The organism is Enterobacter sp. Bisph1 (assembly GCF_000814905.1).
Classification (GTDB): domain Bacteria; phylum Pseudomonadota; class Gammaproteobacteria; order Enterobacterales; family Enterobacteriaceae; genus Kosakonia.
This window is the reverse complement of sequence record NZ_JXAG01000032.1, coordinates 1-57,188: the sequence shown is the minus strand read 5'-3', so window position 1 is coordinate 57,188 and position 57,188 is coordinate 1. Positions and strand designations below refer to the sequence as shown.

Annotated in this window: 54 protein-coding genes; 32 read left to right on the top strand and 22 right to left on the bottom strand. The window is 54.0% G+C overall.

Annotation, left to right across the window (positions count from 1 at the left end; genetic code table 11):
* Positions 1-87 precede the first annotated feature (87 nt).
* Positions 88-618 carry a cytochrome b561 gene (gene cybB / locus RW65_RS07055; RefSeq protein WP_156123978.1) on the top strand — a complete coding sequence of 177 codons (531 nt, stop codon included), beginning with the start codon at positions 88-90 and terminating at the stop codon, positions 616-618.
* 192 nt (positions 619-810) lie between these two features.
* Positions 811-2,136 (top strand): MFS transporter, encoded by a 1,326-nt coding sequence (locus RW65_RS07050; protein ID WP_502685545.1) that lies wholly within the window; start codon positions 811-813, stop codon positions 2,134-2,136.
* A gap of 113 nt (positions 2,137-2,249) precedes the next feature.
* Here RW65_RS07050 and RW65_RS22585 read toward each other — a convergent pair whose 3' ends face one another.
* A complete protein-coding gene (locus tag RW65_RS22585) occupies positions 2,250-2,600 on the bottom strand; it encodes a hypothetical protein (RefSeq protein ID WP_072037714.1) in 351 nt (116 codons plus the stop codon).
* Positions 2,601-3,070: 470 nt separating this feature from the next.
* Positions 3,071-3,976 carry a LysR family transcriptional regulator gene (locus RW65_RS07045; protein WP_039055993.1) on the bottom strand — a complete coding sequence of 302 codons (906 nt, stop codon included), beginning with the start codon at positions 3,974-3,976 and terminating at the stop codon, positions 3,071-3,073.
* Between the two features lie 240 nt (positions 3,977-4,216).
* Here RW65_RS07045 and RW65_RS07040 point away from each other — a divergent pair, with 240 nt between their 5' ends.
* Positions 4,217-4,510 carry a DUF1330 domain-containing protein gene (locus tag RW65_RS07040; RefSeq protein ID WP_039055992.1) on the top strand — a complete coding sequence of 98 codons (294 nt, stop codon included), beginning with the start codon at positions 4,217-4,219 and terminating at the stop codon, positions 4,508-4,510.
* A gap of 262 nt (positions 4,511-4,772) precedes the next feature.
* On the opposite strand, the gene RW65_RS07035 is transcribed toward RW65_RS07040, so the two are convergent.
* From RW65_RS07035 to RW65_RS07025, 3 genes are all read right to left on the bottom strand, one after another.
* Positions 4,773-5,228, bottom strand: coding sequence for a MarR family winged helix-turn-helix transcriptional regulator (locus RW65_RS07035; RefSeq protein ID WP_052250283.1), 456 nt, complete (start codon positions 5,226-5,228; stop codon positions 4,773-4,775).
* The gene (locus RW65_RS07030; protein ID WP_039055990.1) at positions 5,229-5,660 is read right to left on the bottom strand and encodes an SRPBCC family protein; all 432 of its coding nucleotides are present in this window, start codon (positions 5,658-5,660) and stop codon (positions 5,229-5,231) included.
* Between the two features lie 204 nt (positions 5,661-5,864).
* Positions 5,865-6,434: a DUF4142 domain-containing protein gene (locus tag RW65_RS07025; protein ID WP_039055989.1), complete on the bottom strand. Its 570-nt coding sequence runs from the start codon at positions 6,432-6,434 to the stop codon at positions 5,865-5,867.
* Between the two features lie 580 nt (positions 6,435-7,014).
* Between RW65_RS07025 and RW65_RS07020 the strand changes: the two genes are divergently transcribed.
* The gene (locus RW65_RS07020) at positions 7,015-7,260 is read left to right on the top strand and encodes a hypothetical protein (protein WP_039055988.1); all 246 of its coding nucleotides are present in this window, start codon (positions 7,015-7,017) and stop codon (positions 7,258-7,260) included.
* 214 nt (positions 7,261-7,474) lie between these two features.
* Here RW65_RS07020 and RW65_RS07015 read toward each other — a convergent pair whose 3' ends face one another.
* Complete coding sequence (locus tag RW65_RS07015) at positions 7,475-7,933, bottom strand: DUF1311 domain-containing protein (RefSeq protein ID WP_052250282.1); 459 nt, start codon at positions 7,931-7,933, stop codon at positions 7,475-7,477.
* Positions 7,934-8,194: 261 nt separating this feature from the next.
* On the opposite strand from RW65_RS07015, the gene RW65_RS07010 reads away from it, so the two are divergent.
* From RW65_RS07010 to RW65_RS07000, 3 genes are all read left to right on the top strand, one after another.
* Positions 8,195-8,470 carry a metal/formaldehyde-sensitive transcriptional repressor gene (locus RW65_RS07010; RefSeq protein WP_039055987.1) on the top strand — a complete coding sequence of 92 codons (276 nt, stop codon included), beginning with the start codon at positions 8,195-8,197 and terminating at the stop codon, positions 8,468-8,470.
* A gap of 31 nt (positions 8,471-8,501) precedes the next feature.
* On the top strand, positions 8,502-9,620 hold the full coding sequence (locus RW65_RS07005) for an S-(hydroxymethyl)glutathione dehydrogenase/class III alcohol dehydrogenase (RefSeq protein WP_039055986.1): 1,119 nt from the start codon (positions 8,502-8,504) through the stop codon (positions 9,618-9,620).
* Between the two features lie 154 nt (positions 9,621-9,774).
* Positions 9,775-11,466: a methyl-accepting chemotaxis protein gene (locus RW65_RS07000; RefSeq protein WP_039055985.1), complete on the top strand. Its 1,692-nt coding sequence runs from the start codon at positions 9,775-9,777 to the stop codon at positions 11,464-11,466.
* 102 nt (positions 11,467-11,568) lie between these two features.
* Here the strand turns inward: RW65_RS07000 and RW65_RS06995 are convergent, their stop codons facing one another.
* Both RW65_RS06995 and RW65_RS06990 read right to left on the bottom strand, forming a co-directional pair.
* Positions 11,569-12,339, bottom strand: coding sequence for an N-acetylmuramoyl-L-alanine amidase (locus tag RW65_RS06995; RefSeq protein ID WP_039055984.1), 771 nt, complete (start codon positions 12,337-12,339; stop codon positions 11,569-11,571).
* 220 nt (positions 12,340-12,559) lie between these two features.
* Positions 12,560-13,243: a DUF2076 domain-containing protein gene (locus RW65_RS06990; RefSeq protein WP_039055983.1), complete on the bottom strand. Its 684-nt coding sequence runs from the start codon at positions 13,241-13,243 to the stop codon at positions 12,560-12,562.
* Between the two features lie 214 nt (positions 13,244-13,457).
* On the opposite strand from RW65_RS06990, the gene RW65_RS06985 reads away from it, so the two are divergent.
* The 3 genes from RW65_RS06985 to arsC are packed head-to-tail and all read left to right on the top strand — an operon-like array spanning position 13,458 to position 15,550.
* The gene (locus RW65_RS06985; protein ID WP_039055982.1) at positions 13,458-13,778 is read left to right on the top strand and encodes a metalloregulator ArsR/SmtB family transcription factor; all 321 of its coding nucleotides are present in this window, start codon (positions 13,458-13,460) and stop codon (positions 13,776-13,778) included.
* A 42-nt stretch (positions 13,779-13,820) separates the two neighbouring features.
* Positions 13,821-15,110 carry an arsenic transporter gene (locus tag RW65_RS06980; RefSeq protein WP_039055981.1) on the top strand — a complete coding sequence of 430 codons (1,290 nt, stop codon included), beginning with the start codon at positions 13,821-13,823 and terminating at the stop codon, positions 15,108-15,110.
* Positions 15,111-15,121: 11 nt separating this feature from the next.
* Positions 15,122-15,550 (top strand): glutaredoxin-dependent arsenate reductase, encoded by a 429-nt coding sequence (gene arsC / locus RW65_RS06975; RefSeq protein ID WP_039055980.1) that lies wholly within the window; start codon positions 15,122-15,124, stop codon positions 15,548-15,550.
* Positions 15,551-15,686: 136 nt separating this feature from the next.
* On the opposite strand, the gene RW65_RS06970 is transcribed toward arsC, so the two are convergent.
* Positions 15,687-17,984, bottom strand: a complete 2,298-nt coding sequence (locus RW65_RS06970; RefSeq protein ID WP_039055979.1) for an FdhF/YdeP family oxidoreductase — start codon at positions 17,982-17,984, stop codon at positions 15,687-15,689.
* A gap of 133 nt (positions 17,985-18,117) precedes the next feature.
* Positions 18,118-19,041 (bottom strand): LysR substrate-binding domain-containing protein, encoded by a 924-nt coding sequence (locus tag RW65_RS06965; RefSeq protein ID WP_039055978.1) that lies wholly within the window; start codon positions 19,039-19,041, stop codon positions 18,118-18,120.
* A gap of 300 nt (positions 19,042-19,341) precedes the next feature.
* Here RW65_RS06965 and hglS point away from each other — a divergent pair, with 300 nt between their 5' ends.
* The 5 genes from hglS to rimL all read left to right on the top strand — a co-directional run bounded on the left by hglS (position 19,342) and on the right by rimL (position 25,873).
* Complete coding sequence (hglS, locus tag RW65_RS06960) at positions 19,342-20,685, top strand: 2-oxoadipate dioxygenase/decarboxylase HglS (protein ID WP_039055977.1); 1,344 nt, start codon at positions 19,342-19,344, stop codon at positions 20,683-20,685.
* Between the two features lie 42 nt (positions 20,686-20,727).
* Positions 20,728-22,236, top strand: a complete 1,509-nt coding sequence (locus RW65_RS06955; RefSeq protein WP_039055976.1) for a carboxylesterase/lipase family protein — start codon at positions 20,728-20,730, stop codon at positions 22,234-22,236.
* Positions 22,237-22,495: 259 nt separating this feature from the next.
* Positions 22,496-24,151: a glucan biosynthesis protein D gene (locus RW65_RS06950; RefSeq protein ID WP_039055975.1), complete on the top strand. Its 1,656-nt coding sequence runs from the start codon at positions 22,496-22,498 to the stop codon at positions 24,149-24,151.
* A 267-nt stretch (positions 24,152-24,418) separates the two neighbouring features.
* A complete protein-coding gene (locus tag RW65_RS06945; RefSeq protein ID WP_039055974.1) occupies positions 24,419-25,165 on the top strand; it encodes a hypothetical protein in 747 nt (248 codons plus the stop codon).
* A gap of 165 nt (positions 25,166-25,330) precedes the next feature.
* On the top strand, positions 25,331-25,873 hold the full coding sequence (gene rimL / locus RW65_RS06940) for a 50S ribosomal protein L7/L12-serine acetyltransferase (RefSeq protein ID WP_039055973.1): 543 nt from the start codon (positions 25,331-25,333) through the stop codon (positions 25,871-25,873).
* On the opposite strand, the gene ydcK is transcribed toward rimL, so the two are convergent.
* Complete coding sequence (gene ydcK / locus RW65_RS06935) at positions 25,868-26,848, bottom strand: YdcK family protein (RefSeq protein WP_039056098.1); 981 nt, start codon at positions 26,846-26,848, stop codon at positions 25,868-25,870. The genes rimL and ydcK overlap by 6 nt on opposite strands.
* 124 nt (positions 26,849-26,972) lie before the next feature.
* Between ydcK and tehB the strand changes: the two genes are divergently transcribed.
* Entirely contained in the window at positions 26,973-27,569 is a 597-nt protein-coding gene (gene tehB / locus RW65_RS06930) for a tellurite resistance methyltransferase TehB (protein WP_039055972.1), read from the top strand.
* Positions 27,570-27,611: 42 nt separating this feature from the next.
* Here tehB and pepT read toward each other — a convergent pair whose 3' ends face one another.
* Entirely contained in the window at positions 27,612-28,841 is a 1,230-nt protein-coding gene (gene pepT / locus RW65_RS06925) for a peptidase T (protein WP_039055971.1), read from the bottom strand.
* Positions 28,842-28,947: 106 nt separating this feature from the next.
* Between pepT and RW65_RS06920 the strand changes: the two genes are divergently transcribed.
* On the top strand, positions 28,948-30,543 hold the full coding sequence (locus RW65_RS06920) for an ABC transporter substrate-binding protein (protein ID WP_039055970.1): 1,596 nt from the start codon (positions 28,948-28,950) through the stop codon (positions 30,541-30,543).
* Positions 30,544-30,605: 62 nt separating this feature from the next.
* Here RW65_RS06920 and RW65_RS06915 read toward each other — a convergent pair whose 3' ends face one another.
* Positions 30,606-31,511 carry a DMT family transporter gene (locus RW65_RS06915; RefSeq protein ID WP_039055969.1) on the bottom strand — a complete coding sequence of 302 codons (906 nt, stop codon included), beginning with the start codon at positions 31,509-31,511 and terminating at the stop codon, positions 30,606-30,608.
* A gap of 171 nt (positions 31,512-31,682) precedes the next feature.
* On the opposite strand from RW65_RS06915, the gene RW65_RS06910 reads away from it, so the two are divergent.
* Positions 31,683-32,552 carry a helix-turn-helix domain-containing protein gene (locus RW65_RS06910; protein WP_039055968.1) on the top strand — a complete coding sequence of 290 codons (870 nt, stop codon included), beginning with the start codon at positions 31,683-31,685 and terminating at the stop codon, positions 32,550-32,552.
* On the opposite strand, the gene RW65_RS06905 is transcribed toward RW65_RS06910, so the two are convergent.
* Entirely contained in the window at positions 32,535-33,719 is a 1,185-nt protein-coding gene (locus RW65_RS06905) for a benzoate/H(+) symporter BenE family transporter (RefSeq protein ID WP_039055967.1), read from the bottom strand. The genes RW65_RS06910 and RW65_RS06905 overlap by 18 nt on opposite strands.
* Positions 33,720-33,877: 158 nt before the next feature.
* On the opposite strand from RW65_RS06905, the gene RW65_RS06900 reads away from it, so the two are divergent.
* Both RW65_RS06900 and RW65_RS06895 read left to right on the top strand, forming a co-directional pair.
* Entirely contained in the window at positions 33,878-34,459 is a 582-nt protein-coding gene (locus tag RW65_RS06900) for a helix-turn-helix domain-containing protein (RefSeq protein ID WP_039055966.1), read from the top strand.
* 266 nt (positions 34,460-34,725) lie between these two features.
* Entirely contained in the window at positions 34,726-36,684 is a 1,959-nt protein-coding gene (locus RW65_RS06895; protein ID WP_039055965.1) for a peptidase U32 family protein, read from the top strand.
* 221 nt (positions 36,685-36,905) lie between these two features.
* Here the strand turns inward: RW65_RS06895 and RW65_RS06890 are convergent, their stop codons facing one another.
* Complete coding sequence (locus RW65_RS06890; protein ID WP_039055964.1) at positions 36,906-37,856, bottom strand: LysR family transcriptional regulator; 951 nt, start codon at positions 37,854-37,856, stop codon at positions 36,906-36,908.
* 95 nt (positions 37,857-37,951) lie between these two features.
* Here RW65_RS06890 and RW65_RS06885 point away from each other — a divergent pair, with 95 nt between their 5' ends.
* A complete protein-coding gene (locus RW65_RS06885; RefSeq protein ID WP_039055963.1) occupies positions 37,952-38,632 on the top strand; it encodes a nitroreductase in 681 nt (226 codons plus the stop codon).
* A 70-nt stretch (positions 38,633-38,702) separates the two neighbouring features.
* On the opposite strand, the gene RW65_RS21680 is transcribed toward RW65_RS06885, so the two are convergent.
* The 3 genes from RW65_RS21680 to RW65_RS06875 are packed head-to-tail and all read right to left on the bottom strand — an operon-like array spanning position 38,703 to position 41,241.
* Positions 38,703-38,831, bottom strand: a complete 129-nt coding sequence (locus RW65_RS21680) for a DUF2474 domain-containing protein (RefSeq protein ID WP_072037713.1) — start codon at positions 38,829-38,831, stop codon at positions 38,703-38,705.
* Entirely contained in the window at positions 38,831-39,841 is a 1,011-nt protein-coding gene (cydB, locus tag RW65_RS06880) for a cytochrome d ubiquinol oxidase subunit II (protein ID WP_039055962.1), read from the bottom strand. Before cydB ends, RW65_RS21680 begins: the two co-directional genes overlap by 1 nt.
* On the bottom strand, positions 39,841-41,241 hold the full coding sequence (locus RW65_RS06875; RefSeq protein ID WP_039055961.1) for a cytochrome ubiquinol oxidase subunit I: 1,401 nt from the start codon (positions 41,239-41,241) through the stop codon (positions 39,841-39,843). The genes cydB and RW65_RS06875 overlap by 1 nt, the downstream gene beginning before the upstream one ends.
* Before the next feature lie 249 nt (positions 41,242-41,490).
* Here RW65_RS06875 and RW65_RS06870 point away from each other — a divergent pair, with 249 nt between their 5' ends.
* From RW65_RS06870 to RW65_RS06840, 7 genes are all read left to right on the top strand, one after another.
* Positions 41,491-42,897 (top strand): aminotransferase-like domain-containing protein, encoded by a 1,407-nt coding sequence (locus RW65_RS06870; RefSeq protein ID WP_039055960.1) that lies wholly within the window; start codon positions 41,491-41,493, stop codon positions 42,895-42,897.
* A gap of 346 nt (positions 42,898-43,243) precedes the next feature.
* Positions 43,244-44,386 carry a putative ABC transporter substrate-binding protein YdcS gene (ydcS, locus tag RW65_RS06865; protein WP_039055959.1) on the top strand — a complete coding sequence of 381 codons (1,143 nt, stop codon included), beginning with the start codon at positions 43,244-43,246 and terminating at the stop codon, positions 44,384-44,386.
* Between the two features lie 17 nt (positions 44,387-44,403).
* Positions 44,404-45,417 carry an ABC transporter ATP-binding protein gene (locus tag RW65_RS06860; protein WP_039055958.1) on the top strand — a complete coding sequence of 338 codons (1,014 nt, stop codon included), beginning with the start codon at positions 44,404-44,406 and terminating at the stop codon, positions 45,415-45,417.
* Entirely contained in the window at positions 45,414-46,340 is a 927-nt protein-coding gene (locus tag RW65_RS06855) for an ABC transporter permease (RefSeq protein WP_039055956.1), read from the top strand. Before RW65_RS06860 ends, RW65_RS06855 begins: the two co-directional genes overlap by 4 nt.
* Positions 46,330-47,121 (top strand): ABC transporter permease, encoded by a 792-nt coding sequence (locus tag RW65_RS06850; protein WP_039055955.1) that lies wholly within the window; start codon positions 46,330-46,332, stop codon positions 47,119-47,121. The genes RW65_RS06855 and RW65_RS06850 overlap by 11 nt, the downstream gene beginning before the upstream one ends.
* A gap of 21 nt (positions 47,122-47,142) precedes the next feature.
* Entirely contained in the window at positions 47,143-48,567 is a 1,425-nt protein-coding gene (patD, locus tag RW65_RS06845) for an aminobutyraldehyde dehydrogenase (protein ID WP_039055954.1), read from the top strand.
* 277 nt (positions 48,568-48,844) lie between these two features.
* Positions 48,845-49,066, top strand: coding sequence for a hypothetical protein (locus tag RW65_RS06840; protein ID WP_039055953.1), 222 nt, complete (start codon positions 48,845-48,847; stop codon positions 49,064-49,066).
* Between the two features lie 55 nt (positions 49,067-49,121).
* On the opposite strand, the gene RW65_RS06835 is transcribed toward RW65_RS06840, so the two are convergent.
* On the bottom strand, positions 49,122-49,559 hold the full coding sequence (locus RW65_RS06835; protein WP_039055952.1) for an ECs1072 family phage-associated protein: 438 nt from the start codon (positions 49,557-49,559) through the stop codon (positions 49,122-49,124).
* A gap of 230 nt (positions 49,560-49,789) precedes the next feature.
* On the opposite strand from RW65_RS06835, the gene RW65_RS06830 reads away from it, so the two are divergent.
* The 4 genes from RW65_RS06830 to RW65_RS06825 all read left to right on the top strand — a co-directional run bounded on the left by RW65_RS06830 (position 49,790) and on the right by RW65_RS06825 (position 51,522).
* Entirely contained in the window at positions 49,790-50,080 is a 291-nt protein-coding gene (locus RW65_RS06830) for a hypothetical protein (protein ID WP_039055951.1), read from the top strand.
* 172 nt (positions 50,081-50,252) lie between these two features.
* Positions 50,253-50,426: a GhoT/OrtT family toxin gene (locus RW65_RS21675; protein ID WP_072037712.1), complete on the top strand. Its 174-nt coding sequence runs from the start codon at positions 50,253-50,255 to the stop codon at positions 50,424-50,426.
* A gap of 96 nt (positions 50,427-50,522) precedes the next feature.
* Positions 50,523-50,696: a GhoT/OrtT family toxin gene (locus RW65_RS21670; protein ID WP_072037711.1), complete on the top strand. Its 174-nt coding sequence runs from the start codon at positions 50,523-50,525 to the stop codon at positions 50,694-50,696.
* Between the two features lie 64 nt (positions 50,697-50,760).
* Complete coding sequence (locus RW65_RS06825; RefSeq protein ID WP_039055950.1) at positions 50,761-51,522, top strand: alpha/beta fold hydrolase; 762 nt, start codon at positions 50,761-50,763, stop codon at positions 51,520-51,522.
* Between the two features lie 52 nt (positions 51,523-51,574).
* On the opposite strand, the gene RW65_RS06820 is transcribed toward RW65_RS06825, so the two are convergent.
* The 3 genes from RW65_RS06820 to RW65_RS06810 all read right to left on the bottom strand — a co-directional run.
* Positions 51,575-53,749 (bottom strand): virulence factor SrfC family protein, encoded by a 2,175-nt coding sequence (locus RW65_RS06820; protein ID WP_039055949.1) that lies wholly within the window; start codon positions 53,747-53,749, stop codon positions 51,575-51,577.
* Complete coding sequence (locus RW65_RS06815) at positions 53,746-56,727, bottom strand: virulence factor SrfB (protein WP_039055948.1); 2,982 nt, start codon at positions 56,725-56,727, stop codon at positions 53,746-53,748. Before RW65_RS06815 ends, RW65_RS06820 begins: the two co-directional genes overlap by 4 nt.
* 4 nt (positions 56,728-56,731) lie before the next feature.
* A partial coding sequence (locus tag RW65_RS06810) for an SrfA family protein (protein ID WP_039055947.1) occupies positions 56,732-57,188 on the bottom strand: 457 nt, incomplete at its 5' end.

Here is a 57,188-nt window from a genome sequence, read left to right as displayed (position 1 = left end):
TCGCTGAATAGTTAATTAGAAAAGTTAATGAATTTTTAATAAAAGACAGTTATGTTGATTTCCGGTTCGTTCGTTGTGGGCTCTCTTATGCAAAGCAAATATTCCCCTTTACAAATCGCCATTCACTGGCTGGTGTTTCTGCTGGTCGTGGGCGCCTATTGCGCCATGGAGCTACGCGGTTTCTTCCCGCGCAGCTATCGTCCTTATTTCAATATCGTCCATGTTTCTTGTGGCATTTTGGTTCTGGTGCTGATGGTGACGCGCTTACTGGTGCGTCTGAAAAGCCCAACGCCTGCGATCGTGCCCAAGCCTTCGACGATGCTGACCGGGCTTGCGCACCTGGGGCATTTGGTTATTTACCTGCTGTTTATTGCCTTACCGATTCTGGGCCTGCTGATGATGTATAACCGTGGCGGACCGTGGATTGCGTTCGGTATAGTGATGCCGTATGCGCCTGAAGCGAATTTCGATTTGGTCGATACGCTTAAGGAGTACCATGAGCTGCTGGCGAATAGCGGTTATTTTGTCATTGGGCTTCATGCGGCGGCGGCGCTGGCGCATCACTATTATTTTAAAGACAACACGCTGTTGCGCATGATGCCGAAAAAACGTCATTAAAAAAGCGTGTCGACCGGCCCCGCTTAGTGCGGGGCTTTTTCTTTTCTGCAGGTCTAAAATGTGATCCTGCTTGTTTTTCCGTGGCGAAAAGCAGGGCAGCAATCACATTTTCCGCTAACAGTGCTGTGCGTAATTCGTACAAGCGCGGTAGATAGTATATCTATTATAGAAACACTATCGAGTGGAGGGGATATGACACAGCCAGTACAGGACGCTTTTGATCGCATGGCATCACAAGAACAGACCGCTGGATCGCGTAAATTACGCAAAGTGCTGCTCGCCACCGGTATTGGCCACTTTGTCGAGTGGTTCGACTTTGGCCTGTATGGCACGCTGGCCGCCATTATCGGCCTGCAATTTTTCCATGCCGGCGATCCCAGCGTGGCGTTGCTCTCCTCTTTCGCCGTTTTCGGCGCGGGCTTTATTATGCGCCCGCTCGGCGGGCTGTTTTTCGGCTCGATGGGCGATCGAAAAGGGCGGCAAAAAGTGCTGGCGACGGTGATCCTGCTCACCTCCGGTGCGACGTTTGTGATGGGGCTATTACCCACTTATCACCAGATTGGGATCACCGCAACGGTGCTGCTGGTGATTACGCGCTTGATTCAGGGCTTCGCCGCCGGGGGCGAAAGTTCGGGCGCGACAACCTACCTTGCGGAATACGCGCCGACGGAACGCCGCGGCTATTTTACCTGTTGGATCGATAACTTTGGTTTTATGGCCTTCGTGGTCGGTTCCGGGCTGGTATTTCTGCTGACCGCAACCCTTGGCGAAAGCACCATGAGCGACTGGGGCTGGCGCATCCCGTTTTTGATTGCCGGGCCGCTGGGCTGGGTCGGACTGTACTTACGAAGGCACCTGGAAGATTCGCCAGAATTTATTGAGGCTATGAAGAACGGGCAAACCGAAGCCGCGCCGCTGCGCAAAGCGGTAACTACCGCCTGGCGCGCGCTACTATTCTGCGTCGGTTTTGTGGTGATCAAAGCGGTAGGGCACTGGACGCTACAAACGTTTATGCCGAGCTACCTCGCGACGGAGCTGCATTTTTCTAAACTCAACGCTTACGCTATTACCACTCTCGGTCTCTTTTCCGTGGCCCTGCTGGTGCCGTTTATGGGCTACCTTTCAGATAAATATGGCCGTAAACCATTAATGCTGGCGGGTTGCGCCGGTTTTATCCTGCTCAGTTATCCGGCAATGATGGTGATGGCCCACGGTAATGTGCTTTCGGCGGTGCTGGCAATGGTAATGCTGGGCGCGTTTATCGCCGCCTTTGACGGTGCATGTACCGCCGCAATGGCAGAGCTTTTCCCCACCAGCATACGGTATGGCGGCTTGTCCATCGCCTATAACTTCGCCGTCGCCTTCTTTGGCGGTATCACACCGTGGTTTTCCGCATGGCTTATCACCAACACTGGCGATAAATTTTCGCCGGCCTTTTATATCATGGGCGCGGCGCTGATAACTTTCCTTACCGTATTACGTGCGCGAGAAACCGCAGGCCAACCTTTAAAACGCTAATATTAAGCCCGGTGAGTATACTCACCGGGCTAGTATGGTGGAGGCCAGGTATTATTGGCGACAAATTTACAGATTTGAATTTAATTTTATAGAGAATTTAACATTTCAGACCGTTACTTTAACGATGGAAACATTTTTATTCCATACGGGCAAAGTTCAAATAAACACTCATTCTGCCTTTCACAAGTTCTTAATGATATATTTTCATTGCCCGGACAATGGCAGCTATTTTTCAAAGTCCGCCAGATAGAAGGGATAAAAGGCATAGTGTGTATCACACGTAAATCCTGCACCTTTCCATCAATAAAAATAAGCGAGCCTTCGATTTCTAAGTGATTGTTTGTTCTTAGGAAATAGTTTCCACGATACCATACAATCACAGAAAACTGGTCGGAATTTCTGGCGACGGCAAACGCGGTTCCGGTAGTGGGAGAAAGTAACATATCAGTAATATCCCAGCGCATAAATTCTCCTCTCTGATAGCTCATTTTTCACCGGGAAAAAATCTTAACAAATATTTCAGGCAGAATCTAAGTTAAATTTTTATTTTATTGGCGGGTAAGCTACGTGTGAGGGATTAATAATTTTTGGCGCATCGTTTTCCATTAAACAAAAAGGCTTAAATTTCAAACATCTTTTTTTGAGGCTCCAGGATGTTTCTTGAGGAATACATAATGTATTCTGCCTGCAAAATAAGCACTCAGCCGTTTGTATTATTCATAAACGGGTATTCATACTTTGGTTTAGAGTGAACCCTCTGTTGACTTAAGCAGCAGAGGGACGTTTTCATTTTCTCTCAAATTATTCATGTGCTGAATATGATTAACAGCAACCATTTTTTCGCATCGCCTTTTATCGCAAATTCACCTTTCATCAGCGCCAGCAATGCGGCTATCAGCCCGCTGCTGTTCAGCCGCGGGCTTGCTGCCTGACGTCAGTCAAAATAAGGTTTTAACGTCTCTTCAGTCCAGTGCATAAAGGCTCGGACACGCTGCGACAAATTACGCCGATGCGCGACAACAAAAAAAGCACTAAGTGGCCTGGGGCGCAAATGGGGCAGGACTTCAACCAAAGAGCCGCGTTTGATATGGGGTAAAAGCGAGGAATAGCCGCCCTGGATTAAACCTAAACCCGCCAGCGCGGCCTCATGATAAGCCGATACGCTGTTGACGCTCATCGTTCCGGGTAGCATCAGCGACGCGTAGCCATCGCCAGTGGGATACTCCCAGCCGTCAGGTTTCGACGCAAAATTGCGCATATAGTGCACCATCCGATGTCCCTGGCGTTGCAGATCATCAAGGGTCTGTGGAACACCGAATCGTTCCAGATAACGCGGGCTTGCCGCATTGATCATGCGCAGATGCCCCAGTGGCCGGGCAATCAGCGTTTCATCAATCACCGGACCGAGGCGAATAACGCAGTCAAATCCTTCCCGTACCAGATCGACACGGCGGTCAGAACTTGAAAGCTCGAGTTCCAGTTCAGGGTGGGCTTCCAGCAACTGGGGCAGAGCAGGGATCACCACGCTTTGTGCCACGACCGTCGGCATATCAACACGTATTCGCCCCCGCAGCGACATACCCTCATGAGAGAACATTGACTTTAGTTCTTCGGCTTCAGACAAGAGATCGCGGGCGCGCGTATAGAAAGCCCGCCCATCTTCCGTCAATTGGACACTCCGCGTTGTGCGGTGCAAAAGCGTAGCGCCAACCTCAAGTTCAAGTTCGCGCACTACCATGGATGCGCGTCCTTTCTGAATCCCCAGACTTTCGGCCGCCTGCGTAAAACTCTTCATTTCCGCGACGCGGGCAAAAATGCTCAGCGCCTCAAGATTTTTCATTGTTCACCTTTTGGGTAACAGTGCGATTTTTTTTACCTTATTTATACCAATACTAATAGTTAATAGACTGCTTTCACACCGCTGTCTCGCATAACGCCTTTTGAAGGCGACGGGATGGATCACCAGGCATCAGCTTAAAACCCGCTCAAGCACGGAATGAAACTGGCAGCTTAAGTTTCTTCTCTGGCCTGGCGGCGCCATTAGCTGAAATGCGCCATCGCTTAGGAAGGATAAAAAGAAATGAATAAAGGTTATTTAATCGCCCATGTCACCGTAACAGACCCCGTTGCGTACGCGGAATATGCCAAAGCCGCCGGAGAGGCAATGAAAATTTTCAACCCGAAGATCGTTGCCTGGTCCGGGCAGTACGAAAATCTGGAGGGAGAGGCGCACGAAAGGCATGTTGTGCTGGAGTTCGATTCTTTTGAGGAAGCTAAACGTTTTTATACCAGCCCCGAATATCAGGCAGCGAGATCCTTGCGTGCAGGTGCCGCAACCGGGACGTTTGTATTGCTTGAAGGGGCGGCGGTTTAGCACTTATCGCTTTATAGCCACTGTGCGCTTGTCGGCGATATGCTTGCGCTGCTGACCGCTGATTGGGTATCTGAAGGGGAACCGTAGGTTTTTACAGCCAATGAAAAGATCGGGCTTCGCATAACCCATGACAATATACGCGCCGCCGGGTGTATAAGAACATTCGCTCGAACGTCCGGTAAGGGAATGAGCAGGAAAATGCCCGTTCCCATTTTTCATAAGCCTGATGCTTTAGCAGATACCTGTTTACTAACTGTCGGGGCTATTTGAGAAGTTTTTGAAATAAAGTCATCAAGGCTTGTCCATTATCGCCAAGCGGCATAAAAAATTTGTTATCGGTTGCTTCGACAACCTGCACGGCTATTTTAGCCAGCGCCTGACCCGCTTTTGTTACCTTAATTACTTTGGAACGCGTGTCTTTTGGATGGGGAATACGCGCGAGATAACCTTCTTTTTCAAGTACACGCACGACTTGAGAAATGGTCATGGTATCGCTTCCGGTTAGCTGGGATAACCGTATTTGGGTCAGCGCCTCCTTGCCTGCAAACCAACTGGCTACCGCCAGCACGACAAACTGCGTATGTGTCAGGCCTAAGTGTTGCAGGGCGTTTCGTTGTTCGCGTTGCCAGTTGTTTGATACTCGCCACAGTAAGTAGCCCGGGCTATCGTCCGGCCCTTCGAAGGCGCTGGGCAAAGGCTTATTGCTTGCAGATGTCATTTACATTGAACCTGTTTCGCCAAGGTATTTCGCCAGTCCCGCCATCACTTCCGGGAAGTCTGCGCTTATTCCCTCGCCATAGGCCTGCGCATCAGGACCTTGCGTAGTGATAACATACATCACCTGGCACCGATCCGAACCTGATGCTTCAATACGATGTTCAACCTTGATCAGCGTTTCATCCACCCAGGTCTCATCAATGAAATGTTTTTCCTCACAAACATCCGTAAGCCGACTACGAACAACATCACCTTCAGGCAACACCATCGTGAACCATGTTCCCGTTTGAAAGGGCCCCTCGATAGCGATCGACTTTACACCTGGGTTCCACCGTTTCCAGTTATCGGTATCGACAAATGCCTGCCATATAGCGTGCGGCGTACTGTTTATACTGAGGGTATAGGTTTTACTCCAGACGTTATCGTTGTTCATAAAATTTCCTCACACATCAAGTAAGTGAACATATAGTATGTGCACTTATAATATTGCCGCGCCGACTATGTCAACTTCCATTTTTGCTGCGGAGAATCGACTCTGCTGAGGCGGGTATATGAATGCGGGAATTTCTCGAAGGGCGCTTAGCGGTCGGCACATCTTCTAAACGTCACACAAGAGTGTGCCGACCGAACGAGTGGATTACTTACCTGCTTTCATTGACATCTGCTCGGCAGATTTCAGGTGCTCCTCAACAACCGGCGTATGCGCGTCGGCCAGCGTCTTCACATCCGCATCCTTGATCTTTTTGGCGTCACTTTGTAGCGTCGACAGCACCATTTTGTGGTCTTTGGTACCGGCGTTTTCCATATACATCTTGTCAAATTTGTCGCCGCTCTCCTTTTCCAGTTTGGCAGCCATGGCTTTGTGCTTGGCATCCGGCTCCGTCGGCAGTTTCACCCCTTTTTGCTCGGCAACGGCCTGTACTTTGCTCAACGCAGCGCCATGATCGTCAACCATCTTCTGGGCGTAGGCTTTGACTTCGCTGCTCTGCGCTTTCTCCAGCGCGAGCTTGCCTGCGGCGACTTCATTGATGTTGGCCTGCGCCATATCTTTCAACGCTTTTTCGTCCCCGGAGTTCAACTTGCCGCCCGCTGCAGCGCCACTCTGCGCGGCGCTCGTCGTTGTCTGCGCCTGCACGCCAACAGTGCTGAACATAGCGACTACCGCTGATACGGCGAGCAGTCCTTTCAGGGTTTTATTCTTTTGCATGTTGTTCTCCTGCTGGTGATGAATAGAGTTAGTGTAGGGTCATTAACCTTATGCAGCTTAGTAGGAAAATTACAGCTGCCATGGTCAGTATAGTGGATGAATGATTTGCTACCGGATTTACATTAGGGGCATTAATGGAATGCGGCAGGAAATGATGGAAGCGAAGCAGCAGACGATCTGACCCCGCTGAAAAAAGGGAAGGGTGCTGCGCCCGGTTGTGCAAACTTAGTCGATCATAATAAAAAAGTATTGAATATCGTCATTTTCCCCGGTCTTTATTAATGCTCATAAGTCAAGGATGTATATTTTACCGGTCAGTGAATTCAACTTCATAGCCAGGTGAAGCAGCAAGAATTGTCGCCAAAATATATAGCGATATTTTCACATTTATTACTGTTAGTGGAAGGCGAAATAGGGTCTGTTCTGGCGCTGAAATGTGCGCTTGATTACAAAAACGGTCTTTGCTTACGCCAGAACTGTTATTCTCATCGAAGTTCGTTAGCTATAGATTTGATTTTTATATTTTATGTCGGTATTTTTAATATCAAATACTTCAAGTTTAGTAATGCTGGATAATATAATGAGTGAATCGCTCGATCTGTGCTTTATGCCACCGTTGATCCTTCTGATAGTCAATGCCCATAACCAGAAAGGTAGCTCGCTCACCCGTGAAGAAGTGGAATCAATCCGGGACGCAGGTGTATGTATAGCACTTCCTGCTGGCAGCTCTCGCAGTATGGCCGAAAAAAGAGGATATGAAGATTTTTCCGCGGAAAATGTATGGGAAGACTATCTTGCCTATTTGGATAATGAAAATAATGAATAAGCGCTCCCGCAACCAAACCGAAATAGGGTCATTTCGCTGCCATCTGACGCATAATTTTACCGATTCGATTGATGATAGCAGGCTCGGTCGCTTACCGCTGCAATGAGTAGACATCAACGGAGTCAGCTTCTCAATACTGGCAGACCTTGCTTCTTGCGAAGATCGAATCTTCGGAAAACCAGGTCGCCAGTGTGGTTGATTATAAGGATTTCAGTTACTGTTGATCTGTATGAAGCATTTTTATCTCTTCGGGATGTCGTTTATTAAGATTGATTTTACATTGATAGATATAGGGCCAGTAATCATATGTATCTTCCCCGATCTGAGAACCGACACCTAAACATAAATTTTTGCGATACTGCTTCCATGAATCCTGAGATTGAATAAAAAATTTGCTAAAAACATCGCCAATGGTCAGTTCAGGGTTGGCGTTATTATATACCGGGCCGGTGTTATTTTCCTTTATTTGCTTAACTGTGTTGGTGATTAATTCATCCAGGTTTTTATTGCTTTTGTCACTTAAGGCATGCAGACACTCAGAAGCCTTTCCTCTGTCAGCGTTACTATTGAAACAACTCTCTATTTCAGGTCCCGCAATAATATCATCTCTGCCAGCACCATAAGCTGCAGGAATAATTACCATTATAATTGCGGCCAAAAATATTTTTCTCATTGTAAATACCTAATTCTGCGTCCAGAGGGTTCATAACGCATTAGTGATGAAGTAAGAAAAATCTGTGAGGAAATCTTACAACAGCATTAAAAAAGGGTTAAGAAATAATTCATTTCTTTAAGTGAAGGCTTACAAAATGATTCTGCCCAGCTACTCACTAAATGTGAACTTACCTCTGCTTGATTAACCCCAATAAATGTCACGTTTACAAGAGGCATGCAAACCAGATAGCATACCCCCCTATAGTATCCAGGAGGTTATATGCCCCATTCACCCGAAGATAAAAAACGCGTTCTGACGCGGGTAAGGCGCATCCGCGGCCAGGTTGAAGCCCTGGAACGGGCGCTGGAAAGCGGCGAACCCTGTATCGCAATATTGCAGCAGATCGCCGCCGTGCGCGGCGCGGCCAATGGCCTGATGGGCGAAATGGTTGAGATTCACCTCAAAGATGAGCTGGTTGCCGGAGATACCACAAGCGATCAACGTGCGGTACGCATGGCGGAAGTCGGCCATCTTTTACGCGCTTATCTAAAATAACATCAAGACATTCACAAAAAGGAAGCGACTTATGAAATCACGTGCAGCTGTGGCCCTTGGCCCGGGTCAACCGCTTAAAATTGTCGAAATCGACGTAGCGCCGCCGAAAAAAGGCGAAGTATTAGTACGCATCACCCATACCGGCGTCTGCCATACCGACGCATTCACCCTGTCGGGCGACGATCCGGAAGGCGTTTTCCCGGCAGTACTCGGTCATGAAGGCGGCGGCATCGTTGTAGAAGTGGGCGAGGGCGTTACCAGCCTGAAACCCGGCGATCACGTTATTCCGCTGTACACGGCGGAGTGCGGTGAGTGCAAGTTCTGTAAATCCGGTAAAACCAACCTTTGCCAGGCAGTTCGCGCTACGCAGGGCAAAGGGTTAATGCCGGACGGCACCACCCGTTTCTCCTATAACGGCGAGCCGATTTATCACTACATGGGTACCAGCACGTTTAGCGAGTACACCGTCTGTGCGGAAATCTCGCTGGCGAAAGTGAATGAGCAAGCGCCGCTGGATAAAGTGTGCCTGCTGGGCTGCGGCGTGACGACCGGCATCGGTGCGGTGCATAACACGGCGAAAGTGAAAGAGGGCGATACGGTTGCCATCTTCGGCCTCGGCGGCATTGGGCTGGCGGCGATTCAGGGCGCGGTACAGGCAAAAGCGGGCCGCATTCTGGCTATCGATACCAACCCGGATAAATTCGCACTGGCGAAAGAGATGGGCGCGACGGACTTTATCAACCCGAAGGATCACGACCGTCCGATTCAGGAAGTGATTGTTGAGATGACCGACGGCGGCGTGGACTTCAGTTTTGAGTGCATCGGCAATGTCAACGTAATGCGCGCGGCTCTTGAGTGCTGCCACAAAGGCTGGGGCGAAAGCGTGATCATCGGCGTAGCCGGTGCGGGTCAGGAGATCAGCACCCGTCCGTTCCAGTTGGTGACCGGCCGTGTGTGGCGCGGTTCTGCTTTTGGCGGCGTAAAAGGGCGCACCCAGTTGCCGGGCATGGTGGAAGACGCGATGGCGGGTAAAATTCGCCTCGACCCGTTTATTACCCACCGTATGCCGCTCGATCAGATCAATGACGCCTTTGACCTGATGCATCAGGGAAAATCCATCCGCACCGTTATCCATTTCGGCGATAAATAATCCTGCCTCACGCCAGCGGTGTCACCGCTGGCGTTATCAAAGGTCAAATCTGTGACCGCCAACTCGCTTTTCGCTATAAGAATAATCCAATTATTGCCGATGCCTATATATGATCCTTTTTGTACCTTTTAGACAAATATGAGAGTCGATAGCCATGGATAACAAAGCAGCAATGCGAACAACACAAGGCATTGGTTTTATGCACAACATTCGATTGGTTCCCCTGTTTTCTTCGATCCTTGGCGGCATTTTAGTGCTATTTGCATTAAGTTCCGGCCTTGCGGGCTATTTCCTGATGCAAGCGGATCGCGACCAGCAGGATGTAACCCAGGAAATCCAGGTACGTATGGGATTATCCAACAGTTCGAATAACTTACGCATCGCACGTATTAGCCTGATCCACGCAGGTGCGGCCAGCCGTATCGCTGAAATGGAAGATGTAAAAAACAACGTAACGGAAGCTGAAAAGCGTATCAAACAGTCGCAGGATGCTTTTCAGCAATATATGGACCGTCCGGTGAAAACCCCGGCGGACCTGGCGCTGGATGCCGATCTCACTACCCGTTTCAATGCTTATCTTGCAGGCATGCAACCGATGCTGAAATATGCCAAAAACGGTATGTTTGAAGCTATCATCAACCATGAAAGCGAACAGGCTCGCCAGTTCGACGCGGTGTATAACGAAGTATTATTAAAAGCCATTCAAATTCGTACCGATCGCGCGGAGCATCTGACCGAAGATGCACACAACCGGACGCAACTGGGGCTGATGTTTATGGCCGCCGCTTTTGCGCTGGCGCTGGCGCTAACGGTGATTACCTTTACCGTACTGCGTCGCGTAGTGATTAATCCGCTGCAACGTGCCGCTCAGCGTATCTCCCGTATCGCGACCGGCGATTTAACCCTCGCCGATGAGCCGACCGGGCGCAGTGAAATTGGTCGCCTGAGCCAGGATCTGCAAGCGATGCAACATTCACTGGTCACTACCGTGACCACCGTGCGTCAGGGCGCGGAAGAGATCTATCGCGGCACCAGCGAAATTTCTGCCGGCAACACCGATCTCTCGTCCCGTACTGAGCAGCAGGCTGCGGCCATTGAAGAAACCGCAGCCAGCATGGAACAGCTGACCGCCACCGTGAAACAGAACGCCGACAACGCGCATCATGCCAGCGGGCTGGCGCGCGATGCTTCTGGCAAAGCGACGAAAGGCGGGCAGATTGTTTCCGGCGTAGTGCAAACGATGGGCAATATCACCACCAGTTCGCACAAAATTTCCGAGATCACCGCAGTCATTAATAGCATCGCCTTCCAGACCAATATTCTGGCCCTTAACGCCGCAGTAGAAGCAGCGCGTGCCGGGGAGCAGGGTCGTGGTTTTGCGGTTGTGGCGAGTGAAGTGCGTACGCTGGCAAGCCGCAGTGCGCAGGCGGCGAAAGAGATTGAAGCGTTGATCAGCGAATCCGTCAGCCTTATCGAGCAAGGCTCCGGTGAAGTGGTCTCCGCCGGCGAAACCATGGGTGAGATCGTCACGGCCGTTAAGCGCGTTACCGACATTATGCTGGAGATCGCCGCCGCTTCTGACGAGCAGAGCAAAGGCATCACTCAGGTGAGCCAGGCGATTACGGAGATGGATAACGTGACGCAGCAGAACGCCTCGCTGGTAGAAGAGGCTTCGGCGGCAGCGACTTCGCTGGAAGAGCAGGCTGCACGCCTGACGGAAGCGGTGGGCGCGTTCCGCTTAACCGGTGCCGCACCGCAGCGCCAAAGCTCCACTACGCCCACAGCAAAACCGCTCAAACCGCAGCGTCCGGCGCTGGCGAACGGGGAAAACTGGGAAACGTTTTGAGGCAATAGAGCGGTAAAGTACCGTTAATGACGTAACCAATAAGCAAGTAGCAGGGGGATAAAATCGCTTTTATCCCCCTGTTGTATTTACATCCCATGATAGTTATTTCGCCGGGAAGTACTTATCTACCAGTGCGTAGATAATTGCCGCCGTTTCAGCATCCACAACGCCGTCATACTTCTGCTGGCGGAAATGGAGTTGAAATGCGCGGATCAGCGCTTGATAGCCGCTTTCCGTTTCAGCATTCGATGTGTCATAGCCATAGGTCTTTAACCGGGCCACAATATCCGCTTCAGCAGGCAGAGACTGGCAGAACTGCGCCAGATATTGCTGCATGGTCGCGTCATCATACCAGGCGCCGATGCCCGCGTCATAAAGCGCTTTCCAGGGAAACGCAGCGCCAGGATCGCTCTTTCTGCCCGGCGCAATATCGCTATGGGCGACAACATTGGTCGGCGTAATGTCCGGATAGCGCTGAAGAATATTGGCGGCCAGCTGTTTAATAGCGTCAATTTGTACCGGATTATAAGGCGGAAAGACGAACTCGCCGCCGCTATCCGATGCCAGATTCACGTTCTCAATACCAATCGCCGTATCGTTCAGGTTAGTCCGACCTGCCCATGAACTGACGCCGGCATGCCAGGACCGTTCATTCTCATCGACGAGATTGAAAATACGCATATCCGTAAAACCAGCGGCAATATAGCTCTCATCCGTAGGATCGGGCACAAGATAGTGCGCGCTTACCGAGGATCCGGTTAATGCGGCAACCGACTCCTTAAAATCAAGGGCGGTATAGTGCATCACCAGAAAACGGACGCGACGATTGAAACCTTTTACCGAGCGGTAACTATTAAAATCAATCTGATACATTGAAACTCCATTTCTTGCTCTGTGGGATAAAAAACCGAAACCAGCAAAACACTATCTTTCCGGCATCGGTGAGGAAGTCGTTCACGAAAGAACTTTTGTGACCAGCTTCCTGGTCCCGGGTAAAGATATACAGAGCGAGAATGATGAAAAAGCGCCGGGTGTTGTGTCAGGAGTGCATAAGAAATAACCCGGCGGTCAGTTCCACCGGGCAAATTGCTGCTTAGATAAAGCTGTCGTCGTCGTTGCTATAGTCGCCGTCATCAAGATCATCATTCTGATACGGGTCGTTAGCGAAAGGATCGTCGTTATTCTGGAAACGGGTATCGGAAACATTATTGAAATCCGTATTCTGAGCTGCGTCAAAGCCGCTGTTTTGCACAGGTGCCGCAGGCTCTTCAATAATATTAACAATCTCTTCCGGGCGCGAGTGATGGAACATGCTGGTCAACATATCGGCCAGTACCACGCCGCCCGCCACGCCCGCTGCGGTTTGCAGCGCGCCCGCCATAAAACCCCCGGCGCGTGATGCGCCAGCTGCGGCTTGCGCCGGGCGGGAGTAATCCTGTTGCGGCGGCGGTTGGCTGTTATTCCAGTTGCTTTCCGGCTGTGGGTTTTGCGGTTTTGCGCCGCCGAACAGACCGCCGAGGAAACTGCCGCCGCCCTGGGGTTTACTCTTCTGCGCCGCCAGTTCGCTTTCCAGTTGCTGAACTTTGCTTTGTAGCTGTTTGAGCGCCGCTTCCTGAATAAGGATCGATTGCGCCATATAGTAGGGCGACGCAGGCTGCTGTCGAACAAACTCGGCTATCTGACGCTCAGCCTCGGCATCGCGCTGGCTATTCTGCTGCTCGGTCTGTTTCAGGCGCTGGAAAAGGCCGTTGATAAGCTGCTGTTCTTCGTATTGCATGGCGATAACCTTCCGGTCATGGTGAGAGTTAACGCTAAGTTTATCAGCGCCGGCACAGGCTGTCCGCTGGGTGAAATGTTTGTTTAAGATTGGTTGCAGCTGGGCAAAAAAATCAACGCGCTGGCCCTTTTCTTAGCAAATCACCGGGCGTCGCTTTAAAAGCTTATACATATGGATTAGCATACCTGTTTTCCGCCAGGTTACAGGTATCCGCATGCTGCATCCCGTTCAGCTTTTCAAAATCCTTTCTGACGAAACCCGGCTTACCATCGTTATGTTGCTCAGGCAGGCTGGAGAGCTTTGCGTATGTGATATCTGCGCGGCGGCAGGAGAATCGCAGCCCAAGATTTCACGGCATATTGCCCTGTTACGTGAAAATGGTCTCGTGATTGACCGCCGTGAGGGAAAGTGGATCTACTATCGCTTATCGCCCCACATGCCTGCCTGGGCTGCGGCAACAATTGATACCTCATGGAACTGCCTGCGCGCAGAAGTTGGCGCCAAATTAAAATCCGCCCCTCAAGGTTTATGCTAACGCTTACACATATTCATTCATACGTATATAAGGAAGGCTACGATGTTACTGGCCGCAACGATTTTTGTTTTTACGCTGGTACTGGTTATCTGGCAGCCCAAAGGGTTGAGTATTGGCTGGAGCGCCACCCTCGGCGCTATTCTGGCGCTGGCCTGCGGGGTTATCCATCTAAGCGATATTCCGGTGGTATGGAATATCGTCTGGAATGCGACGGCGACCTTTATCGCGGTGATCATTATCAGCCTGTTGCTCGATGAGTCGGGATTTTTCGAATGGGCCGCGCTGCACGTCGCGCGTTGGGGCAACGGCCGCGGCCGCTTGCTGTTTACCTGGATTGTGCTGTTAGGCGCGGCGGTCGCTGCGCTGTTTGCCAATGATGGCGCGGCGCTGATTCTGACGCCCATCGTGATAGCCATGCTGCTGGCGCTTGGCTTTAGCCCCCGCGCGACGCTGGCTTTTGTTATGGCCGCGGGCTTTATCGCCGACACTGCCAGCCTGCCGCTGATTGTTTCCAATCTGGTGAATATCGTTTCGGCCGACTTTTTCCATCTCAGCTTTAGCGGCTATGCCGCGGTGATGGTGCCGGTGGATATCGCAGCAATCGCGGCGACATTACTGATGCTGCACCTCTTTTTTCGCAAAGAGATCCCGCCCACTTATGCGGTGGAGAAACTGGCCGCGCCCGCCAGTGCGATTAAAGATCCGGCGACATTCCGTACCGGCTGGGTGGTACTGCTGTTGTTGCTGACGGGCTTTTTTGTGCTGGAGCCGCTGGGCATTCCCGTTAGCGCCATTGCTGCCGTCGGCGCGTTGATCCTATTTACCGTGGCGAAAAAGGGTAAGGCGATAGATACCGGGAAAGTCTTGCGCGGTGCGCCGTGGCAAATCGTTATCTTTTCGCTGGGTATGTATCTGGTGGTATATGGCCTGAGAAATGCCGGATTAACGGATTATCTCTCCGGAGTTTTGAACCTGCTGGCGGATAAAGGTTTGTGGGCGACGACACTCGGCACAGGGTTTATCACTGCCTTTCTCTCCTCAATAATGAACAATATGCCGACGGTGCTAATTGGCGCGCTCTCCATTGATGGCAGCAACGCCACGGGCATGATTAAAGAGGCAATGATTTATGCCAATGTCATTGGCTGCGATTTGGGGCCGAAAATCACCCCTATTGGTAGCCTGGCAACGCTGCTTTGGCTGCATGTGCTGGCGCAGAAGAACATTACTATTGGCTGGGGCTATTACTTCCGTACCGGTATTGTGATGACCCTGCCGGTACTCTTTGTGACGCTGGCGGCGCTGGCACTGCGCCTCTCTTTTACTTCGTAGTGAGATAATTTATGAGCAACATTACCATTTATCACAATCCGGCCTGCGGCACCTCGCGCAATACGCTGGCGCTAATTCGCAACAGCGGGGCAGAGCCCACGGTTATCCACTATCTTGAAACGCCGCCGACGCGCGATGAATTGGTCTCTTTGCTTGGCGCAATGGGGATCACGGCGCGTGAACTGCTGCGCAAAAATGTTGAGCCTTATGAACAACTCGGGCTGGCAGAAGATAGCTTTAGCGAGCAACAGCTGATCGATTTTATGCTTGAACATCCGATTTTGATTAACCGCCCAATCGTGGTGACGCCGCTGGGCACGCGCCTGTGCCGCCCGTCGGAAGTAGTGCTGGAGATATTGCCCGATGCCCAGCAAGGGGCATTCAGCAAGGAAGATGGCGAGCAGGTGGTCGATCGGAACGGCGCGCGTGTTAAACCCTGATTGCGCCTCTTAACATGACAAAGGCCCGCAGATGCGGGCCTTTTGTCAAATACCCTATGCCCGCCAGTGACAGGCAAGGGTGCTGTGCCGATCCTATAAATAATCCTCAGGCGCCCGCACAGTGCGAGCGCCGTTTTCAGGCAATCCGCAAGGTCTGACGAGCGTGCGCCGCCGTGACGCTAACGGGGATAGATTTCGAGGTGGGCGTACCGGTGCCATCGCCAAAACGGGTCAGCGGTACCAGCGGGTTGGTTTCCGGGTAGTAGGCCGCCAGATTGCCGCGCGGAATGTCATACGCCACCAGGCGGAAATCTTCCACCCGTCGCTCGATACCGTCCGTTGAGCGGGTTTCAATATCGACGCGATCGCCATCCTTCAGGCCGAGGGCGTCGATATCATCCGGGTGCATAAACAGCACGTCCCGCTGGCCATAAACGCCGCGATAACGGTCATCGAGGCCGTAAATCGTGGTGTTGTACTGATCGTGGGAGCGCAGGGTTTGCAATACAAACGGCGCGTCCGTTTCCGGACAGACCGACTGCGGCAGCACAGCGGCACTGAATTCCGCCTTGCCGGACGGCGTAGCAAAACGCAGGTCGGCGGCGGCATTACCCAGCCAGAAACCACCCGGCTCTTCACAACGCGCGTTGAAGTTGTCAAAGCCTGGTATTGTCGCGGCGATATGCTCGCGGATCAGGTTGTAATCCCCGGCCAACGCCCGCCAGTCCAGCTTCTCCTTGCCAAGAGTGGCATCAGCGATACCGGCGACAATCGCCGTTTCTGAACGCTGCGTCGTTGCCAGCGGTTTGCCGATACCCTCAGAGGCATGCACCATACTAAAGGAGTCTTCTACCGTCACGAACTGGCGGCCGCTAGCCTGCACATCCTCTTCTGTGCGCCCCAGCGTCGGCAGAATTAATGACGCTTTACCCGGCATCAGATGGCTGCGGTTAAGTTTGGTACTGATATACACCGTCAGCCCACAGCGGCGCAGCGCTTCGCAGGTGCGCGGCGTATCGGGCGCAGCGGCGGCCAGGTTGCCGCCAAGGGCGATCAGTACTTTTACGTCGTCCCGCAGCATCGCCGAAATTGCTTCCACGGTATTGTGGCCGGGTTCGCGCGGCGGGTTGAAATTAAAATGACGGCCAAGACTGTCGAGCAGGGCGGTCGACGGTTTTTCGTCGATCCCCATAGTGCGATTGCCCTGCACATTGCTATGACCGCGAACGGGGCAAAGCCCGGCGCCGGGTTTACCTAAATGGCCGCCAAGCAGCTGCAGATTAGTGATTTCACGCACCGTATCCAGCGAGTGTTTATGTTGGGTAATGCCCATCGCCCAGGTGCAGATAACCCGTTTCGCCTGTTGCCAAACCACGGCGGCATCGCGCAGCTGCTGCTGGCTCAGGCCGGACTGTTGCTCAATGCTCTGCCAGGATGTGGCGTCGATTTGCGCAAACCATTGGTCAATCCCATTGGTATGTTCGGCAATAAAGGCATCGTCAAACAAGCTCTCTTCACCTTTTGCCAGACGCTGGCGCTGGGTTTCCAGCAGCGCTTTGGCAATGCCGCGCACCGCCGCCATATCGCCGCCGAGGCGTGGCTGATAATAGGATGAGCTGATTGCGCCCGCCTTTGAAGTGACCACTTCCAGCGGTTTTTGCGGATCGGCAAAACGCTCAAGGCCGCGCTCGCGCAGGGTATTAAAGGTGACAATTCGCGCACCGCGATCTGCGGCGTGACGCAGGCTATGCAGCATGCGCGGATGGTTTGTGCCGGGATTCTGCCCGAAGACAAAAATGGCGTCCGCTTGTTCAAAATCCGCCAGATGAATAGTGCCTTTTCCCACGCCAATGCTGCGTTTAAGCCCAGCACCGCTCGCTTCATGGCACATATTGGAACAGTCCGGGAAATTATTGGTCCCGACCATGCGGCCAAACAGTTGATAAAGGTAGGACGCTTCGTTGCTGGCGCGACCTGAGGTATACAGCTCCAGCTGATTGGGGTGATCCATCGCACGGATATGTTCACCGATCATTGCAAAGGCGTCAGCCCATGAAATCGGCTCATAGCGATCCGTTTGCGGGTTGTAACGCAGCGGTTCGGTTAAACGTCCCTGGTATTCAAGAAAATAGTCGCTCTGGCGAGTCAGGGCGCTCACGCTGTGTTGCGCAAAAAAAGCAGCGTCTATCTGGCGGCGCGTTGCCTCCCAGGTGACGGCTTTGGCACCGTTTTCGCAGAAACTAAAGGTACTTTTATTATCATCGCCCCATGCGCAGCCGGGGCAATCAAATCCCCGGGCTTTATTCATACGCAGCAGATTGCGCATGTTTTTTAAGGCGTTTTTGCTGTCAATAACGAAGCGCGTGGTCGCTTCAAGGGAACCCAAACCACCGGCAGCTGCGCGGTAGGGTTTGACTGCGGTTTTAAATTTCATCTCTTATTCCGGCTACGGATGGCTACTGCGTTAAGGTCGTTGCGTAACGGCCCTTAATCAACGGCCTTTTTTATCACATTTTTAACCAGTTGTTTACCTGTTGCGCAACCGGAAGAGAGTAAGCGAGCCGGGATCACCCCGGCATCGTTTTGCGGATCGCCGCGATAAGGGCATGAGCCGCGGGCGGCAGGGGATGATCAACGCGGGTGATAATGCCAATCGGATCGCCAATCCCCGAGGCAGGAATGGGTAGCGCCACCAGCGAACCGAGGCGCAAATCATCTTTCACCGCCCCAGACGGCACAAACCAGACATAGTCGTACTCGACGGTGAGCTGTCGCGATAGCGAGGCGGAAAGGGTTTCCAGACAACCTGAGGGCAACTTACAGCTCTGGCTGGCGAGCAGCTCCTCGGTATTTTGTCGCGGCACCGTCCCTTGGGGTAGCACCACCACCGGCCATTCCAGCACCCGGCTCAGGGTGACAGTGCTTTGCAATAGGGGATGGCCGGGGCGCACCACCAGTTTTAGCGACTCGAGAAACAGCAGTTCATAGCTCAACCCGCTCATCAAGTCCGGATCGGACATTCGCCCAATACCCAAATCGAGTTCACCAGACTTTAGCCCGGCGAGGATCATCGGGTTATTGGCGGTGGCGACCTGGATCGTAATATCCGGCTGCTGTTTGTGTAGTTGACCAATCACCGCCGGTAAAATCCCCAGCGCGGCGGTAGGCAGCGCGCCGATGCGGATCAGATCGTTTTTCTGTTCAGTAGTGTGATTAAGGGACTGTCCTGCAATATTGACCGCATCGAGCACGCGTACCGCATGGGTGAGAAACTGCTCGCCAACCAGCGTAAGCTGTGCGCCCATACGTCCACGATCGAACAGGCGCTTACCGGTGAGCTGTTCCAGCTCATTGAGGGTTTTCGACAGCGCAGGTTGACTTAAGTTAAGGGTTTCTGCCGCGCGCCCCAACGTCCCTTGTTGAGCGACGGCAACGAATGTGTGCAAATGGCGCAGTCGAATGCGCTGAGAGAACATACCGTGTTTTTCCATAAGATGATGTTAAAGGTGTACGCAATCGCCGGTAAGTTAAGTTGTTTAATATTGATAACCAGAAAGCAAAATATTATTAACATTTAATCTCTTTAAGTTACAAACCTCTTCTGCCCGCAATGTGACGTAACCAGCATGTTGATAGGGTTTTGCCAGGCGCTTATTCATAATCTTTCGTTATGTTCGTTACCCGGCGCGCGATGCGCGTTTTCAGCCACGATCACACTTTGTAAATTTCCTGGTACACACGTAAAAAGCCTTCTCTACACTCCAGAGAGAACACACTGGAGGGATTACACTATGGCGTACAGCATCACGGCTGATGAGATTCGGGAACAATTTTCACAGGCCATGTCGGCCATGTACCAGCAGGAAGTTCCGCAGTACGGCACGCTGCTGGAGCTGGTTGCAGACGTCAATCTGGCGGTGCTTGAAAACAACGCGCGGCTACACGAGCAACTGGCGAACGCCGATGAATTAGCGCGGCTTAACGTTGAGCGCCATGGCGCTATTCGGGTAGGGACCGCCGATGAGCTCTCCACCCTGCGGCGCATGTTCGCCATTATGGGGATGTTTCCGGTCAGCTATTACGATCTCTCACAGGCAGGCGTGCCGGTCCATTCTACCGCCTTTCGCCCGATTGACGATGGGGCGCTGGCCCGCAATCCGTTTCGTATTTTTACCTCGCTGCTGCGCCTGGAACTGATTGAGAACGAAGCCTTGCGCAACAAAGCCGCCGCGATTCTGGCGAAGCGAGACATTTTTACGCCAGCCTGCCGCCAGTTAATTGAGGTGCACGAGCTGAACGGGGGTTTTACCCCGCAGCAGGCCGATGCCTTTGTTGCCGAAGCGCTGGAAACCTTCCGCTGGCATGGTCACGCCACCGTCGATGAGCAAACCTATCAGGCGCTGCATAATGAGCATCGCCTGATTGCCGATGTGGTCTGTTTCCCCGGCTGCCATATCAACCACTTAACACCGCGTACGCTGGATATTGACCGGGTGCAGGCGTTAATGCCGGAATACGGCATTGAGCCGAAAATTCTCATTGAAGGGCCGCCGCGGCGCGAAGTGCCGATTTTGCTGCGCCAGACCAGCTTCAAAGCGCTGAATGAACCGGTATTGTTTAACGGCAAGCACAAGGGAATGCACACCGCGCGTTTTGGTGAGATTGAACAGCGCGGCGTGGCGTTAACGCCGAAAGGGCGTGCGCTTTATGATCAACTGCTGACCAGCGCCGGAACCGGCAAAGATAACCTGACACACCAGATGCATTTAATGGAGGTGTTTAAAGCCTTCCCCGACAGCGAGATGCTGTTGCGCAAGCAAGGTCTCGCGTGGTTCCGTTATCGCTTGACGCCCACCGGTGAAGCGCACCGCCAGGCGATTCGTCCCGGCGACGATCCGCAGCCGCTGATCGAGCGCGGCTGGGTGGTGGCGCAGCCGATCACCTATGAAGATTTCCTGCCCGTCAGCGCCGCCGGGATTTTTCAGTCTAACCTCGGCAATGAAACCCAGGCGCGCAGTCACGGCAACGCCAGCCAGCAGCAGTTCGAAGCCGCCCTCGGGTGTCCGGTGTTAGACGAGTTCACACTCTATGAGGAAGCCGAAGCCCGCAGCAAACGGCGTTGCGGTCTTTTGTGAAAAAGGTAATCATCCGCACATCTGTTTTTTCTGGATGATGTTATGGAAAATCCATCAACCGCGTTGGTGCATACCCGCCAGGGCAGCTTACTTGGCTGCAGTGAAGAGGGTTTTCATATCTGGCGCGGTATTCCCTTTGCCGCTCCGCCCACCGGAGAATTGCGCTGGCGCGCGCCGCAGCCGCCGCAGTCCTGGCAGGGCGTGCGCATGGCGGATTCTTTCTCCGCCGCCAGTTGGCAAAACAGCGAGTATTGTCAGCAGGTAGGCGGCGGCGATCCGGGCCAATTCTCTGAAGACTGTCTCTATTTAAATATCTGGTCACCGGCAACGCGGAAAAAACCGCTGCCGGTAATGGTCTGGCTGCACGGCGGCGGGTTTACCATTGGCTCCGGCGGGCTGGCACCCTATGACGGAAAAGCGTTGGCCGCCCGCGGCGTTGTGCTGGTCACCGTCAATTATCGCCTTGGGCATCTTGGCTTCTTCGCCCATCCGGCTCTTGAAGCACAGGCGGGCGAGCGCCTGTATAACTTCGGCCTGCTCGATCAAATCGCGGCGTTGCGCTGGGTACAGGAGAATATCGCCGCCTTTGGCGGCGATGCGGCAAACGTCACGCTGTTCGGTGAATCCGCCGGAGGACGCAGCGTTATGGCATTAATGGCCTCACCGCTGGCAACAGGGCTGTTCCACAAAGGCATTATCCAAAGTAGCTATACCTTACCGGATACCCCGCGCGCCACCGCACTGGCAAAAGGGAAGGCGGTCGCCGCCCATTTTGGTCTGCAAAATGCTACCGCCGATCAACTTCGTGCGCTGCCGGCCGACGCCTTTTGGTCACTGGACGGCGCGCTAAAAATCGCCCCGACACCGATCGCCGGGGATAGCGTATCACCGGAACCGATGCTCGACACTTTTTTTGCCGGGCGACAGCATTCAATGCCGGTGATTGTCGGTTCTAACAGCGACGAAGCCAGCGTAATGGCAGAATTTGGTGTCGATCTGGCCGGGCAAATTGAAAAGCTGCGCCGCGAGCAGCGGTTGGGCCTCGGGCTAATCCGGCTGCTCTATCCTGGGGTAAAGGGCGATGCGGAGCTTGGCCGTCAGGTCTGCCGCGATATGGCCTTTACCACCCTTGGGCTGGTCGTTATGCAGGCGCAACAGCGGGTGGGGCAACCCTGCTGGCGTTACTGGTTTGATTATGTGGCGGAAGCGGCGCACGACGTTTACGTCAACGGCGCGTGGCACGGTAATGAAGTACCTTATGTGTTTGATAATCTGCTGCTTGCCGAGCCGTCAAACCGCTATGTTAACGCGCGGGATCTCGCCTTTGCCGCCCACATTGCCGATTACTGGGTCGCCTTTGCTGCCCACGCCACACGCCATAGCGACGCGCTGCCCGGCCCGGTCAACTGGAAGGCCTGCGTTCGCGGCCGCGATCGGTTGTTACGTATCGGCTTGAATAAACATGCAGGATTTCGCATGGCGAACCGCTTTATGCGCGCCCGCCTAAGCCTCTTTCGCCGGGTGATGCACCAGCACGTGAAGCTGGATTAAAAGCTCACTTTTGTAGCCCCTGCGTTGCTTTTCGCACGCATGGCGGGGCAATGCTTATCCAACAAACAGACCTTTTCACCGCTTTCGGGCGGTGCTTATCAACAGAAAATATTTTACATTTCGTGCAGATAATCGCCGGCCAACAATTGGATTCTCAATGAATTTTGTCTAGAGTGATGCGTTCATTAAAAAACGTTTTTGCCGCTGTTTCGCGCATCGCGAAATGCCATTTGACGACCAGAAGGACGTGTTACCAGGCATGAACCGCAGACGATTTATTCAGGCATCCATGGCCCTTGCCGCAACTTACGGCACCACCGGCGTAGCATCGCTCTTTTCCCGTGCGGCGTTTGCTGCGGAAAACGACATCGCCGATGGCCAGAGCCGCAGTTTTGATTTCTCCGTGCTGCAGTCCATGGCGCACGACCTGGCACAACAGCCGTGGGGCGGCGCGCCGAAGGCGTTGCCCAACACGCTGGCGAATCTAACGCCGCAGGCTTACAACAGTATTCAGTATGACGCGCAGCACTCGCTGTGGAATTCCGTTGAAGGCCGCCAGCTTGACGTGCAGTTCTTCCACGTCGGCATGGGTTTTCGCCGCCGGGTACGCATGTTCTCCCTCGATCAGAACAGCCATCAGGCGCGTGAAATTCACTTTCGCCCGGAGCTGTTTAACTACCACGACGCAGGTGTCGATACCAAACAGCTGGAAGGGCAAAGCGATCTCGGTTTCGCAGGTTTCCGCGCTTTTCAAGCGCCGGAGCTTGCGCGCCGCGATATCGTCTCGTTCCTCGGCGCAAGCTATTTCCGCGCGGTGGACAGCACCTTCCAGTACGGTCTTTCCGCACGCGGCGTTGCAATTGACACCTTTACCGATACCCCGGAAGAGTTCCCGGACTTCACCGCTTTCTGGTTTGAAACAGCGAAAGCGTCCGATACCACCTTTACGGTGTATGCACTGCTCGATAGCCCGAGCCTTACCGGTGCCTATAAGTTCGTGATCCACTGCGAAGAGAGCCAGGTGATCATGGATGTCGACAACCGCCTCTACGCGCGTAAAGACATTAAACAGCTGGGTATTGCGCCGATGACCAGTATGTTCAGCTGCGGTAATAATGAGCGCCGCGTCTGCGATACGATCCACCCGCAAATTCATGACTCCGACCGCCTGGCAATGTGGCGGGGCAACGGCGAGTGGATCTGCCGCCCGCTGAACAACCCGCAAAAACTGCAGTTTAATGCCTTCCAGGATGAAAACCCGAAGGGCTTTGGTCTGTTGCAACTCGACCGCGATTTTGCTCACTATCAGGATGTGATGGGCTGGTATAACAAGCGCCCAAGCCTGTGGGTTGAACCACGCAACAAGTGGGGCAAAGGGGCGGTCAGCCTGATGGAGATCCCGACCACCGGGGAAACGCTGGATAACATTGTCTGCTTCTGGCAGCCGGAAAAACCGGTGAAAGCGGGGGATGATTTTGCCTTCCAGTATCGGCTTTACTGGAGCGCAATGCCGCCGGTGCGTTCACCGCTGGCACGCGTCTACGCGACCCGTACCGGTATGGGCGGTTTCCCGGAAGGCTGGGCACCGGGCGAACACTACCCGGAAAAATGGGCGCGCCGCTTCGCCATCGATTTTGTCGGCGGCGATCTGAAAGCCGCCGCGCCGAAAGGCATCGAGCCGGTGATTACCTTATCGAACGGCGAGGCAAAACAGGTTGAGATCCTCTATGTCGAGCCGTTTGACGGTTACCGTATCCTGTTCGACTGGTATCCGACTAACGATTCCACCGACCCCGTCGAGATGCGTATGTTCCTGCGCTGCAGAGGGGACGCCATCAGCGAAACCTGGCTCTACCAATATTTCCCACCCGCGGCGGATAAGCGTAACTATATCGATGACCGCGTAATGCGCTAATTTTTCGCCCCCGTATGGGGGCGAATGCTTTTCTGATCTGGCCGGCATTATTTAGCATCCCCCATAAATATAAAGTTGAGAAACTGATCAATCATTAGATTCATGCAGAATATTACCTACCCTAAAAATATATAATATAGGTAAATGAAACTACTGAATTTATGAAAAAATAGATGTTATCCACATAATTAAAAATGACTGTATTGCCTTTTTAGCATTAGAGAATGAAAAATAACATCTCATTTATAAAAGTCGTAGAGGAATATAATGGAAAGGAATGATTCGGCAATGCTAAGAGCCGATAGCATTTGCAGTTCTGACAGTTCACAAGAAGCAGTTGGCGAAATTAAATCTTCCCCCGGCCCAAATGCACCTTACCGAAGTGACAAGCTTCCAACGCTTACCGATGCAGAAAATAGTGCCATCTGTGATGTGGCGGATACTGTGTATAAATGGGTACGCCTCAATCGGGAAAAAATAGCTACTTCTATGGGGTATGGAGGATGGGAGGGGTGGTTGCAGATTGAGTTGTGCCATTTGTTTAGATCTAAAAAACCTTATGAATTCGACAGGGAACAGCGTTACAGCGATAATTCCCTAAAGAGAATGGATTTTATGTTATACCTGAATAATATCATTCTCGCCGTTGAAATAAAAACCGAATCCAATAAATCATCAGTAGCGGATTTCATCAGAAATATTAGTGAGGATTTTATAAAGTTTGATAAAAATGAAATTACGGTTCGCCATGATTTTATAGGCTGGAAATTGATTAAAATGGCGATAGTGATAGGAAGTCGGCAAACCTATTATGCATTAAAAAACAAATACCCCAGCAGAAAAAATAAACGTTACCGGACGAAATTTAACTTTATACAAAAAGAAAAGCTGGGGAGAAATTATTGTTTTGAACGATTTTTAAAAGTAAATGCAGAAGGAGATGATATCCCACTATATTGGGATCCGAACTTTTGCTATGGTGTATTCATTATCGATATCGCGGACATTCAATAAGCACTGGGCTCAGCTATGACGCGTCGATAATCATTTTACCGGCGAACCCGAATATCCCTTAACGGAGATTTTGTCTAAATCTTTACCAGTGTGTGTTATGTTAATGAACGCGTAATGCGCTAGTTTTTTGCCCCCATATGGGGGCAAATATTTTATGGAGCTGCAATGGACGATACCCTGATTTCAGTAGATGAGCGCCTGAAACTACATGCCATCACCGAGCATTATGTCGAAGAACTGCATCAGCTGATTGTGAAAAATCGCGCCTGGCTACAGCAGTTTCTTAACTGGCCGCAATATGTCTCGTCGGTAGAGGGCACGCGTAAAACCGCGCAGAGCAATGTCCTGCTGCACCAGCGCGGCTACGCCAAAATGTTTATGATTGTGCGGGATAAAGCTGTGATTGGGGTGCTGACCTTTAATGCCATTGAGCCGTCTAATAAAACGGCCTATGTCGGCTACTGGCTGGATGAGGATGTCCAGCGGCAGGGGATTTTATCGCAAGCGATGGCCGCGATGATCGACTTCTATGCCCGCCGGGGCGAAATCCGCCGCTTTGTTATCAAATGCCGCGTCGCCAATCTCGCCAGCAATCAGGTGGCCAGGCGTAACGGCTTTACCCTTGAAGGCTGTCTAAAGCAGGCGGAATTCCTCAATGGCAGCTATGACGACCAGAATATCTGGGCAAAGATCGTCGATTACTCATAACGAGCCCACCAGCGGTGTGCGGGTAATATGCTGCGCGCCGTTGATCACTTTAGGTCCGCGCAGCAGGATGCTTTCACCTTCTTGCGCATCGACCACCGCGTCATCGGTGATTTCAATCTGATGTGCGATCAGCACATTGCCGTGCACGCGAGCGTTGCCCTGAATCACCACATTTTCATCGAGCTGCAACGGCCCGCCGCGTAGCCAGGCATAGCCGCCCACCAGAATGTGATGTTTTAAAATGCAGTTGCCTTCGACGACCGCGTTTTCCGCCACCTGCGAACTGTAGCGAAGGGTCGGGATCTCATCTTCCTCAACGCCTGCAACCACCCGCGCATGGCCATAGACTTTGGCGCAGTCACAAACCCAGACATCATTCACTTCGTTGCCTTCGAGCAGGGCGAAATCAAACACTTCGGCGCGATGTTCAATAAACGCATAATTAACGATGGCATCACCATAAATCTGTGCCTGGTGGACAACGCGTGAATGGCTAACGGTGGCGCGATCGTAAATCTGCAACACCTGACCGCTCTCCTGCGTCAGTCCAAGGGTGGCGATAATGTCGCAGCCGCTTAATATGCGGGCGTTATCGCGCAAGTGGCATATTCCGCGTACGGTAGAAGATTGCACAGTGACGTTGGCACTTAACCGTGCGCCGTGGCTTAATTCGCTGCCGTCCACCCACGCGTTATCTTCAACAATGACATCATGACAAATCACGCAGGGCTGGGTGATCCTCGCGTCATTACGCACCCGGCTCCCCAGAAACACCATGCTGTTTTCATCATAAATCCAGCAATTTCCCTGCTGATCCAGCACATCGTCGTCGTCAACCCAGCCGCCAGCGCTGCCTGCGGTGACATCATGGAAATCGCGCAGGGCGATAATCTGTCGCAGCGCAACAGCGTGCTTTTCACCGCTCAATAGATAATGAAAGGTGCGCGCCTCATCACTGAGTCGATACTTATTCATGCTACATTTCTCCCGTCCGCCAGAGTTAAACGTAGCAAATTTTTCGCTGCTGGCTATCCGCGAACGAAAGCAATAAAATGCATGTAAAATGCAACTTTAAAAACGGCGATATTTGAGGAACAGCATGACCACCCGCACCGATAACTACTTTACTGAGAAATACAGCATGACCCCGACACATTCGGAAGTGCTGAACGCAATGAACTATATTCAGCCTGGCAAAGCGCTGGATCTCGGCTGCGGCAATGGCCGCAACAGCCTGTTTCTCGCCAACCGCGGCTTTGACGTAACCGCGTGGGATAAAAATCCGAACAGCCTGAGCAACCTGCAAAATATCCGCGCGGCGGAAGGGCTGGAGAACCTGCATATTGACGCGGTGGATCTCAATACTCTGCATTTCGACGGCGAGTATGATTTTATTCTCTCCACCGTGGTGATGATGTTCCTCGAAGCACAAACCATCCCTGGCCTGATTGCTAATATGCAGCGCTGCACCAAACCCGGCGGCTATAACCTGATTGTTGCAGCGATGGATACGGCAGATTACCCGTGCAATGTCGGGTTCCCGTTCGCCTTTAAAGAGGGTGAATTGCGCGATTACTACACCGGCTGGGAGCTGCTGAAATATAACGAAGAGCTGGGTGAACTGCACCGCACCGATGCTAACGGCAACCGCATCAAACTGCGCTTCGCCACCATGCTGGCGCGCAAGGCTGCCTGATAACGGTGATGGCGGGCGAGATGCCCGCCTTTAAATCGGCTTTTACCGCGCCGCCATCAGGCACAGCTGCAGCGCCACGTTATAAGAGGCTTCAAACGCGCGCAGCGGCAGAAACTCAAAGCGCGAATGGAAATTATGCGCGCCGGTAAAGAAATTCGGCGTCAGCAAACCCATTGCCGACAGCGCCGCGCCGTCGGTGCCGCCGCGCATCGGCGTTGGCTTTGGCGTAATGCCTAAGGATTCCATCGCGCTAAACATCAGTTCAATGGCCCGGCGATCCTCGCCAATGGCGTTACTGATATTGCTATAGGTGTCGCTGATGGTGTACTCCACCTTTGCCGTTGGGTACTGGGCGGCGATGTGGGCTGCGACATCCGCAATCTGCTGTTTACGTTGGGCAAAGCTGGCGCTGTCGAAATCACGAATGCTGGCGCTCAGCGTGGCGTGGCCCTGAACCGCATTAATACCGTTAAACCAGATATAGCCTTCACGGCCTTCGGTATGCTCCGGCGTCTGCTGACGATCGAAATGGCTGATGTAATCCATCGCCATCAGCAGGGGATTTACCAGCACCCCTTTGGCCGACATCGGATGTGCGGTGACGCCGGTGAATTCTATTTGCGCGCTGGCGGCGTTAAAGTTCTCATAAACAATTTCACCCAGTTCACAGCAATCGATAGTCCAGGCGAAATCGACGGCAAAACGCTGCAAATCCAGCGCTTTTGCCCCGCGCAATCCTACTTCCTCATCCGGTACAAAGGCCACCACAATATCGCCGTGGCGGTGCTCCGCCGTCAGGTTTTCCAGTAGCGTCATCACCACGGTAACGGCGGCTTTATTATCCGCACCGAGCACGCTGGTACCGTCGCTAAAAATAATCTCTTCATTCGGGTAAGCGAGGATCTCCGGATGCTCGTCAACGCGCAGCCAGATATCCCGCTCACGATTCAAACAGAGATCTTCACCGGTAAAGCGCAGGATCTGTGGATGAATATGTGGCGATAAACCGACGTCAACGGTATCGATATGAGTGATAAAACCGATGCGCGGCGCGCCGGGAACATTGCCCTTTTTCACGGCCGTAACGGTGGCATGCTCATCAATCACAATCTCGTCAAGACCAAGGGTTTTCAGCTCAAGCGCCAGCTCTCGCGCCATCTCAAATTGCCCGGCGGTGGTCGGTAACGTGCTGGCGGCGGCGTCGCTCTGGCTGGTAATGCTGAGGTAGCGAAAGAAGCGATGCGTTAATTGACTGGCAAGGGATGACGACATAGTGATTCCTTCTTTATTCGTATTATCAGGTGTTTGCAAATTCACTTTAATGTTATTTATGAGAGGGCAAACCACAAGCATTAACAATAAAACAACAGGAAAAACTATGATTGGCAAACCGACAACACTTGCTTTGGCGTTGGCCGCGCTGATAGTGAGTTCTTCTGTGGCGGCGAAAACGCTGGTCTACTGCTCGGAAGGCTCGCCGGAAAACTTCAACCCACAACTCTATACTTCCGGCACCAGCGTCGATGCCAGCGCAGTACCGGTTTATAACCGGCTGGTGGATTTCAAAGTCGGCACAACGGAGCTGCAACCGAGCCTCGCCGAAAGCTGGGAGGTCAGTGATGATGGCAAGATCTATACCTTCCATCTGCGCAAGGGGGTGAAATTCCACAGCAATAAATACTTCACGCCGACCCGCGACTTTAATGCCGATGATGTGATCTTCTCGTTTATGCGGCAAAAAGATGCCAACAACCCGTATCACAACGTCTCTAACGGCACCTATTCCAACTTTGAAAGCCTGCAGTTCGGTACGCTAATCACCGCTATCGACAAAGTCGACGATCGCACCGTGCGCTTTACGCTGGCCCATCCCGAAGCGCCGTTTGTCGCCGATTTGGGCTGGTATTTTGCCTCGATCCTGTCGGCTGAATATGCCGATGCGATGCTGAAAGCCGGAACGCCCGAGCGTGTCGACCGGGACCCGATTGGCACCGGGCCGTTCCGCCTCGCACAGTACCAGAAAGATTCACGCATTCTGTTCACCGCTTTCGACCACTACTGGCAGGGCAAAGCCAAAATCGATCGGCTGGTCTTTAGCATCACGCCGGATGCCTCGGTGCGCGTAGCGAAACTCGAGAAAAACGAATGTCAGGTGATGCCGTTCCCCAATCCGGCCGATCTGCCGCGGCTGAAAGAGAACAAAGATATCACCCTGATGAGCAAAGCCGGGCTCAATACCGGTTTCCTCGCCTTCAATACGCAAAAAGCGCCGCTGGACAATGTCAACGTGCGCCAGGCGCTGGCAATGGCAATCAACAAACCGGCGATTATTGAAGCCGTGTTCCAGGGCACCGGGACGGCGGCAAAAAACCTGCTACCGCCGGGCGTCTGGAGTGCGGACAGTAATCTGAAGGATTACGACTACGATCCCGAAAAAGCGAAAGCGTTGCTGAAAGAAGCGGGAATTGCGCCGGGAACGACTATCGATTTATGGGCAATGCCGGTGCAGCGCCCTTATAACCCCAACGCGAAACGCATGGCCGAGATGATTCAGGCGGACTGGGCGAAAGTGGGGATCCAGACAAAAATTGTCACCTATGAGTGGGGCGAATATTTAAAAAGAGTGAAGGGCGGCGAGCACCAGGCGGCGTTAATGGGCTGGACGACGGCGACGGGCGATCCGGACAACTTCTTTGGTCCGCTGTTTACCTGCACCTCGGCACAGGGCGGCTCCAATTCGGCAAAATGGTGTTATCCGCCGTTCGACAAAATTATCGCCGATGCGAAGACGATTAACGATCGGGAAAAACGTGTCGCACTTTACAAACAGGCGCAGCAGATGATGCACGATCAAATGCCAGCGGTAATGATTGCCCACTCGACCATTTTCGAACCGGTGCGCAAAGAGGTGCAGGGCTACGAAATCGACCCGTTTGGCAAACATATTTTCTGGCAGGTGGACAGACAGGAATGAGTCGAAGCCGCCTGTTGTCAGCAGGCGGCGTTTTTCATCCTGTGACGTCGCGATATGAAGCGTTACTGTTTCGCGACATGCCGCGCTCGCCAAACCCATTTTTCCGGGTGGACGAACATCACCAGATTACCGATAAGGATCAACACCAGCCCGATGACTCCCTCTACATGCCAACGATAGCCTTCAAAAAGGGACGACATGGTCAAGGCGACCAGCGGAAACAGCAGGGCGCTGTAGGCCGCTCGGCTGGGACCGATTCTACCAATCAGCGTAAAGTAGGCGCCAAAGGCAATCACCGTGCCGAATAGCGACAAATAGGCCAGTGCGGCAAGATAGGTGACGGTCCACTGCGGGGTAAAATCATCCCCGCGTAACAGGCCAATCGTCGCAATAAGTAGCGTGCCGTAAAGCATCGCCCAGCTGTTGGTGGTCAGCGTCGTCAGACCCTGGCGCTGATGGCGCAGGCTAATCATATTGCCAAACGAAAAACCCAGCGTCGCCAGCGCCGAAAGTCCCATCCCCATTAATACCGTTGCGCTCCAGCCGCTGCTAACCAGATCTTGCCAGAACAGCGTCAAAATTCCTGACAGTCCCAACAGGGCAGCGACAAAAAAGCGCGCAGGGGGTTTTTGGCCAAAAAAGAGGTAACTGTTGACGGCGTTAAACAATACCGCCATCGAGAAAATCACCGATTCCAGACCGGTATTTATCCAGGCTGCGGCAGTATAAAACGCCCAGAAGTTGAAACAGAACACGCAGCAACCCTGCAAAAGACAAAACAGATGATCGCGCAGCGACAAAGCATGTACTTTACGCCGCACGATTAGCAACAGCATCATCACCGCCGTTGCCAGAGCAAAACGCCAGAAAATAGATACTGGCGCAGCAACCGGCCCCTGTTGCAAATAGATCGCTATCCAGGTCGTTCCCCAGATAAATACCACCAGGCCGTAGAGTAATGCGTTCATAATAAATTCCGATGGGTATAGATATACCCAGTGTGACAAAGCCCGCATCCTTACGATTGCACCGGCTTGCGCTGCACTTGCGTATTCTTGCGCTTTTATTGATACAGCGCTGGTTTCAGACGTCAGCTATTCCTAGACTGAGTAAGGGTGAATTAAGGATGATTTTTGCGCATGTCTGGTTACTATGAAGCATTTGTAAACTTATGTAAACATCACGCCGTTTTACACAATGCGGTGGCGCTGCACTCGGGCATCCAACTTGCCGCATGGTCGAATACACACGACTATATTACCCAGTATTGCAATCATCATACCCTGAGTCTGTACGTGGCCGATGGCTATGAGAGCTACCACAAAACCCCTTATGGCTGGAGAAATGGCGGTGGGCCGGATCGCTTTTGCCTGATGCCCAAAGAGAGCGAATCCGTATGGGATTTGCGCGCCGATCTCTCTTTTGTTCACCTGTACTGCACGGACGAACATCTGCGCGACGTCGGGGAAAAGGTGTGGGATCGCAGCCCGGCATCGTTCACCCTGAACGAGAAAACCTTCTCACAGGATGAGGCTATTACCGCCCTCTATCGCCAGTTTTTGCTCGATTGCGACTGGCAGCAAAATGCCAACCAGTTAACCCTTAGTACCGCTTCGACGCTGTTGCTAACGCACTTAATCCAGCACTACAGCAACGTACAGTGGCAATTGCCGACGATTACCGGCGGGTTAGCGCCAGCGTCGTTACGCACGGTGCTGGAGTACATTGACGCGCATCTGTCTGAACCGTTGCTGCTGTCGGATCTGGCACAACAGGCTTCGCTGAGCGAATACCATTTCGCGCGTATGTTCCGCCAGTCGATGGGCATCGCGCCGCATCAGTTTGTTATGCAGCGCCGCATAACGCGGGCAAAAGAGTTGCTGTTACATAGCGACCAGGCGCTGATCCGTATCGCGCTGGCCTGCGGGTTTAATTCTGCCAGCCACTTCAGCAACCGCTTCAAAGCGGCCACAGGCGTTACCCCCTCGCAGCTACGGGCGACGCGCTAACGGCAAAATGGCGTAACTCGCGCCTCCTATCGCTAATCCCCAGAATGCCGAGCCTATCCCCAGCAGCGTGACGCCGCTGGCGGTCACCAGAAAGGTCACTACTGCGGCATCGCGAACGTGCTCGCTGGTTAACGCCTGATGCAGGCTACCGCTGAGAGTGCTTAACAGCACCAGTCCCGCCAGCGTTTGGATACCGCTCATCGGCAATGCGGCCAGCAGCGAGGTTATCGAACCGCCGAACAGACCCGCCAGCAGATAGAATACACCGGCGCATACCGCCGCCAGCCAGCGCTTTTCTCGCAACGGGTGGGCATCCGGGCTTTGACAAATCGCGGCCGAGATCGCGGCAATACAAATCGAAAAGACACCGAACGGCGAAAGCAGCAGCGCCAGCGCGCCGGTAAAGGCAATTAACGGCGAGACCGGAAGCGAGTAGCCCGCCGCTTGCAGCGTGACGAAGCCGGGCGCATTTTGCGAGGCCATGGTAACCAGAAAGAAGGGGATACCGATGCTGACCAGGGACGACCAGTGAAATTCCGGCGCGGTATATTGCGGTGTTGCAACGGTAAAGTGCAGATTATTTGTGACAACGTCACCATGAATCACTGCGGCCAACGCGCCGACGATAAGCGCGGCAATTATGGCGTAACGCGGCACCAGCGTCTTACAGATTAACCAGGCTAGCAGCATGCTGCCGCACAGCAGGAAGTGTGCTTCGATATTACTAAACGCCTGTAGGCCAAAGCGCAGCAGAATCCCGGCCAGCATGGCCGCCGATAGCGCCGACGGAATAATTTTCATCAGGCGGGCAAACAGCCCACTTAACCCACACAGCACAATCAACCCATTGGCAAAAATAAACACACCCACGGCTTCGTTCAACGAAACGCCTTGCAGGCTGGTTGCCAGCAGTGCCGCACCGGGCGTTGACCACGCGGTAAGTACCGGCATGCGATACCACACACTCAGCGCCAGGGTACTGATACCCATTGCCAGACCGAGCGCCGTCAGCCAGCCGCCGATCTGGTCGGCCGTCGCGCCTGCGGCAGAGGCCGCCTGCCAGATAATCGCTGCCGAACTGGCGTAGCCCACCAGTACGGCGACAAAACCTGCCAGTACGCTACTAAACGGGAGCCGTGCAGGGTGAGAAAGGGTGTCAACGGGCATGGAAACTCCTTGTGCGTTATAGCATCCAGATAAATTATCATCGGACGCTATAACGCACAAGGCGGGGATATATTACCGCACGCATAGCCCAACAGTTTCGCTCTCGAAAACATTTACGCTGCGCTATACTGCCCCGGATTTTTCTTCGCGGAGGCGCAATGAACATCGCAGATTACCTGGCAAGCACCTTAAAGCTTCTGCGTCAGGGCCGTGGCTGGAGCCTTTCCCGGCTGGCGGAGGAGACCGGCGTCTCGAAAGCGATGCTCGGGCAGATCGAACGTAATGAATCGAGCCCGACGGTGGCGACCCTGTGGAAAATCGCCACCGGCCTGAACGTTCCCTTTTCGACCTTTATTGCGCCGCCCGAAAGCGATACGCCGTACGCCTACGATCCCGACCAGCAGGCAATGGTGATCACGCCGCTGTTTCCGTGGGACGAAAAACTGCACTTTGATCTCTTCTCCATTACTCTCGCGCCGGGCGCGGTTAGTGAATCAACGCCTCATGAAAGCGGGGTGATTGAGCATGTGATTGTGATTAACGGCGCGCTGGATCTCTGCCTGAAGGGCGACTGGAAGGTTTACACTTCCGGGATGGGAGTACGTTTTGCCGGTGACGAAGCGCACGCGTACCGCAACAGTTCGCCGCATACGGTGCATTTCCACTCCTTGATTCACTATCCAAAAGAAAAAGCCGCAGGCACCCCTGCGGCAAAAAACGACGACAAATCACACGACTAACCACGTTTACCCCCATGCTTTGCGCTGCAGGGCGGCCAACAAGCCACATGCATACTGCCTGCTTGCCCACCTGCAACCAAAACACGCGAGATACTTGATGGGGAATGTCAGAGTCATCACTCTAGCGCGGGCGAAAACCGCGCGGAAATAACAATTTCAATATTGCATTGCCAGCGGGCGCAAATTCCCCCTGCGGCAGGTGGAGAAACCTGCCCGATGTGACTACAATAGCCGCCATTTTGCACATAATGGATAACGACAATTGTATGCGCCTGCACCCCCATCATCTTGAACTGTTGAGCCCGGCTCGCGATACCGCCATTGCCCGTGAGGCTATCCTGCACGGTGCCGACGCGGTCTATATTGGCGGCCCCGGTTTTGGCGCGCGTCATAATGCGGGCAATAGCCTGCGCGATATCGCTGAACTGGTGCCTTTCGCTCATCGCTACGGCGCGAAAGTCTTTATTACGCTTAATACCATTCTTCATGATGATGAGCTGGAGCCCGCGCGCGGGTTAATTCACGATTTGTACCAGGCCGGTGTCGATGCGCTTATTGTGCAGGATATGGGCGTGCTGGAGCTGGATATCCCACCAATAGAGCTGCATGCCAGCACGCAGTGCGATATTCGCACCGTCGAAAAAGCCAAATTTCTCTCCGATGTCGGTTTCAGCCAAATCGTACTGGCGCGCGAGTTAAACCTTGAGCAGATCCGCGCCATTCATAGCGCAACGGACGCCACCATTGAGTTCTTTATTCACGGCGCGCTGTGTGTGGCCTACTCCGGGCAGTGCAATATCTCTCATGCGCAAACCGGGCGCAGCGCCAACCGTGGCGACTGCTCGCAGGCGTGCCGTTTGCCCTACACCCTGAAAGACGATCAGGGGCGCGTAGTGGCCTATGAAAAGCATCTGCTGTCGATGAAAGATAACGATCAGTCCGCTAACCTGGCGGCGCTGATCGACGCGGGCGTACGCTCCTTCAAAATAGAAGGGCGCTATAAAGATATGAGCTACGTGAAAAACATCACCGCCCATTATCGCCAGATGCTGGATGCGATTATTGAAGATCGCGGCGATCTGGCGCGCGCCTCCGCCGGGCGTACCGAACACTTCTTTATTCCATCAACGGACAAAACGTTCCATCGCGGCAGCACGGACTATTTTGTCAATGCGCGCAAAATTGATATCGGCGCTTTTGATTCACCGAAATTCGTTGGCCTGCCGGTGGGTGAAGTGCTGAAGGTTGGGAAAGATCATCTTGATGTGGAAGTAACCGAACCGCTGGCGAACGGCGACGGCCTCAACGTGCTGATTAAGCGTGAAGTGGTGGGCTTTCGCGTCAACGTCGCGGAAAAAACCGCCGACAATCGCTACCGCGTCTTCCCCAATGAGATGCCCGACGCGCTGCGCTCGCTGCGCCCGCACCACGCGCTGAATCGCAACCTCGATCACAACTGGCAGCAGGCGCTGCTGAAAACCTCCAGCGAGCGTCGAATCGCCGTCGATATCGAACTCGGCGGCTGGCAGGAACAGCTGGTGCTAACCCTGACCAGTGAAGACGGCGTTAGCGTAACCCATACGCTGGATGGGCAGTTTGATGAAGCGAATAATGCACAAAAGGCGCTGGAAAGCCTGAAAGAGGGGCTGGCGAAGCTCGGGCAGACGCGCTATTACGCCCAGGAGATCAGCATCAGCCTGCCGGGGGCGCTGTTTGTACCCAACAGCCTGCTAAACCAGCTACGTCGCGAAACCGTGGAGATGCTGGAAGAGGCGCGGTTGGCTAACTACCAGCGCGGCAGCCGTAAACCGGTGGCCAACCCTGCGCCAGTTTACCCGGAGACGCATTTGTCGTTTCTCGCCAACGTCTATAACCATAAAGCGCGCGAATTTTATCACCGTTATGGCGTCCAGCTGATTGATGCCGCCTTTGAAGCCCATGAAGAGAAGGGCGATGTGCCGGTGATGATCACCAAACACTGCCTGCGCTTCGCCTTTAATCTGTGCCCGAAACAGGCGAAAGGTAATATTAAAAGCTGGCGCGCAACACCAATGCAGCTGGTACACGGCGATGAAGTGCTGACCCTGCGTTTTGACTGCCGTCCGTGCGAAATGCATATAGTGGGCAAGATTAAAAATCATATTCTGAAAATGCCGCTGCCGGGCAGCGTCGTCGCGTCAATAAGCCCCGACGACCTGGTAAAAACATTGCCAAAACGTAAATAAATAGGGTGCCGCCAGGCTACTTTTTATTTCGCCTTTAAGGGCGTGTTATTCAGAGCTAAAAAAGACCCTGTCGTTAATCGTTCAGGGTCTTTTTTATAGCAAGACTTAGTCGTTATTATCCGGGCGCGATGTTGCGTTTTCATCATTACATCGCATCTAGTGCATGCCGACGATTTGACGATATAAAAGTGAAGCGATTATGGAGCCTGCCGCCTACGGGATTATTCCTGGGCAGGCTTCGCAAAATAGCGCCAGTAAGGCGGTGAACCGAAGCTATCGACTAAAAAGTCGATCACCGTTCGCGTATTAAGCGAGGGATATTTCCCACCGGGATAAAGCAGCCACAGTGACTGCGCGGTGGCCGAATAGCTGGCGGTATAATCGGGAAGCAGAGCGACCAGTTCATTGCGGTTGAGCATCTCGCCCACCTGCCAGTCGGGAAAGAGCAGGATCCCACCATCGCTGAGGGCCGCCTGCAGCAGCAACTCCGCATTATCAGAGACAATTTTTGCCTGCGGGGAAAACTGAGAGGCTTTTTCACCCTGCTGAAAGCGCCAGCGCTGTAAACCGCTCTTGCCGCGGTAGGCCAGCAGCCGGTGGGAAAGTAAATCTTCCGGCGTTTGTGGCAGCCCATAACGACGCAAATAGGCAGGGGTCGCTACCAGATGACAGTGCTGTGGCGCAATCAAACGTCCATGTAACTCGGAATCCTGCAGCGCGGCGATACGTAACAGCAGATCGGTGCCATCGGCAAACGGATCGATGTAATCATCATTGAGATTCAACTCAATGTGCAGGCGCGGATAGCGTTCGCTGAAGGCGCTTATTCGCGGGCCAATATGGCGCAGACCAAAAGAGGTCGGGGCGTTGATGCGAATACGCCCGCCTGGCTCTTCGCGCCGTTCATCCACCTGGGTTTGCGCCTCCGTAAGCTGCTGTAACATAGTGCGAAACGTCTCGGCATAAAGATGGCCCGCCTCGGTGGCGATCACGGCGCGTGTATTGCGGTACAACAGCTGCGTTTCCAGCGCCTGCTCGAGCTGCTGCACAATGCGGGAAAGGGATGAGGCCGCCAGCCCTTCATTGCGGGCGACTTCCGATAAATTTCCCTCGCGCACAATGGCGAGAAAGAGCTGCATTGAGCGGGTGCTGATCTGACTGAGCTTTTTCATCTGTGCGTAATCCGCAAAGGTCCGTGGCGCATTGTACTGTTTAAGCCTCGCCTTTTCATCGCTAAGCTACGGCAAAATCGACAGCGGAGCAGAGAATGAGCAATATAGTGAAAACCTTTGATGAAACCGTGCGCCAGCGTTTTTCCGCGCGCGCATTTTTACCTGAGCCATTAACGCCGGAGCAGATTCAGGCGGTATTGCAGGATGCGCAATACTCACCGTCTAATTGCAATACCCAACCGTGGCATGTGCATGTGGTATCCGGCGAAACGAAAAATCGACTTGGCAATTTGATGATCGAACACGATTTGGCCGGCCAGCAGACGCCAGATTTCAGCTTCTCCTACGATGATTTTTATGGCGACTATTTTGAGCGCGCCCATGAACAAGCGCGGCTCTATTACGCGTCGCTGGGTATTGCCCGTGAAGACAGCGAACGTCGCAAAGAAGCCTATTTGCGCAATTACCACTTCTTTAACGCGCCTCACGCGGCATTTTTGTTTATGCCCACATTTGGCGACAATATCCGCGTCGCGTCTGATATCGGCATGTATGGCCAGAGCTTTTTGTTGTCACTAACGGCGCGCGGTTTCGCCGGTATCCCGCAAACCTTACTCGGTTTTCATGCCGATCTGATCCGCAAGGAACTCGGTGTCGACGATCAATATCGTCTGTTATTCGGCATCTCCTTTGGCTATCCCGACATGTCTGCCCCGTCGGCGCAAACCCGTATGCCGCGCCTGTCCGTCGAGCAAAGCGTGGTAATGCACGATTAGACAGAGATAATGCGTAAGCCAGTGAAAAAAATCCCGGTGAGGGATCGCCGGGATTTTGCATTGCGAGGGATTAATGGGATTTAAAGCCCGCCGCCGACATTAACAAACGGAACACCATACTGACGGCAAACAGCGCCATCACGCTGCCGCCCCAGATTAAGACCATCCACATCAGGCGGTGTAAAAAAGAGTGTTTCATCAGTGATACCCCGCGCCATGCTGCACCTTGCCGCGGAACACATAGTAGCTCCACAAGGTATAGACCAGAATAATCGGGATAATTAGCAGGGCGCCAACCAGCATAAAGCCCTGGCTTTGCGGCGGCGCGGCGGCTTCCCAGAGGGTGATATCCGGCGGGATAATATGCGGCCAGATACTGATGCCAAGACCGCTAAAGCCGAGAAAAATCAGCCCCAGCGTCTGCACAAACGGCAGCGCGTGGTAGTCCGGATTACCCAGGCTGCGCCACAGCCAGATGCTTAATGCGATAACCAGAATCGGTACCGGCGAGAAAAAATAGAGATTAGGCAGGCTGAACCAGCGCTCGGCGATCCCGGCGTGGGTCAGCGGCGTCCACAGGCTGATAACCGCAATCACCACGATCATCGCCAGCAACAGTTTTCTCGCCGCTTTGCGCATTTTCCCCTGCAGCGGCTCTTCGCTTTTCATCACCAGCCAGCTCGCGCCGAGCAGGCCATAGGTGATCACCAGTCCAACGCCGCAGAACAGGTTAAACGGCGTCAGCCAGTCGAGAGCGCCGCCGCTAAACTGGCGTCCGGTCACCTTAAAGCCGTTCAGTACTGCGCCTACCACAATACCTTGTGTAAAGGTGGCGAGCAGGGAGCCGGAGAGAAACGCTTTGTCCCAGAACGCACGGTGACTCTGGGTTGCTTTGAAGCGAAACTCGAAAGCCACGCCGCGAAAGATAAGTCCAATTAGCATTAAGGTCAGCGGGATAGTCAGCGCGTCGATAATTACCGCGTAGGCCAGCGGGAAAGCGCCAAACAAGCCCGCACCGCCGAGCACCAGCCAGGTTTCATTCCCATCCCACACTGGCGCGACAGTATTGACCATCACATCACGGTCATGAGCGTCACGGGTTACCGGAAACAGAATGCCGATACCGAGGTCAAAACCATCCATCACGATATACATCAAGGTGGCGAAGACGATAATGACAAACCAGATTAACGAAAGATCGATACCCATTATTTATCCTCATCCGCGTCGAGATGTTCGCCCGCCGCCGACAGCGGTCGCGCCGGGGTCCCTTGTGTCGCGTGCTCGTCACGCTCATCGGGTCCTTTGGTAATCAGCCGCACCATATAGCTGTAACCGACACCAAAGACGGAGCAATAAACCACGAAGAACGCCAGCAGGCTGAGGCTCATTTGCAAATCGCCATGGGCGGAAACCGCATCGGCGGTACGCAGCAGGCCATAAACCACCCACGGTTGACGACCCACTTCGGTGGTTACCCAACCGGCAAGAATCGCTATTAAGCCTGCCGGTCCCATCCACAGTGCGAAGTGTAAAAACGGTCGCGACTGATAGAGCCGGTCACGGAAACGCAGCCACAGCGCCGCGACGCCCAGGCCAATCATTAACACGCCCAGCCCGACCATAATGCGAAACGACCAGAAGACCAGCGGCGAGTAAGGACGCTCATCGGCAGGGAACTCTTTCAGCGCCGGAACCTGTTTATCCAGGCTGTGAGTGAGGATCAGGCTGCCCAGCGCCGGGATCTCCACGGCATAGCGCGTGCGCTCCTCTTCCATATCCGGCAGGCCAAACAGCAATAGCGGCGTGGCTTCGCCGGGTCGGTTCTCCCAGTGGCCTTCAATGGCGGCGATTTTCGCCGGTTGATGCTCCAGCGTATTCAGCCCGTGCATATCGCCGACCATCGCCTGAATCGGCGCAACTACCAGCGCCATCCACATCGCCATGGAGAACATTTTGCGAATAGCAGGAGTATTATTGCCGCGCAGCAGATGCCAGGCGGCAGATGCGCCAACAAACAGGGCGCTGCTGAGAAATGCCGCAATGGTCATATGCATCAGGCGATAGGGGAAAGAGGGGTTAAAAATCACTTTGACCCAGTCCAGCGGAATAACCTGGCCATTCTCAATGGCAAAGCCCTGCGGCGTATGCATCCAACTGTTGGAGGCGAGGATCCAGAAGGTCGACATGATGGTGCCGAGGGCGACCATACAGGTGGCGAAAAAGTGCAGGCCCGGCCCGACTTTATTCCAGCCAAACAGCATTACGCCGAGAAAGCCCGCTTCAAGGAAGAAGGCGGTCAATACTTCATAGGTTAACAGTGGCCCGGTAATACTGCCGGCAAACTGGGAAAAACCGCTCCAGTTAGTACCGAACTGGTAGGCCATCACCAGACCGGACACCACGCCCATACCAAAGTTAACGGCGAAGATCTTCGACCAGAAATGGTACAGCGTTCGCCAGTCCGGGTTACGGGTTTTCAGCCACAATCCTTCGAGCACCGCCAGATAGCTGGCAAGACCGATGGTGATCGCCGGAAAGATAATGTGAAAAGAAACCGTGAAGGCAAACTGTATTCTTGCCAGGTAAAACGCGTCTAAACCAAACATGCACAACCTCAATGTCATTGCTTCGGCTTCAATGTTAATCAGCGCAAGGCAGAACTTGCAGAAACAGATAACGGGAATTTACGTATAACAGTTCCTTACAAAGGTTATGGCAGGTTGAGGATTAGTCCAGACGAAGCGGCAAAACGCACGCATAACAGCGTGTAAAAAGGGCTGTTATGCACAAACTGATATAGCAGGATGACGTAGCGCGTGCCATGATAAAGACGTTTTGTTAACACGTGAAAAAAGATGAAAAAATATCAGCGACTGGCGCAGCAAATCAGCGATCAAATAGAGCTTGGCGTCTGGCGCCCCGGCGAGAAGCTGCCTTCCTTGCGTGAGCAGGTGGCGAGCAGCGGGCTGAGTTTTATGACCGTCGGACACGCCTATCAGCTGCTGGAGAGCCAGGGAAGGGTGATTGCCCGTCCGCAGTCCGGCTATTTTGTCGCGCCTGCTCCAGGTGTCGCGCGCAGCACGACGGCGATGGTCACGCGTGACGAAGCGGTGGATATCAATACCTACATTTTTGATGTTTTACAGGCCAGTTGCGATGCTTCGGTGCTGCCGTTTGGCTCCGCCTTTCCCGATCCGAAATTGTTCCCCATGCCGCAGCTTAATCGTTCGCTGGCGAAAGTGAGTAAAAGCGCCACCGCCATGAGCGTGATTGAAAACCTGCCGCCGGGTAACAGCCAGCTGCGTCACGCCATCGCCCAACGTTATGCCCGTCAGGGGATGAATATCTCGCCGGATGAAATCGTTATTACCGCCGGGGCGCTTGAAGCACTGAATCTGAGCCTGCAGGCCGTCACCGAGCCTGGTGACTGGGTAATCGTTGAAAGCCCCTGTTTTTACGGCGCGTTACAGGCGCTGGAACGGCTAAAACTAAAAGCGTTGTCGGTGCCAACAGATGTTAAAGAGGGGATCGATCTCAACGCGCTGGCGCAGGCATTAGAAGACTATCCGGTTAAAGCCTGCTGGTTGATGACCAATAGCCAGAACCCCCTCGGTTTTACCTTAAGCGCCGGTAAGAAAGCGCAGCTGGTAGCGCTGCTGGCGCAGCACAACGTCACGCTGATTGAAGATGACGTGTATAGCGAACTCTATTACGGACGCGAACAGCCGCTACCGGCAAAAGCCTGGGATAAGCAGGATATGACCCTGCACTGTTCCTCCTTTTCAAAATGCCTGGTCGCCGGGTTTCGCGTCGGTTGGGTCGCCGCGGGACGTCATGCCCGGCGTATTCAACAGCTGCAACTGATGAGCACTTTGTCCACCAGTTCACCCCTGCAGCTGGCGCTGGTCGATTACTTATCGACCCATCATTATGATGCTCATTTGCGCCGCCTGCGCCGACAGCTTGCCGAGCGTAAACACCAGGCCTGGCAAGCGCTGCTGCGCCATTTACCGCCGGAAGTGAAAATTTACCGTAACGAAAGCGGTTACTTCTTATGGCTGGAACTGCCGGTTGGACTGGATGCCGGTGAGCTAAGCCAGCTGGCACTGGCTAACCAGATAAGTATCGCGCCGGGGAAAATGTTCTCGACTTCCGACAACTGGCGCGCCTTTTTCCGCTTTAACTGTGCGTGGGCATGGGGTGATAAAGAGGAGCGGGCGGCCCAGTGTTTAGGTCAGTTAATTCGTCAAATGATGAATTAACCGCGCCGACCTTTCTTATTTGCTGCATAACTTATTCTCATTAAGAAAATATTATTCACCTTGAGCACGCCTGCGCCGTCATTATTTTCTCTGCTCCGCCATGGGCTATTCATAGGAAATGTGAATAGCAACAGAGATAAAAGTCATTTCGCTAACCCCTTGTCTATACTCCAAAAGAGCGCAAGCCAGCCGTTTCATTGCTAACGTAATGCGTCATCTGTCACATCCTTACGAAAATTCCGACGGGCCTCATTCATGCCTTCAGCGCGCCGTCTATTTTTATTAAGGGAGATATATTTACGGCAAGGCTGCCGCACTTTTTTCTTTTCGACAGGAGTAGAAAATAATGAGCAAGCAATTTGCCTGCAGCAGCCTGTGCGCGCTGGGCCTGACCGTAATGACGGCACACGCCACCGAACCCACAGAGGTGGGAAAAGGAGAAGGTCGGCTGGATATCATCGCCTGGCCGGGGTATATCGAGCGCGGCCAGACCGATAAACAGTATGACTGGGTGACCGCCTTTGAAAAGGAGAGCGGCTGTGCGGTGAATGTGAAAACCGCCGCCACTTCCGATGAGATGGTCAGCCTGATGGCGAAGGGGGGATACGATCTGGTCACCGCCTCCGGCGATGCCTCCCTGCGTCTGATCATGGGTAAACGCGTCCAGCCGATTAACACGGCGCTGATTCCAAACTGGAAAAACCTCGATCCAAAACTGGTGAAAGGCGAGTGGTTTAACGTCGCAGGAAAAACCTGGGGCACGCCGTACCAGTGGGGGCCAAACCTGTTGATGTATAACAGCAAAACTTTCCCAACGCCGCCGGACAGCTGGGCGGTGGTGTTTGTTGAACAAAACCTGCCGGACGGCAAAAGCAACAAAGGGCGGGTACAGGCCTATGACGGGCCGATCTATATCGCCGATGCGGCACTGTTTCTCAAAGCCACCCAGCCGCAGCTCGGCATTAACGATCCCTACCAGCTTACCGAAGCGCAATATCAGGCGGTGCTAAAAACCCTGCGCGATCAGCATTTGCTTATCCATCGCTACTGGCATGACACCACGGTACAGATGAGTGATTTCAAAAACGAAGGAGTCGTCGCCTCCAGTGCCTGGCCCTTTCAGGCCAACGGCCTGAAAGGGGAAAACCAGCCGATTGCCACCGTATTTCCGAAAGAGGGCGTCACCGGCTGGTCCGATACCACCATGCTCCACGCCGACGCCAAACATCCAAACTGTGCTTATAAATGGATGAACTGGTCGCTCACGCCAAAAGTGCAGGGTGATGTAGCAGCCTGGTTTGGTTCCCTGCCGGTGGTACCGGAAGGGTGCAAAGCCAGCACCTTGCTAGGTGAAAAAGGCTGCGAAACCAATGGCTATAGCTTCTTTGACAAAATCGCCTTCTGGAAAACGCCGGTCGCCGAAGGGGGCAAATATGTTCCCTACAGCCGCTGGACGCAGGATTACATCGCCATTATGGGCGGCCGTTAATCTGCCGGGAGCGTGCTATGACTTTTGCCGTGGAGTTTGAGGATGTCGCCAGAGTCTATGGCGATGTCCGGGCGGTTGACGGCGTAACGCTCGCCGTTAACGACGGGGAGTTTTTCTCAATGCTGGGCCCTTCCGGCTCCGGCAAAACCACCTGCCTGCGGCTGATCGCTGGCTTTGAACAGCTCAGCGGGGGCGCTATACGCATTTTTGGCCGTGAAGCCAGCGAGCTACCGCCCTGGCAGCGGGACGTCAACACCGTCTTTCAGGACTACGCACTGTTTCCCCATATGTCGGTGCTGGATAACGTCGCCTATGGCCTGATGGTAAAAGGGGTGGATAAAAAGCAGCGCCATACCCGCGCCCGCGACGCGCTGGAGAAAGTGGCGCTGGGTTTTGTTCACGCCCGCAAACCGTCGCAGCTTTCCGGCGGCCAGCGACAGCGCGTGGCGATTGCCCGTGCGCTGGTTAACGCACCCCGGGTGCTGTTGCTGGACGAGCCGTTGGGGGCGCTGGATTTAAAATTGCGCGAACAGATGCAGTTCGAATTAAAAAAGCTGCAGCAGGATCTGGGCATCACCTTTATTTTTGTCACCCACGATCAGGGCGAAGCACTGTCGATGTCCGATCGCGTTGCGGTGTTCAACAATGGCCGTATTGAACAGATCGATACGCCGCGGGATCTCTATCTGCGCCCGCGCACGCCCTTTGTTGCCGGTTTCGTCGGCACGGCAAATGTCTTTGATGCGCCTTTAGCGCAACGGCTGTGTGGCATGAATGGGGTTTTCTCCCTGCGCCCGGAGCATATTCGCCTCAATACGCCGGGGGAAATTGAAACCAGTGCCATTGTGCAGGCGGTGCAGTATCAGGGCGCATTGACGCGGTTTGAGCTGCGTCTTGGGCAGGGAGAAAAGCTGCTGGTTAGCCAGGCGAATCTTTCGGATGCGACCCCCTCGCTCACTCTTGCGCCGGGTCAGCAAGTACAAGTTTCCTGGCCGCGTGCGGCGATGGTGCCGCTGGAGGGTGGCCCATGAGCACGCTGCCAACCGCCATGAAAGGCAAACCAAGCGCGCTCTTCTGGCGTAAGCCGGTTTACGGGCTGATCCTGTTATTACTCGCGCCGCTGATGTGGTTTGGCATCGTCTATCTGGGCTCGCTGCTTACGTTGTTATGGCAGGGGTTCTACACCTTTGACGATTTCACCATGTCGGTGACGCCGGATCTCACCTTCGGCAACCTGCTGGCGCTGTTCAACCCGGCGAACTACGACATCATTATTCGCACCCTGATGATGGCGGTGTCAGTGACCATCGCCAGCGCGATTTTGGCGTTTCCGATGGCCTGGTATATGGCGCGCTATGCGCAGGGCAAATGGAAGGCGTTCTTTTATATCGCCGTGATGTTGCCAATGTGGGCCAGCTATATCGTTAAAGCCTACGCCTGGACACTGCTGCTGGCGAAAGATGGCGTCGCGCAATGGTTTCTCACGCATATGGGGATTGAACCGCTGCTCACGGCATTTTTAACCTTGCCCGCCGTTGGGGGGAATACGCTTTCCACCTCCGGGCTGGGACGTTTTCTGGTGTTCGTCTATATCTGGCTGCCGTTTATGATCCTGCCGATTCAGGCGGCGCTGGAACGTTTGCCCGCGTCGCTTTTGCAAGCCTCCGCCGATTTAGGCGCGCATCCCCGACAAACTTTCCGCTATGTCGTGCTGCCGCTGGCGGTTCCGGGTATCGCGGCGGGTTCAATATTTACCTTTTCGCTGACGCTGGGTGATTTTATCGTGCCCCAGCTCGTCGGCCCACCGGGCTATTTTATTGGCAATATGGTGTATGCCCAGCAGGGGGCGATTGGCAATATGCCGATGGCCGCGGCATTTACTCTCGTGCCGATTGTGTTGATTGCCGTCTATCTGGCGTTCGTGAAGCGCCTGGGAGCCTTTGATGCACTTTGAACGCGCACCGTGGCTGCTCAAAGTCGCCTCATGGGGCGGCGTTATCTTTCTCCACTTCCCGCTTTTAATCATCGTTATCTATGCTTTCAATACCGAGGAGGCTGCGTTCAGCTTTCCACCGCAGGGCTTTACGCTGCGCTGGTTTAGCGTTGCGGCTGCGCGCGGCGACATTCTTGATTCAGTGACGTTGTCACTTAAAATTGCCGCGCTGGCAACGGCTATCGCCTTGATTCTTGGCACACTTGCTGCAATGGCCTTATGGCGCAGCACCTTTTTTGGCAAAAATGCCATCTCACTCTTGTTGCTGCTGCCGATTGCGCTACCGGGAATTATTACCGGTCTGGCACTGTTAACTGCCTTTAAAGCGGTCAATCTGGAGCCGGGCTTTTTCACTATCGTCATCGGTCACGCCACGTTTTGCGTCGTGGTGGTGTTTAACAACGTCATTGCCCGGTTCCGGCGAACGTCATGGAGCCTGGTGGAAGCGTCGATGGATTTAGGTGCCACGGGCTGGCAGACCTTTCGCTATGTGGTACTGCCTAATCTTAGCTCGGCGCTACTCGCCGGCGGCATGCTGGCGTTTGCCTTGTCCTTTGACGAAATTATCGTCACTACCTTTACCGCAGGCCACGAGCGGACGTTGCCGTTATGGCTGCTAAACCAGCTGGGCCGTCCGCGTGACGTGCCGGTCACCAACGTAGTGGCGCTGCTGGTGATGCTACTGACAACCATCCCGATTCTGGGCGCCTGGTGGCTGACCCGTGATACCGAAAATAACTGACCAAGCTGAAAGGAAATAACTATGCAACATCAACTGTTTATCAATGGAGAATTGGTTAACGGCGCAGGCGAGAAGCAGGCCGTTTACAACCCCGCCACCGGTGACGTGTTGCTGGAGATTGCCGAAGCGTCCGCCGGGCAGGTCGATGCCGCCGTACAGGCCGCCGATCGCGCCTTTGCCAGTTGGGGGCAAACCACGCCGAAAGCGCGCGCCGAATGCCTGCTGCAGCTGGCGCAGGTGATTGAGGACAATGGCGAAACCTTTGCCCGGCTGGAGTCCCTTAACTGCGGCAAACCTTTCCACTGCGTGCTCAATGATGAGATCCCGGCGGTGGTGGATGTGTTTCGCTTCTTCGCCGGGGCCGCACGCTGCCTTAACGGGCTGGCGGCGGGTGAGTATCTGGAAGGGCACACTTCGATGATCCGCCGCGATCCGCTGGGGGTTATCGCCTCGATTGCGCCCTGGAACTACCCGCTGATGATGGCGGCCTGGAAGCTTGCGCCAGCGCTGGCTGCAGGCAATTGTGTGGTGCTGAAACCCTCGGAAATTACCCCGCTTACGGCATTGAAGCTGGCGGAACTGGCGAAAGATATTTTCCCGGCTGGTGTACTTAATGTGCTGTTCGGTCGCGGCAGCACCGTTGGCGATCCGTTGACCGGTCACGAAAAGGTACGGATGGTTTCTCTGACCGGCTCGATTGCCACCGGCGAGCACATTATTGGGCATACCGCTTCGTCAATTAAGCGTACTCATATGGAGCTGGGCGGCAAAGCGCCGGTGATCGTCTTTGATGATGCGGATCTTGATGCGGTGGTAGAAGGGGTGCGCACCTTCGGTTTCTACAATGCCGGTCAGGACTGTACCGCCGCCTGTCGTATTTACGCGCAAAAAGGCATTTATGACGCGCTGGTGGAAAAGCTCGGCGCGGCGGTTGCCAGCCTGAAAATGGGTGCGCCGGACGACGAAGCAACGGAATTGGGGCCGCTCAGCTCCGCCGCCCATCTGGCGCGGGTGAGTCAGGCCGTCGATGAGGCAAAAGCCCTGAGTCATATTCGCGTCGTCACCGGCGGTAAAAAGCAGGAAGGCGCAGGGTATTATTACCCGCCAACCCTGCTGGCGGGGGCGAAGCAGGAAGATGCCATTGTGCAGCGGGAAGTGTTTGGTCCGGTGGTGAGCGTCACGGTGTTTGATGATGAGGAGCAGGTACTGGGCTGGGCCAACGATTCGCAATATGGGCTGGCGTCCTCAGTATGGACACAAAACGTGGGCCGCGCCCATCGTCTTAGCGCGCGCCTGCAATATGGCTGCACCTGGGTGAATACCCATTTTATGCTGGTCAGCGAAATGCCCCACGGCGGACAGAAATTCTCCGGCTATGGCAAAGATATGTCCCTTTATGGGCTGGAAGATTACACCGTAGTGCGACATGTGATGATCAAACACTAATGCATTATTCAGCGCCAGGGATGGCGTGAATGACCATAACTCCCCCATATAACATGAGAGATATCTCAAAATAAATTATCGGTGTTGTTATTAATGAAAAACTGGTTTAATAACGACTAGCCATCAGCGGCGTGGCGAAATAAAAACGTAAATAAAACCGCATCCCGACATTGTACTGAGCGTTGTCACGAAATTGTCATTAACGCGAAAAACGGCATTCATTGCTGCCCTTCACAATGTCTGGCTTTTGAAATATCAGGCAAAGGTAATTAATAAAATGAGTAAAATAGTGGTTGTGCTCGTACCAGGGGGCGCATCGGAGTTTTTGACCGTTGAGGATGGAGAAACCTCGGTGAAGTGGGAGATAGCAGGGCTTGACGGCGGCGCGGCAAGCGGCACCATGCCTATCGAAACCTACTTTTGCGAAGGTGAAGAGTTTTATTTCGCCCGGGTAGAAAATCTTGCGCGTGGGGATAGCGCACCGGCGCTGTTGAATTAAAAATAAGGGCTCTGTCGAGCCCTTATTTATTTAACAATGTAATTAATTCACAGGCTTACCTTTTAAGGAATACCTCGTTTTCTCGGGGTGCCCAATCCTTCTCTGAAAAATCGTAGGTCGAGAACGGCTCGTCCTTCACACCCTGCGAGCGCAGCACGGCGCGCACTTCCGCCGGCAGGGTTTCTTCACGGAAGAGCTCCGCCAGCACAAACATGGCGTCAATAAACGACAGCTGTTTCACTTCAAAAGGTTTCCAGCCGGTGCGTTTAAATATCAAATGATACAGCGCCTCTTCACCGGCAAGCGGCACAAAACTGCTGGCATACTTTTCCCGATGGCGAGAAAGTAATACTTCGAGGACGAATATCTGTGCGACGCGCTGCCGGGCGGCATTGCCACGTGCACTATCCGTCGTCATATCGACGTGCGTGATATCATTATTTTCCCGCACCCGAACTTCTATGGCTTGCCACAGGTCGTCATATTTCTGCATAACCCTACCTTGTTTCATCTAATGTCGCTGTTACCCGAAAACAATAACAGACAGCAGGCAAGGCCACCAAATTCCACAGTGTTAATGTTAATGTCTGAACCGAATAAAATAAGCCTTAAGCGAAATTTGTGAATATATCGTTCCATCAACGGCTTCGTTTGTGTTTAATGATTTTCTGTTTGCCAGCTTAATAAGCCTGGCGGTATCAGATAATTCAGCGGAACAGACAAATGAAGAAGGGTTTACTGATGTGGGCGATTATCGCCGCAGCGGGAAGTATGGCGACAACGGGCGTCGCTAAAACCGGGCCGTTATCAGATGCACAAATCAAACAGGCGATAATTGCCGAATCCATTGCCAGCTACCCACGTTCCTGTGCCTGCCCCTATAACCGCGCGCGAAACGGCAGCGCCTGCGGCAAGCGCAGCGCATGGAGCCGGGCGGGGGGTTATGCGCCCATATGCTATGCCGACGAGATAACGAAACAGGATATTGAACAGTGGCGTGATAACCACCGTTAATAAAAAGCGCCGTCGAATAAACGGTCGCAACGCTTAGGCTTCATTATATTTTTTAGCGGCTTAAAACAAAAATGCCTGACCAACCCCGGCTTGCAAAACGATTTAAACTTGATATAAATCAATAAAAAGAGCATATTGCGCGCGGGTTGTTATTTACGGGTTAAAGTTTGTTATGTCGCTATACCAAAAAATGTTGGTTTTCTATTGCGTTATGGCGCTGATTAGCGCGTTGATCACATGGTTCCTGTCACACGATCGTAAACGTATTCGCCTGTTGAGCGCTTTTTTAGTCGGCTCGACATGGCCGATGAGCTTTCCCGTCGCGCTATTATTTTCCATATTTTGATCAGCGGCGACAAAGCGTGACGGCACCAGGAATAACGCGCTGAGAATTAGGGCATTATGGTAAGCGGATGTATTCCCTAAGGACAGGAGACAGACGTTGGATCTCTATAGCAAACTGCTTATTTTCTACGTTGTGATGGCGTTATTAAGCGCCGTGGCAACCTGGTTTCTCGCCAAAGATAGCCGCAAAATCCGCCTGCTGAGCGCCGTATTAGTTGGTGCGACCTGGCCCATCAGCTTCCCTGTTGCATTACTCTTTTCACTACTGTGAGCCTGTTCTCGCCACGACAGCGTCTTGCTGTATATAATTACAGTATTATGTTGGAGGGATGGTAATGCAAAGTTTCTATTCATTGCACGCGCGGGGCCGGGTGCGCTGGCACTGGTTGCCGGGCAAAGGCGATCCGGTGGTGTTTATTCACGGTCTGGGCTGCGCCTCGTCCTTTGATTATCCGCGTATCGTCGCCGATGCGGCGTTTGGCGGCAGACAGGCAATTCTGATCGACCTGCCGGGTTACGGCTACAGCGAACGACCGGCCAGTTTTTCGTATCGCACCGGCGATCAGGCGCAGGTGGTGATTGAGCTGCTGGATAATCTGGGTCTCGATGCCTTCTGGTTATACGGCCACAGTATGGGCGGCAGCATTGCTATCGAAGTCGCTGCGCGCCTCGCCCAGCGCGTCAAGGGGCTGGCAGTGTCAGAACCCAATTTTTACCCCGGCGGCGGGGTTTACAGCCGCGAGATTGCCGCCCAGGATGAAGCCGATTTTATCACCTGCGGCTACGCCAGCCTGCTGGCGCAGGAGAAAAGCGCGTGGGCCGGAAGTCTGCAGAGCAGTGCACCGTGGGCGCTCTGGCGCGGGGCGAAAAGCCTCGTTGACGGCATTGAACCCAGCTGGATGGAGCTTTTCGCCAATTTTACCCCACCAAAAACGCTGATTTTCGGCGCGCTATCGCTGCCGGATAAAGACGCAGAATGCGTTCAACGGCAGGGTATTTCCCTGCGCATCATTCCTGACGCCGGCCATGCCATGTCGGAAGAACGGCCTGGATTGCTGGCGCAGGCGCTGAACGACTTTATTACCGAGCATGAATAAGCGGCCCGATTGAAAGAAAAAACCCGGCGCACGCAGGTGGCCGGGTGATTTTTTATGGCAGCAGCGTTTTCAGCTTCTTACGCGCCGCCGGGCTGATATCCAGCGGGTGGCTGTAACCGATGTTCTCCGTCGCCCGGTGGTACAGCGCGACCAGCCAGTCGTAAACGTAGCGGGTTGCTGCATGCACCGGCTGTTCGCTCAGGCGGGTTAAACGCGTTTGCGGTGCGCCTGCCGCATCGCTGGAGAAAATTGTTTTACCTTTGTTGACCCGGCTTTCCGGGCGATCCGCTGGCGCGACATCGGCATAGCCCAGCCAGGCAACAAAGTTACCAATCTCGGCGTACAGCTGTGCGGCACAGGCGGTATCGCGCTGCATAATTTTCTGCAGCCGGTCCGGTAAATTCAGCCGATAGCTGCTGACAATCACAATTTCTGCCATCTGGCGCAGCGCGGCGGGGCTTAAGCCTAAACGCGCGGCGTTATCATCATTGCGGCTCCACTGGCGAACATGATTTACCCATAATGCGTGCGCCTGTTGCCCGACATCTTTTGCCAGCCCTTGCGTCTCGCTGCGTTCCACCGTTTCAGCAAACAGATCGATGGATTCATTAAACAGGCCGCTGACTTTCTCTTCGCGCGGCTGCTGAACTTTCCATAGCGTGTCGAACTGCTGCATATCCGGCTGCAAACCTTCCAGCAATTCGCCGTGGCGCGACGCCTGGACTTGTAACTCGCGTACCACGGATTCCGCGCTGGCACGCTGCGCTACCGCATCTTTCGCGCCGCTGGCGCACCAGGGTTGCAGTAAATCGCGCAGGGCGCGCTGATGACGCTCGTTGAGGGCTTTTAAACGCTGTTGGCGCAGCGCAGGCGACGTTGCCTGCCCCAGCCACTCCAGCAAGCGCTGCAGGCTGCTGGCATCCAGCGCCTGCAAGGTGCCCCAGTGCTGACCGGGTTTGCCAATTAACTGCTGAACGGCCTCGTCGAGATTCTGCGCGTGGGTAAAACGCGCATCATGGGGGGTAATCGCCCATACCAGCCCCGGCAGTGCCGTTTCCTGGCCCGACTGGGTCTCTTTCACCCAGTTAAGCAACGCGCGGGCCGTCGAGGCGGTCGCTGCACGCTCAAGGGTCGCATTACAGATCATCAACACATCCGGCTGCAGGCGCTGGCGGTAGCTCTCCAGCAGCCAGCGGCATTTGCTACGCCACAACGGTTGACCATCCTGCGGACCCGGTGCCGGAATATCGACAATATCCACCGCCGCTAACACCGTATTTTCAACCGGCAGCACCAGCTCGCGGGTGATAAGGGTCAGGGTGGTCAGCGGAATACTCACCGCATTGTGCAACCGATCGTTCGACCACGGATGCACCACCACTTCATCATGGATTTCACCGCCCGCAGATTCAGAGGGCGTTAAGAATCCGTCCGTTGGCAGGGCAAAGGTATCAACCAGCAGACTGAGCGGCGCGGCCAGTTCCTGAGCATTACCGGTCTGGTGCAGAGTATGCGCCAGCGTCAGCCACTGCTGCGTCAGCTCTTGCTGCTCGCCCCACAATAGCGACCACGCACTGGCGCGGGCGCTGAGATCGAGGGACGGCAGCAGGCAGGCAAACTGGTACCACAAAGCATCGTCCATCTGCTGCGACGACGAGGGCACCGCCGCGCGCCAGAAACGGGCAATCGCACCGATATCCTCCGCCGTTATTCCCGGTACCGCATTGGGTTGACGCAGGGAGCGCCATTTCGCTACGCGATCTTCAATCACCGATTTATCCACCGCGCGCAGATCCGGCTGGGAAAGGGCATGGGCGATAAAAATCTGCACCAGCTCCGCCTCGCTGATAATCCGCAGGCACAGCGGGAAACCCTCATCCATTGGTGCGAGATGCTGGGTAAAACGCAGCGCCATGCTGGTCACGCCATGACCGGGATTGATATGGGTGAAATAATCCAGGGTTTTTTCGCCGGGACGGACACTGAGCCGCCCGTTACCGCTGCCGCACAGAGCGTTTAGCAGATGGGCTTTGGCAGCCTGTGAATGGCCATACAGACCGACGGTGCAGGGCACGTTCGCCGCCTGCTGCAGCGCGGTCTCTTCCGCACTAGCAGTGGTCAGGCGCGACAGCAGCGCATCGGCATCATCATCCAGCAAAGGTGCGTGTTGGCGGTTTTCGTTGATCCAGGTCGTCAGTGCCTGGGTGGTTTTTGCGCTCGCACTCATTTCAGATACACACTCCCGCTGTCAATCCAGTAATGGCTGCCGCTGTGGCGGCGATCGGCCAGCGTATTCAGTTTAAACGTTAACGCATCAGCGGCCACCGGCGTGCCGTCCTGCAGCCAGGCTTCGCTGAGGGTAAAAGCTTCCGGGCCGTGCTGCTTATTGCCGCCGCTAAATTGCAAACGCACATTCAGCACGCCGTCACCGGCGATGGTTTTTGCCAGCTCCTGCGAGTTGATACTCAGGGTATAGAGCGGGGTGGCAGGCCAGCGGGCGTTAGCGAGCTGACGAAAGCCCAGGGTGACATTTCCGCGCAGCGGAAAGTGCAGGCGCGCATCGAGTTTGGCACCCGGTTTATCCAGATCGATATCGTGATACCAGATATTCTCATCGCGCAGAGTATTCACTACGTTATCCAGCACACCGAGGTAGCGCACGGTGGAATAAGCGCCGATATCCGCCGCTTTAAAGTTAAAGCGCGGCAGGCGTAAATCCAGGGCGAGGCTGCAGAGCATCGCGCCAACCGCCGCCGTTGATTTCGGGTTACCGATTTTGCCCTGTTGGCTAAAGGGATACCACTCATGGACGCGGTATTTATCCAGCCAGATCATGCGGTTTACCGGAACCGGCTGCAGATGGCGAATCAATGCCTGCACGCCGGGCAGGCAGCCGGGACGGCCGGTAATCAACAGCACATCACAGCAGTAGTGGCTGATAGCTTCGCACACCGCATGCAGCGGGGCGGTCATGGTAAATTGCCCGGCCAGCATCGCATCCTGCAGCTCGCGGAAGTTGACCTGCAACGGTACCGCCAGCACATCAAATTCCGCTGAACCCGACGGCAGCGCATGATCGATCGCCTGCTTAAGGTAGTTCATCACGTTGCGCGTCGGCTGCTGGGTCAGCAATTCGCCAAAAGTGGCGTGCAGTCCGGCGAGAGGATCGTTAATGTCGCTCTCTTCCCACGCGGCGAGGATGGCGTGACCGATCGGCATAAACAGCTGCAGCGTGGTCTGCTGGCGCAGCACCGCCTGGGTGTCAATGCGCCCGGAATCGCCAAACAGCGTTGCCATAATAGCAGCGGCATCGGTAATGCCCGCTTTCTGCATCTGCGTTTGTAACGCGGGCAGCACGCAGCGCTGAATCACATCCAGTAAAATATCATCGCCGGCGATTTTAAACCCTTCACGGAACAGCAGCTGCGGGGTGATTTTGACGTTACTGCCGGTGCCATCATCAAGCTGATAATGGGTGATCGCCATATCCGTCGTGCCGCCGCCAATATCGAGGGAGGCCACGCGCAGCGAGCGGCCTTGTACCGCTCCCGGCGCTTCGGCGCGATCCGGGCGCGCCAGCGAAGCAAAGAAGGTTTCCGTTTGCCCGGCAAAGCGCGAGATAGCTTCGTTATAGAGCCACACCAGCTGACCGCAGCTGGCTTCATCCCACTCCATGTGAATCAGCGGAACCGGCACCACGCTTTTTTCCTGCTGCTTGCGGTTGGCAAAATCTTCATCCTGCGGATGCCAGCCCATCGCTTTCCACACCAGCGCAATAGCTTCAAACATACGGCGGCGGAAAATTTCACGCTCCTGTTTCGGCATCGCCGAGGGCAGGGTCAGAATGATGGTGCGCAGCTGACGCGGCGAAGCCGGGAACCCCAGGCGCAGACGCGTCGCCACGCTGTTGATCTGCCCAAGGGCCTGCGACAGCAGTTCGCACAGCATATGGGTCATCAGCGTACTGCGGCTGTACTGCGGCGAGAAGACCGGTAAACGCTCATCCAGCGGCAGGCTGTAGAGCGGTTGGCCTTCATCGTTCATCAGATTCATCAGCGGGAAGGCGGTCGCCAGCGGCTCGCGCTGGGTTTTACTGTTCATCTGGCTAAAGCGCCAGTCCTGCAATACCGGGGTTTCATCCCACAGATAACGGCGCGGGCTGGAGATACCGCTGTTGCCTTCGGTGCCGACGCGCTGCATCGCCAGCTTGCGGGCTTCATCGCCGACACGCACAATCGACGGCCAGACAAAGGCGTCTTCGCGACCGCTCTCAACGGAAAAGTGTTGTTTACCAAAACGCGCCTCAGAAAACTCCAGGCGGCTTGTAAACAGCGGTTCATTGAGAAACTGCGGTTCGCTTAGAGAACGTACCTGCAGCTCCGCCGTCTGGCGTAGCCCATCGTTGGCATCACCATGATCTTCAATGATCACCCCACAGGTATGGGTATTACCGACGTCGAGAATCAGATCGACCGGGATCGCCGGCGTGCTTAAGGTGTGGGTGACGATTTTGACTTCCGGCACCTGCAGCTGCATACCGAGCAGGCTCATGATATTGAGCCAGTGTGCCTGGTACTCAAAGCCGCGCAGGGCCTGATTAAGATCGCGTTCACTGCGGGTTTCGTGCTGCGCAATATAGTGCATAAAGGCTTCGCGCAGCCAGCCATCGACCCAGGTTTGGTCGAGAAAATCCGCCACTTCGTCATCGCGCCAGGCCAGCGAAAAGCGCGTGCCGTTGAGTATGTCATTCTGCTGGGGAGCCAGCGCAGCCGGGGATTGACCGTTGATCTGGCTATCGAGAGCCAGCGTCACGCGGTGAGTATTCCCGGCGCTGTCCGGTTCGCTCAACTTGCGGATCTGCACCCGCGCCCAGTTATCCGGGCCTTCCACAAAGGTGCGCGGTGGGTTGAAACGCAAAAACGGAATCGGCAGCCATACGCCATCAAGGATCGCCAGCGAATAGTGCAGCGAATGGGTACTTTCAGGTTTGACCACTTCCGGCAAACCGCCATCGCGGTTCGGCAGAGTGTAGCGTTCGTTAACCACATCGAAATCGAGACGCAGCAGCGGGCCGTTGGCGGTTTTACGTACAAACCGGCCATTGTTAGCGGAGTCCTGCGGCGTCAGGCCAAAATCAAGAAACTGCACGCCGCTGTTGGCAATCAGCGTCACGCTCTGTTTGTAGTCGCAAAGATTAACCAGCATAAACTCAGTCACCTGTCTTTCTGAACGTCACCGGAACGGTGGTATGGGCGTCAAAACGCGCGCTGCACTCCGCGACGTCGTTGCTGCCTGCTTTACAGGAAATTTCCGGCATCGGATAGCGCGTGCCGTCGCTGCAACGGGCGGTGCTGCGGCTCTTGATCAGCAGTTCGCCGGTTTCATGCAGACCGGAGAAGAGATCGGCGCGGCAGGTAATATTTTTACCGAGCACGATTTTTGCCGTCCCTTTGTTGTTCTGCAGCTGATAGCGCACCACCGGCGCTTTTCCGCTAACGGGATCTTTCACATCCATCGCCACGCGCCAGTTGCCGTTAAGGAATTTGGTCGAGCCGATCTTAACCGCCAGCGCATCCATCACCAGCGCATCTTTCGGGATCGACGCGATAACCACCGGGCCTTTCTCTGGCGGTTTTTCTTCCACCGCTTTAGCGGCGGGTGCCGCG

Coding starts and splice junctions, on each gene's coding strand:
- RW65_RS07045 (WP_039055993.1), bottom strand. CDS start 3,976: ATGAAAAATCTTGAGGCGCTGAGCATTTTTGCCCGCGTCGCGGAAATG.
- RW65_RS07025 (WP_039055989.1), bottom strand. CDS start 6,434: ATGCAAAAGAATAAAACCCTGAAAGGACTGCTCGCCGTATCAGCGGTA.
- RW65_RS06885 (WP_039055963.1), top strand. CDS start 37,952: ATGAGCAATATAGTGAAAACCTTTGATGAAACCGTGCGCCAGCGTTTT.
- RW65_RS06815 (WP_039055948.1), bottom strand. CDS start 56,727: ATGCTGGTTAATCTTTGCGACTACAAACAGAGCGTGACGCTGATTGCC.
- RW65_RS06910 (WP_039055968.1), top strand. CDS start 31,683: ATGTCTGGTTACTATGAAGCATTTGTAAACTTATGTAAACATCACGCC.
- cydB (WP_039055962.1), bottom strand. CDS start 39,841: ATGGGTATCGATCTTTCGTTAATCTGGTTTGTCATTATCGTCTTCGCC.
- RW65_RS07015 (WP_052250282.1), bottom strand. CDS start 7,933: ATGAGAAAAATATTTTTGGCCGCAATTATAATGGTAATTATTCCTGCA.
- RW65_RS06855 (WP_039055956.1), top strand. CDS start 45,414: ATGAGCACGCTGCCAACCGCCATGAAAGGCAAACCAAGCGCGCTCTTC.
- RW65_RS06875 (WP_039055961.1), bottom strand. CDS start 41,241: ATGTTTGGTTTAGACGCGTTTTACCTGGCAAGAATACAGTTTGCCTTC.
- RW65_RS07020 (WP_039055988.1), top strand. CDS start 7,015: ATGAGTGAATCGCTCGATCTGTGCTTTATGCCACCGTTGATCCTTCTG.
- rimL (WP_039055973.1), top strand. CDS start 25,331: ATGGACGATACCCTGATTTCAGTAGATGAGCGCCTGAAACTACATGCC.
- RW65_RS06840 (WP_039055953.1), top strand. CDS start 48,845: ATGAGTAAAATAGTGGTTGTGCTCGTACCAGGGGGCGCATCGGAGTTT.
- pepT (WP_039055971.1), bottom strand. CDS start 28,841: ATGTCGTCATCCCTTGCCAGTCAATTAACGCATCGCTTCTTTCGCTAC.
- RW65_RS06890 (WP_039055964.1), bottom strand. CDS start 37,856: ATGAAAAAGCTCAGTCAGATCAGCACCCGCTCAATGCAGCTCTTTCTC.
- patD (WP_039055954.1), top strand. CDS start 47,143: ATGCAACATCAACTGTTTATCAATGGAGAATTGGTTAACGGCGCAGGC.
- RW65_RS07010 (WP_039055987.1), top strand. CDS start 8,195: ATGCCCCATTCACCCGAAGATAAAAAACGCGTTCTGACGCGGGTAAGG.
- RW65_RS06950 (WP_039055975.1), top strand. CDS start 22,496: ATGAACCGCAGACGATTTATTCAGGCATCCATGGCCCTTGCCGCAACT.
- RW65_RS06895 (WP_039055965.1), top strand. CDS start 34,726: ATGCGCCTGCACCCCCATCATCTTGAACTGTTGAGCCCGGCTCGCGAT.
- RW65_RS06980 (WP_039055981.1), top strand. CDS start 13,821: ATGTTACTGGCCGCAACGATTTTTGTTTTTACGCTGGTACTGGTTATC.
- RW65_RS06835 (WP_039055952.1), bottom strand. CDS start 49,559: ATGCAGAAATATGACGACCTGTGGCAAGCCATAGAAGTTCGGGTGCGG.
- RW65_RS06830 (WP_039055951.1), top strand. CDS start 49,790: ATGAAGAAGGGTTTACTGATGTGGGCGATTATCGCCGCAGCGGGAAGT.
- RW65_RS07035 (WP_052250283.1), bottom strand. CDS start 5,228: ATGACATCTGCAAGCAATAAGCCTTTGCCCAGCGCCTTCGAAGGGCCG.
- RW65_RS06985 (WP_039055982.1), top strand. CDS start 13,458: ATGCTGCATCCCGTTCAGCTTTTCAAAATCCTTTCTGACGAAACCCGG.
- RW65_RS06995 (WP_039055984.1), bottom strand. CDS start 12,339: ATGTATCAGATTGATTTTAATAGTTACCGCTCGGTAAAAGGTTTCAAT.
- RW65_RS07000 (WP_039055985.1), top strand. CDS start 9,775: ATGGATAACAAAGCAGCAATGCGAACAACACAAGGCATTGGTTTTATG.
- RW65_RS06965 (WP_039055978.1), bottom strand. CDS start 19,041: ATGGAAAAACACGGTATGTTCTCTCAGCGCATTCGACTGCGCCATTTG.
- RW65_RS07040 (WP_039055992.1), top strand. CDS start 4,217: ATGAATAAAGGTTATTTAATCGCCCATGTCACCGTAACAGACCCCGTT.
- RW65_RS06945 (WP_039055974.1), top strand. CDS start 24,419: ATGGAAAGGAATGATTCGGCAATGCTAAGAGCCGATAGCATTTGCAGT.
- cybB (WP_156123978.1), top strand. CDS start 88: ATGCAAAGCAAATATTCCCCTTTACAAATCGCCATTCACTGGCTGGTG.
- RW65_RS07005 (WP_039055986.1), top strand. CDS start 8,502: ATGAAATCACGTGCAGCTGTGGCCCTTGGCCCGGGTCAACCGCTTAAA.
- RW65_RS06905 (WP_039055967.1), bottom strand. CDS start 33,719: ATGCCCGTTGACACCCTTTCTCACCCTGCACGGCTCCCGTTTAGTAGC.
- RW65_RS06900 (WP_039055966.1), top strand. CDS start 33,878: ATGAACATCGCAGATTACCTGGCAAGCACCTTAAAGCTTCTGCGTCAG.
- RW65_RS06990 (WP_039055983.1), bottom strand. CDS start 13,243: ATGCAATACGAAGAACAGCAGCTTATCAACGGCCTTTTCCAGCGCCTG.
- ydcS (WP_039055959.1), top strand. CDS start 43,244: ATGAGCAAGCAATTTGCCTGCAGCAGCCTGTGCGCGCTGGGCCTGACC.
- hglS (WP_039055977.1), top strand. CDS start 19,342: ATGGCGTACAGCATCACGGCTGATGAGATTCGGGAACAATTTTCACAG.
- ydcK (WP_039056098.1), bottom strand. CDS start 26,848: ATGAATAAGTATCGACTCAGTGATGAGGCGCGCACCTTTCATTATCTA.
- RW65_RS06850 (WP_039055955.1), top strand. CDS start 46,330: ATGCACTTTGAACGCGCACCGTGGCTGCTCAAAGTCGCCTCATGGGGC.
- RW65_RS21675 (WP_072037712.1), top strand. CDS start 50,253: ATGTCGCTATACCAAAAAATGTTGGTTTTCTATTGCGTTATGGCGCTG.
- RW65_RS06870 (WP_039055960.1), top strand. CDS start 41,491: ATGAAAAAATATCAGCGACTGGCGCAGCAAATCAGCGATCAAATAGAG.
- RW65_RS06920 (WP_039055970.1), top strand. CDS start 28,948: ATGATTGGCAAACCGACAACACTTGCTTTGGCGTTGGCCGCGCTGATA.
- RW65_RS06970 (WP_039055979.1), bottom strand. CDS start 17,984: ATGAAATTTAAAACCGCAGTCAAACCCTACCGCGCAGCTGCCGGTGGT.
- RW65_RS07030 (WP_039055990.1), bottom strand. CDS start 5,660: ATGAACAACGATAACGTCTGGAGTAAAACCTATACCCTCAGTATAAAC.
- arsC (WP_039055980.1), top strand. CDS start 15,122: ATGAGCAACATTACCATTTATCACAATCCGGCCTGCGGCACCTCGCGC.
- RW65_RS06825 (WP_039055950.1), top strand. CDS start 50,761: ATGCAAAGTTTCTATTCATTGCACGCGCGGGGCCGGGTGCGCTGGCAC.
- RW65_RS06860 (WP_039055958.1), top strand. CDS start 44,404: ATGACTTTTGCCGTGGAGTTTGAGGATGTCGCCAGAGTCTATGGCGAT.
- RW65_RS06955 (WP_039055976.1), top strand. CDS start 20,728: ATGGAAAATCCATCAACCGCGTTGGTGCATACCCGCCAGGGCAGCTTA.
- tehB (WP_039055972.1), top strand. CDS start 26,973: ATGACCACCCGCACCGATAACTACTTTACTGAGAAATACAGCATGACC.
- RW65_RS22585 (WP_072037714.1), bottom strand. CDS start 2,600: ATGCGCTGGGATATTACTGATATGTTACTTTCTCCCACTACCGGAACC.
- RW65_RS21680 (WP_072037713.1), bottom strand. CDS start 38,831: ATGAAACACTCTTTTTTACACCGCCTGATGTGGATGGTCTTAATCTGG.
- RW65_RS06915 (WP_039055969.1), bottom strand. CDS start 31,511: ATGAACGCATTACTCTACGGCCTGGTGGTATTTATCTGGGGAACGACC.
- RW65_RS06820 (WP_039055949.1), bottom strand. CDS start 53,749: ATGAGTGCGAGCGCAAAAACCACCCAGGCACTGACGACCTGGATCAAC.
- RW65_RS07050 (WP_502685545.1), top strand. CDS start 811: ATGACACAGCCAGTACAGGACGCTTTTGATCGCATGGCATCACAAGAA.